This is a genomic window from Micrococcus sp. TCR-5 (assembly GCF_052220525.1).
In the GTDB taxonomy this organism is placed as follows: domain Bacteria; phylum Actinomycetota; class Actinomycetes; order Actinomycetales; family Micrococcaceae; genus Micrococcus; species Micrococcus luteus.
Genome location: NZ_JBQPDO010000014.1, coordinates 1 through 53,560, shown reverse-complemented (window position 1 = coordinate 53,560; position 53,560 = coordinate 1). Strand labels below are relative to the sequence as shown.

At 74.5% G+C, this 53,560-nt stretch carries 55 protein-coding genes and 1 pseudogene (1 of these 56 cut by a window edge); 24 read left to right on the top strand and 32 right to left on the bottom strand.

Annotated features, from left to right (window positions below):
• The 6 genes from ACTSKS_RS08940 to ACTSKS_RS08915 form a co-directional block, all read left to right on the top strand.
• Positions 1 to 987 carry the 3' portion of an ABC transporter substrate-binding protein gene (locus ACTSKS_RS08940; protein ID WP_036314491.1) on the top strand. 90 nt of this gene lie to the left of the window's left edge, so the window shows 987 of its 1,077 coding nt (coding positions 91-1,077); the start codon falls outside the window, past its left edge; the stop codon is at positions 985 to 987.
• A gap of 9 nt (positions 988 to 996) precedes the next feature.
• Positions 997 to 2,052, top strand: coding sequence for a FecCD family ABC transporter permease (locus ACTSKS_RS08935; protein WP_442927471.1), 1,056 nt, complete (start codon positions 997 to 999; stop codon positions 2,050 to 2,052).
• The gene (locus ACTSKS_RS08930) at positions 2,049 to 3,119 is read left to right on the top strand and encodes a FecCD family ABC transporter permease (RefSeq protein ID WP_442927470.1); all 1,071 of its coding nucleotides are present in this window, start codon (positions 2,049 to 2,051) and stop codon (positions 3,117 to 3,119) included. Before ACTSKS_RS08935 ends, ACTSKS_RS08930 begins: the two co-directional genes overlap by 4 nt.
• On the top strand, positions 3,116 to 3,985 hold the full coding sequence (locus ACTSKS_RS08925; RefSeq protein ID WP_036338993.1) for an ABC transporter ATP-binding protein: 870 nt from the start codon (positions 3,116 to 3,118) through the stop codon (positions 3,983 to 3,985). Before ACTSKS_RS08930 ends, ACTSKS_RS08925 begins: the two co-directional genes overlap by 4 nt.
• Entirely contained in the window at positions 3,982 to 5,037 is a 1,056-nt protein-coding gene (locus ACTSKS_RS08920; protein WP_442927469.1) for a siderophore-interacting protein, read from the top strand. Before ACTSKS_RS08925 ends, ACTSKS_RS08920 begins: the two co-directional genes overlap by 4 nt.
• 101 nt (positions 5,038 to 5,138) lie before the next feature.
• Positions 5,139 to 5,804, top strand: coding sequence for an SDR family oxidoreductase (locus ACTSKS_RS08915; RefSeq protein ID WP_152743639.1), 666 nt, complete (start codon positions 5,139 to 5,141; stop codon positions 5,802 to 5,804).
• 50 nt (positions 5,805 to 5,854) lie between these two features.
• Here the strand turns inward: ACTSKS_RS08915 and ACTSKS_RS08910 are convergent, their stop codons facing one another.
• From ACTSKS_RS08910 to ACTSKS_RS08900, 3 genes are all read right to left on the bottom strand, one after another.
• Positions 5,855 to 6,634: a Pr6Pr family membrane protein gene (locus tag ACTSKS_RS08910; protein ID WP_270618192.1), complete on the bottom strand. Its 780-nt coding sequence runs from the start codon at positions 6,632 to 6,634 to the stop codon at positions 5,855 to 5,857.
• A 124-nt stretch (positions 6,635 to 6,758) separates the two neighbouring features.
• Positions 6,759 to 8,129: a glutaminase A gene (gene glsA / locus ACTSKS_RS08905; protein WP_069941202.1), complete on the bottom strand. Its 1,371-nt coding sequence runs from the start codon at positions 8,127 to 8,129 to the stop codon at positions 6,759 to 6,761.
• 1 nt (position 8,130) lies between these two features.
• Complete coding sequence (locus tag ACTSKS_RS08900; protein ID WP_078025653.1) at positions 8,131 to 8,793, bottom strand: GNAT family N-acetyltransferase; 663 nt, start codon at positions 8,791 to 8,793, stop codon at positions 8,131 to 8,133.
• 86 nt (positions 8,794 to 8,879) lie between these two features.
• Here ACTSKS_RS08900 and ACTSKS_RS08895 point away from each other — a divergent pair, with 86 nt between their 5' ends.
• The 4 genes from ACTSKS_RS08895 (at position 8,880) to ACTSKS_RS08880 (ending at position 12,678) form a co-directional block, all read left to right on the top strand.
• Positions 8,880 to 10,343: an FAD-binding oxidoreductase gene (locus tag ACTSKS_RS08895; RefSeq protein ID WP_268260351.1), complete on the top strand. Its 1,464-nt coding sequence runs from the start codon at positions 8,880 to 8,882 to the stop codon at positions 10,341 to 10,343.
• Complete coding sequence (locus tag ACTSKS_RS08890; protein ID WP_041104105.1) at positions 10,340 to 10,795, top strand: acyl-CoA thioesterase; 456 nt, start codon at positions 10,340 to 10,342, stop codon at positions 10,793 to 10,795. The genes ACTSKS_RS08895 and ACTSKS_RS08890 overlap by 4 nt, the downstream gene beginning before the upstream one ends.
• A gap of 65 nt (positions 10,796 to 10,860) precedes the next feature.
• On the top strand, positions 10,861 to 11,718 hold the full coding sequence (locus tag ACTSKS_RS08885; RefSeq protein WP_041104107.1) for a GTP pyrophosphokinase: 858 nt from the start codon (positions 10,861 to 10,863) through the stop codon (positions 11,716 to 11,718).
• Positions 11,719 to 11,880: 162 nt separating this feature from the next.
• Positions 11,881 to 12,678, top strand: a complete 798-nt coding sequence (locus ACTSKS_RS08880) for a TVP38/TMEM64 family protein (RefSeq protein WP_134416231.1) — start codon at positions 11,881 to 11,883, stop codon at positions 12,676 to 12,678.
• Positions 12,679 to 12,695: 17 nt separating this feature from the next.
• On the opposite strand, the gene ACTSKS_RS08875 is transcribed toward ACTSKS_RS08880, so the two are convergent.
• Genes ACTSKS_RS08875 through ACTSKS_RS08865 form a run of 3 tightly spaced genes read right to left on the bottom strand, consistent with a single transcriptional unit; the run spans position 12,696 to position 14,979 of the window.
• Positions 12,696 to 13,121 carry an iron chaperone gene (locus tag ACTSKS_RS08875; protein WP_134416229.1) on the bottom strand — a complete coding sequence of 142 codons (426 nt, stop codon included), beginning with the start codon at positions 13,119 to 13,121 and terminating at the stop codon, positions 12,696 to 12,698.
• A gap of 39 nt (positions 13,122 to 13,160) precedes the next feature.
• Positions 13,161 to 13,715, bottom strand: coding sequence for a TIGR03086 family metal-binding protein (locus tag ACTSKS_RS08870; RefSeq protein ID WP_134416227.1), 555 nt, complete (start codon positions 13,713 to 13,715; stop codon positions 13,161 to 13,163).
• Positions 13,716 to 13,725: 10 nt separating this feature from the next.
• Positions 13,726 to 14,979 carry a polysaccharide deacetylase gene (locus ACTSKS_RS08865; RefSeq protein ID WP_134416225.1) on the bottom strand — a complete coding sequence of 418 codons (1,254 nt, stop codon included), beginning with the start codon at positions 14,977 to 14,979 and terminating at the stop codon, positions 13,726 to 13,728.
• Positions 14,980 to 15,290: 311 nt separating this feature from the next.
• On the opposite strand from ACTSKS_RS08865, the gene ACTSKS_RS08860 reads away from it, so the two are divergent.
• Complete coding sequence (locus ACTSKS_RS08860) at positions 15,291 to 15,431, top strand: hypothetical protein (protein WP_017488522.1); 141 nt, start codon at positions 15,291 to 15,293, stop codon at positions 15,429 to 15,431.
• Between the two features lie 29 nt (positions 15,432 to 15,460).
• On the top strand, positions 15,461 to 15,991 hold the full coding sequence (locus ACTSKS_RS08855) for an SgcJ/EcaC family oxidoreductase (RefSeq protein WP_134416223.1): 531 nt from the start codon (positions 15,461 to 15,463) through the stop codon (positions 15,989 to 15,991).
• 12 nt (positions 15,992 to 16,003) lie between these two features.
• Here the strand turns inward: ACTSKS_RS08855 and ACTSKS_RS08850 are convergent, their stop codons facing one another.
• The 3 genes from ACTSKS_RS08850 to ACTSKS_RS08840 all read right to left on the bottom strand — a co-directional run bounded on the left by ACTSKS_RS08850 (position 16,004) and on the right by ACTSKS_RS08840 (position 19,906).
• Positions 16,004 to 16,564 (bottom strand): GNAT family N-acetyltransferase, encoded by a 561-nt coding sequence (locus ACTSKS_RS08850; protein WP_442927468.1) that lies wholly within the window; start codon positions 16,562 to 16,564, stop codon positions 16,004 to 16,006.
• Between the two features lie 97 nt (positions 16,565 to 16,661).
• Positions 16,662 to 19,121, bottom strand: a complete 2,460-nt coding sequence (locus ACTSKS_RS08845; protein ID WP_230259897.1) for a YhgE/Pip family protein — start codon at positions 19,119 to 19,121, stop codon at positions 16,662 to 16,664.
• Positions 19,121 to 19,906, bottom strand: coding sequence for an ATP-binding cassette domain-containing protein (locus ACTSKS_RS08840; RefSeq protein ID WP_069941208.1), 786 nt, complete (start codon positions 19,904 to 19,906; stop codon positions 19,121 to 19,123). The genes ACTSKS_RS08845 and ACTSKS_RS08840 overlap by 1 nt, the downstream gene beginning before the upstream one ends.
• Before the next feature lie 72 nt (positions 19,907 to 19,978).
• Between ACTSKS_RS08840 and ACTSKS_RS08835 the strand changes: the two genes are divergently transcribed.
• Positions 19,979 to 20,587, top strand: coding sequence for a TetR/AcrR family transcriptional regulator (locus tag ACTSKS_RS08835; protein ID WP_020624715.1), 609 nt, complete (start codon positions 19,979 to 19,981; stop codon positions 20,585 to 20,587).
• Positions 20,588 to 20,608: 21 nt separating this feature from the next.
• On the opposite strand, the gene ACTSKS_RS08830 is transcribed toward ACTSKS_RS08835, so the two are convergent.
• Positions 20,609 to 21,376 carry a sulfite exporter TauE/SafE family protein gene (locus ACTSKS_RS08830; RefSeq protein WP_442927467.1) on the bottom strand — a complete coding sequence of 256 codons (768 nt, stop codon included), beginning with the start codon at positions 21,374 to 21,376 and terminating at the stop codon, positions 20,609 to 20,611.
• A 72-nt stretch (positions 21,377 to 21,448) separates the two neighbouring features.
• Between ACTSKS_RS08830 and ACTSKS_RS08825 the strand changes: the two genes are divergently transcribed.
• Entirely contained in the window at positions 21,449 to 22,735 is a 1,287-nt protein-coding gene (locus ACTSKS_RS08825) for an NAD(P)/FAD-dependent oxidoreductase (protein WP_442927466.1), read from the top strand.
• Between the two features lie 27 nt (positions 22,736 to 22,762).
• On the opposite strand, the gene ACTSKS_RS08820 is transcribed toward ACTSKS_RS08825, so the two are convergent.
• The 3 genes from ACTSKS_RS08820 to ACTSKS_RS08810 all read right to left on the bottom strand — a co-directional run bounded on the left by ACTSKS_RS08820 (position 22,763) and on the right by ACTSKS_RS08810 (position 24,750).
• A complete protein-coding gene (locus tag ACTSKS_RS08820; protein WP_439883893.1) occupies positions 22,763 to 23,653 on the bottom strand; it encodes a class F sortase in 891 nt (296 codons plus the stop codon).
• Positions 23,654 to 23,682: 29 nt separating this feature from the next.
• Positions 23,683 to 24,333 carry an excalibur calcium-binding domain-containing protein gene (locus ACTSKS_RS08815; RefSeq protein ID WP_439883892.1) on the bottom strand — a complete coding sequence of 217 codons (651 nt, stop codon included), beginning with the start codon at positions 24,331 to 24,333 and terminating at the stop codon, positions 23,683 to 23,685.
• A 204-nt stretch (positions 24,334 to 24,537) separates the two neighbouring features.
• The gene (locus ACTSKS_RS08810; protein ID WP_065572688.1) at positions 24,538 to 24,750 is read right to left on the bottom strand and encodes a hypothetical protein; all 213 of its coding nucleotides are present in this window, start codon (positions 24,748 to 24,750) and stop codon (positions 24,538 to 24,540) included.
• A 241-nt stretch (positions 24,751 to 24,991) separates the two neighbouring features.
• Here ACTSKS_RS08810 and ACTSKS_RS08805 point away from each other — a divergent pair.
• A pseudogene (locus ACTSKS_RS08805) lies at positions 24,992 to 25,218 on the top strand (acyl-CoA desaturase); the annotation flags it as partial.
• Between the two features lie 40 nt (positions 25,219 to 25,258).
• On the opposite strand, the gene ACTSKS_RS08800 reads toward ACTSKS_RS08805, so the two are convergent.
• From ACTSKS_RS08800 to ACTSKS_RS08790, 3 genes are all read right to left on the bottom strand, one after another.
• Positions 25,259 to 26,179, bottom strand: coding sequence for a sugar ABC transporter permease (locus tag ACTSKS_RS08800; RefSeq protein ID WP_049158252.1), 921 nt, complete (start codon positions 26,177 to 26,179; stop codon positions 25,259 to 25,261).
• 77 nt (positions 26,180 to 26,256) lie between these two features.
• Positions 26,257 to 27,894, bottom strand: a complete 1,638-nt coding sequence (locus ACTSKS_RS08795; protein WP_049158246.1) for an ABC transporter permease subunit — start codon at positions 27,892 to 27,894, stop codon at positions 26,257 to 26,259.
• A gap of 117 nt (positions 27,895 to 28,011) precedes the next feature.
• A complete protein-coding gene (locus ACTSKS_RS08790) occupies positions 28,012 to 29,334 on the bottom strand; it encodes a sugar ABC transporter substrate-binding protein (RefSeq protein ID WP_439883891.1) in 1,323 nt (440 codons plus the stop codon).
• Between the two features lie 340 nt (positions 29,335 to 29,674).
• Here ACTSKS_RS08790 and ACTSKS_RS08785 point away from each other — a divergent pair, with 340 nt between their 5' ends.
• Together ACTSKS_RS08785 and ACTSKS_RS08780 are read left to right on the top strand one after the other, a co-directional pair.
• Positions 29,675 to 30,694, top strand: a complete 1,020-nt coding sequence (locus ACTSKS_RS08785; protein ID WP_049158353.1) for a LacI family DNA-binding transcriptional regulator — start codon at positions 29,675 to 29,677, stop codon at positions 30,692 to 30,694.
• 82 nt (positions 30,695 to 30,776) lie between these two features.
• Positions 30,777 to 31,856: an ABC transporter ATP-binding protein gene (locus tag ACTSKS_RS08780; protein WP_439883890.1), complete on the top strand. Its 1,080-nt coding sequence runs from the start codon at positions 30,777 to 30,779 to the stop codon at positions 31,854 to 31,856.
• A 43-nt stretch (positions 31,857 to 31,899) separates the two neighbouring features.
• Here the strand turns inward: ACTSKS_RS08780 and ACTSKS_RS08775 are convergent, their stop codons facing one another.
• Positions 31,900 to 32,379: an SRPBCC family protein gene (locus tag ACTSKS_RS08775; RefSeq protein WP_439883889.1), complete on the bottom strand. Its 480-nt coding sequence runs from the start codon at positions 32,377 to 32,379 to the stop codon at positions 31,900 to 31,902.
• Positions 32,380 to 32,455: 76 nt separating this feature from the next.
• Here ACTSKS_RS08775 and ACTSKS_RS08770 point away from each other — a divergent pair, with 76 nt between their 5' ends.
• Entirely contained in the window at positions 32,456 to 33,274 is an 819-nt protein-coding gene (locus ACTSKS_RS08770; RefSeq protein ID WP_439883888.1) for a spermidine synthase, read from the top strand.
• Positions 33,275 to 33,289: 15 nt separating this feature from the next.
• Here the strand turns inward: ACTSKS_RS08770 and ACTSKS_RS08765 are convergent, their stop codons facing one another.
• Complete coding sequence (locus ACTSKS_RS08765) at positions 33,290 to 33,799, bottom strand: MarR family winged helix-turn-helix transcriptional regulator (RefSeq protein WP_063189379.1); 510 nt, start codon at positions 33,797 to 33,799, stop codon at positions 33,290 to 33,292.
• A 24-nt stretch (positions 33,800 to 33,823) separates the two neighbouring features.
• Between ACTSKS_RS08765 and ACTSKS_RS08760 the strand changes: the two genes are divergently transcribed.
• Complete coding sequence (locus ACTSKS_RS08760) at positions 33,824 to 35,059, top strand: MFS transporter (protein ID WP_439883887.1); 1,236 nt, start codon at positions 33,824 to 33,826, stop codon at positions 35,057 to 35,059.
• A gap of 39 nt (positions 35,060 to 35,098) precedes the next feature.
• On the opposite strand, the gene ACTSKS_RS08755 is transcribed toward ACTSKS_RS08760, so the two are convergent.
• The 3 genes from ACTSKS_RS08755 to ACTSKS_RS08745 form a co-directional block, all read right to left on the bottom strand.
• Positions 35,099 to 36,130 (bottom strand): DMT family transporter, encoded by a 1,032-nt coding sequence (locus ACTSKS_RS08755; protein WP_439883886.1) that lies wholly within the window; start codon positions 36,128 to 36,130, stop codon positions 35,099 to 35,101.
• A 17-nt stretch (positions 36,131 to 36,147) separates the two neighbouring features.
• Positions 36,148 to 36,711, bottom strand: coding sequence for a GNAT family N-acetyltransferase (locus ACTSKS_RS08750; RefSeq protein WP_439883885.1), 564 nt, complete (start codon positions 36,709 to 36,711; stop codon positions 36,148 to 36,150).
• A gap of 98 nt (positions 36,712 to 36,809) precedes the next feature.
• Positions 36,810 to 37,385, bottom strand: coding sequence for a hypothetical protein (locus ACTSKS_RS08745; protein WP_439883884.1), 576 nt, complete (start codon positions 37,383 to 37,385; stop codon positions 36,810 to 36,812).
• A 248-nt stretch (positions 37,386 to 37,633) separates the two neighbouring features.
• On the opposite strand from ACTSKS_RS08745, the gene trpB reads away from it, so the two are divergent.
• Positions 37,634 to 38,935, top strand: a complete 1,302-nt coding sequence (gene trpB / locus ACTSKS_RS08740; RefSeq protein ID WP_208857711.1) for a tryptophan synthase subunit beta — start codon at positions 37,634 to 37,636, stop codon at positions 38,933 to 38,935.
• A 54-nt stretch (positions 38,936 to 38,989) separates the two neighbouring features.
• Positions 38,990 to 39,691 (top strand): ZIP family metal transporter, encoded by a 702-nt coding sequence (locus ACTSKS_RS08735; protein ID WP_166795249.1) that lies wholly within the window; start codon positions 38,990 to 38,992, stop codon positions 39,689 to 39,691.
• A 30-nt stretch (positions 39,692 to 39,721) separates the two neighbouring features.
• Here ACTSKS_RS08735 and ACTSKS_RS08730 read toward each other — a convergent pair whose 3' ends face one another.
• The 3 genes from ACTSKS_RS08730 to ACTSKS_RS08720 form a co-directional block, all read right to left on the bottom strand.
• Positions 39,722 to 40,642: a glucose 1-dehydrogenase gene (locus tag ACTSKS_RS08730; protein WP_095695114.1), complete on the bottom strand. Its 921-nt coding sequence runs from the start codon at positions 40,640 to 40,642 to the stop codon at positions 39,722 to 39,724.
• Between the two features lie 234 nt (positions 40,643 to 40,876).
• Positions 40,877 to 42,508, bottom strand: a complete 1,632-nt coding sequence (locus ACTSKS_RS08725) for an amidohydrolase (RefSeq protein WP_122054757.1) — start codon at positions 42,506 to 42,508, stop codon at positions 40,877 to 40,879.
• 60 nt (positions 42,509 to 42,568) lie between these two features.
• Positions 42,569 to 43,741, bottom strand: coding sequence for a cystathionine gamma-lyase (locus tag ACTSKS_RS08720; RefSeq protein WP_210079098.1), 1,173 nt, complete (start codon positions 43,739 to 43,741; stop codon positions 42,569 to 42,571).
• A gap of 61 nt (positions 43,742 to 43,802) precedes the next feature.
• On the opposite strand from ACTSKS_RS08720, the gene ACTSKS_RS08715 reads away from it, so the two are divergent.
• Entirely contained in the window at positions 43,803 to 45,551 is a 1,749-nt protein-coding gene (locus tag ACTSKS_RS08715) for an ABC-F family ATP-binding cassette domain-containing protein (RefSeq protein ID WP_036315586.1), read from the top strand.
• Positions 45,552 to 45,596: 45 nt separating this feature from the next.
• Here the strand turns inward: ACTSKS_RS08715 and ACTSKS_RS08710 are convergent, their stop codons facing one another.
• Positions 45,597 to 46,046 (bottom strand): SRPBCC family protein, encoded by a 450-nt coding sequence (locus ACTSKS_RS08710; protein WP_020627043.1) that lies wholly within the window; start codon positions 46,044 to 46,046, stop codon positions 45,597 to 45,599.
• 104 nt (positions 46,047 to 46,150) lie between these two features.
• Between ACTSKS_RS08710 and ACTSKS_RS08705 the strand changes: the two genes are divergently transcribed.
• On the top strand, positions 46,151 to 46,888 hold the full coding sequence (locus ACTSKS_RS08705; RefSeq protein WP_020627044.1) for a Pr6Pr family membrane protein: 738 nt from the start codon (positions 46,151 to 46,153) through the stop codon (positions 46,886 to 46,888).
• A gap of 7 nt (positions 46,889 to 46,895) precedes the next feature.
• Here the strand turns inward: ACTSKS_RS08705 and ACTSKS_RS08700 are convergent, their stop codons facing one another.
• From ACTSKS_RS08700 to ACTSKS_RS08670, 7 genes are all read right to left on the bottom strand, one after another.
• Positions 46,896 to 47,726 carry an alpha/beta fold hydrolase gene (locus tag ACTSKS_RS08700; protein WP_020627045.1) on the bottom strand — a complete coding sequence of 277 codons (831 nt, stop codon included), beginning with the start codon at positions 47,724 to 47,726 and terminating at the stop codon, positions 46,896 to 46,898.
• 188 nt (positions 47,727 to 47,914) lie between these two features.
• A complete protein-coding gene (locus ACTSKS_RS08695; RefSeq protein ID WP_036315583.1) occupies positions 47,915 to 48,442 on the bottom strand; it encodes a hypothetical protein in 528 nt (175 codons plus the stop codon).
• An 11-nt stretch (positions 48,443 to 48,453) separates the two neighbouring features.
• Positions 48,454 to 49,044 (bottom strand): DinB family protein, encoded by a 591-nt coding sequence (locus ACTSKS_RS08690; RefSeq protein WP_010079843.1) that lies wholly within the window; start codon positions 49,042 to 49,044, stop codon positions 48,454 to 48,456.
• Positions 49,045 to 49,142: 98 nt separating this feature from the next.
• Positions 49,143 to 50,687, bottom strand: a complete 1,545-nt coding sequence (locus tag ACTSKS_RS08685) for an alanine/glycine:cation symporter family protein (RefSeq protein ID WP_049145504.1) — start codon at positions 50,685 to 50,687, stop codon at positions 49,143 to 49,145.
• A 221-nt stretch (positions 50,688 to 50,908) separates the two neighbouring features.
• On the bottom strand, positions 50,909 to 51,925 hold the full coding sequence (locus ACTSKS_RS08680) for an ABC transporter substrate-binding protein (protein ID WP_049159728.1): 1,017 nt from the start codon (positions 51,923 to 51,925) through the stop codon (positions 50,909 to 50,911).
• Positions 51,926 to 51,945: 20 nt separating this feature from the next.
• The gene (locus tag ACTSKS_RS08675) at positions 51,946 to 52,620 is read right to left on the bottom strand and encodes an ABC transporter permease (protein ID WP_049159725.1); all 675 of its coding nucleotides are present in this window, start codon (positions 52,618 to 52,620) and stop codon (positions 51,946 to 51,948) included.
• A complete protein-coding gene (locus tag ACTSKS_RS08670; RefSeq protein WP_442927465.1) occupies positions 52,617 to 53,105 on the bottom strand; it encodes an ABC transporter permease in 489 nt (162 codons plus the stop codon). Before ACTSKS_RS08670 ends, ACTSKS_RS08675 begins: the two co-directional genes overlap by 4 nt.
• 128 nt (positions 53,106 to 53,233) lie before the next feature.
• Between ACTSKS_RS08670 and ACTSKS_RS08665 the strand changes: the two genes are divergently transcribed.
• Positions 53,234 to 53,560 (top strand): helix-turn-helix domain-containing protein (locus ACTSKS_RS08665; protein ID WP_442927464.1); only part of this gene is annotated, 327 nt, incomplete at its 3' end.

The window sequence follows — 53,560 nt, the reverse complement described above, 5'->3', positions numbered from 1 at the left end:
GCCGGAGGCTCGGCCTCGTCCTCGTCGGCCGGTGCGTCGTCGTCAGACGCCGCGGGCGGGGACGCCGCGTTCCCGCGCAGCATCGAGCACGTCTACGGCACCACCGAGATCCCGCAGCGCCCGGCCCGCGTGGCCACCGTGTCCTGGGTGAACCAGGACGTGGCCCTCGCCCTCGGGGTGGTGCCGGTGGGCGTGGCCGCCGTGGAGTTCGGCGGGAACGCGGAGAAGTCCACCGACTGGTTCGACGCGAAGCTCGCCGAGACCGAGGGCGCCCAGAAGCCCGTGCAGTGGTCCGAGGCCTCCGGCATCGACGCCGAGGCGATCGCCGCCGTGAAGCCGGACGTCATCCTCGCCGTCTACTCCGGCATCACGCAGGAGGACTACGACCGCCTCTCGAAGATCGCCCCCACCGTGGCCTACCCGAAGGACGTCCCCGCCTACGGCACCTCGTGGCAGCAGTCCACGGAGGTCATCGGCCGCGTGCTCGGCAAGGAGCAGGAGGCGGAGGAGCTCATCGCGGACCTCGAGCAGCAGATCAAGGACGCCGGCGAGAAGCACGCGGGCCTCCAGGGCGCGTCCTTCGTCTACGGCACCATCGACCCCGCCGCCGCGGACCAGATCAGCATCTACACGGACGTGGACAACCGCCCGAAGTTCCTCGAGCTGCTCGGCATGGAGCAGGCGCCGGTGGTGACGGAGAACTCCCCGGAGGACCAGGCGTTCTTCTTCACGTGGTCGCCCGAGCGCGCGGACGAGCTGGAGTCGGACGTGTTCGTCTCCTGGGCCGCCCAGGACTCGGTCCGCGAGGCCATCGAGTCCGACCCCCTGCTGGGCTCGATCCCGGCCGTGAAGGCCGGCGCCCTCGTCCTGCAGACGGACGAGCAGGAGGTCCTCTCCGTCTCCGCGATCTCCCCGCTGTCCATCCCGTTCGCGCTCGAGAAGGTCGTCCCGCCGATCGCCGAGGCCGCGAAGACCGCGCAGGGCTGATCCCTCCCCATGCCGTCCACGGCCCTGGCCTCCCCGGCCCGCGTCCGCGCGGGCGTGCTGATGGGCGCCCTGCCCGCGGCGCTGCTGCTGGCGGCGCTCGTGGCCGGCGTCGCCCTCGGCGCGCGCACCGTGCCGGCGACGACGGCGCTCGACACCCTGGGCGCGGTCCTCACCGGGCACCCCGTGCCGGAGGGCATCGAGGCGGCGGCCGTGGCCTCCCGCGTGCCCCGCGTGGTGACGGGGGCGCTGGTGGGGGCGGCGCTGGCCGTGGCCGGCGCGGCCCTGCAGGGGGCCACCCGCAACCCGCTCGGTGACCCGGGGCTGCTCGGGCTCTCCGCCGGCGCGGGGCTGGCCGTGGCGGCGGGCATGGCGCTCGGCGTCGCCGGCTCCACGTTCGGGGTGCTGGCGCTGGCCGCCGTCGGGACGCTGGTCGCGGCGGCGCTCGGCTACGCGGTGGCGGCGGCCGCCACGCGGAGGGGCCGGACGCCCGGCGCCCCCTCCCCCATGGCGCTCGTGCTGGCCGGCGCCGCGATCACCGCCGGCGCCACCGCCGGCACCACGGCGCTGCTCGTGCTCTCCCCCACGGTCCAGGACCGACTGCGGTTCTGGGCCGTGGGCACGGTGGCCCGCGCCGACCTCGGCGAGGCGCTCACCCTGGCGCCCGTGATCGCCGTCGGGCTGCTCGCCGCCGTCGCCGTGGCCCCCGGGCTCGACGCCCTCGCCCTCGGCGACGACCTCGCGCACGGCCTGGGCGGGCGCCCGGAGCGGGTGCGCGCGGTGCTGCTGGGCGCGGTCGTGCTGCTCACGGCCGCGGCGGTGGCGCTGGCCGGGCCGGTCGGGTTCGTGGGACTGCTCGTGCCCCACGCGCTGCGCCGTCTGCGGCCGCCGAGCACGCGGGCCCTGATGGTCGGCTGCGCCCTGTGGGGCGCCGTCCTCGTGATCCTCGCGGACCTCGCCGGGCGGCTCGTCGTGGCGCCCGGGGAGATCCACCTCGGGGTGACCACCGTCCTGCTCGGCGTGCCCGTGCTGCTGGCGCTGCTGCGCCGCCCGGGGGTGGCCGCATGAGCGTCCAGCGCACCGCCTCGGACGACGTCGTCGCCCGCCTGCGCCGCTCCGACCGGCGCCGCCTCGGAGGGGCCTGCACGGGCCTCGCCGTGGCCGTGCTGGTCCTCGCCCTGCTGCGCGTGGTGTGGGGCACGTACCAGGTGACCGTCCCGGACCTCGTGCGGATCCTGGCCGGGGAGACGATCCCGGGAGCGAGCTTCATCGTGCTGGAGGAGAAGCTGCCCCGCGCCGTGGCCGCGGTGCTCACCGGCGCCGCCCTGGGCGCGGCCGGCGCGCTCTACCGGCGCACCCTGCGCAACCCCCTGGCCTCGCCGGACATCCTGGGCGTCACCCAGGGCGCCGCGGCGGCGGTCGTGCTGGGGATGCTGGCGACCGCCGGGCAGACCGGCGGCGGATCGGACCTGACGCGCGCCGCCACGGCACTGATCGGTGGCCTCGCGGCGGTGGTCGCCGTGTTCGCCACGGCCCGCTCGGTGGGCGGCGAACGGTTCGTCGTGGCCGGCATCGCGGTGGCGGCGGCGGGCCAGGCCGTGGTGGCCGGGGCCATGCTCTCGCTGGCCCAGCACGACCTGCAGTCGGCCACCGTCTGGATCGCCGGCTCGCTCAACGGCGTCTCGTGGGGGCGCATCGCGCTGCTCGCGGGCGTGCTCGTGGCCGCCCTGCCGCTGGCGGGGGTGCTCCACGCGCGGCTGGCCCCCGCCGACGTCGGCCCGGACCTCGCGCACGCCCTCGGCGCCCGACCGCGCCCCACCTCGGCCGCGGCGCTGGGGCTCGGCGCGGTGCTGGCCGCCGCGGCGACCGCCGTCGTGGGGCCGCTGGCGTTCGTCGCGCTGCTGGCCACCCCGGTGGCGCGCGGGCTCACCCGCGGCCTGCCCTCCCTGCCCGCGGCGGCGCTCACGGGCGCCGCGCTCGTGCTCCTCGCGGACCTTGTGGCCGGCGAGGCCGTCCCCCTGCTCACCGGCGCCGCCCTGCCCACCGGTGTGCTCACCGGCGCCGCCGGCGCCCCGCTCATGCTCTGGCTGCTGCTGCGCCAGGGCCGGACCCCAGGAGGCGTGCGCCCCGCATGACCGCTCCCCCGCTCACCGTCCCGTCCCCCGCCGCACCGCGCGCCGGGGCCGCCGACGACGTCGCGATCCGCCTGCGCGGCCTGACGCTCGGCTACGGCCCGGCCTCGGCACCGCCGATCGTCGAGGACCTCGACCTGGACGTGCCCGCCGGGCGCGTCACCGCGATCATCGGCGCCAACGGCTGCGGCAAGTCCACGCTGCTGCGCGGCCTGACCCGCCAGCTCGCCCCGCGCGCCGGGAGCATCGAGGTGCTCGGCCGGGACGCCGCCCGCGTCTCCGCGCGCGATTACGCCCGCACCGTGGCGCTGCTGCCCCAGCATCCCGTGGCGCCCGAGGGCATGACGGTGGCGCAGCTCGTGGCGCGCGGCCGTCACCCGCACCGCGGGCTCCTCGGCGGCCGGGCCGCCGGCGACGACGCCGCGATCGCCTCGGCGCTCGAGCGCACCGACCTCGTGGAGCTCGCCGAGCGCGAGGCCGGCACGCTCTCCGGCGGGCAGCGGCAGCGGGCGTGGCTCGCCCTCGTGCTCGCCCAGCAGACCCCGGTGGTGCTCCTCGACGAGCCCACGAGCTACCTCGACCTCAGCCATCAGGTGGAGGTGCTCGACCTGGTGCGGGCGCTCCCGGACCCGCGCGGCGGGGGCCGGGCGACCGTCGTCGCGGTGCTGCACGAGCTGAACCTGGCGGCGCGCAGCGCGGACCACATCGTGGCGATGGCCGCGGGCCGGGTGGTGGCGCAGGGCACGCCGGGCGAGGTGATCGTGCCTGAGGTGCTGGCCGAGGTGTTCGGCCTGGACGCGGACGTGGTGGCCGATCCGCTGCTGGGCCACCCCGTGGTGCTGCCGCGCGGGAACGGGGACCGCCGATGAGCGCCGACGGCATGATCGTGGCGCACACGCGCGTGGTGTCCGTGGAGCAGCCGTGCCGCGGGTTCCGGCGGATCGTGCTGGCGGGGCCGGACCTGGAGGCCGCCAGCGGGGACCTGCTGGGACTGCTGCCGCCCGGCGTCGCCGACCTGCATGCCCTGTACCGGGGCGCGCGGCCGCGCCGGGACGCCTATGTGAAGCTGCTGATCCCCCCGCCAGGCGGGACGTCGGCGGACCCGGACCTGTCCGCCGGGTTCCGCGCCGGGTTCCTGGCCATCCCCGAGGAGGAGCGCGGCTGGATGCGCACGTACACGGTGCGCTCGGCCGGGTTCGTGCGGCTCGACGGGCGGCAGGTGCCCTCGCTGACCGTGGACGTGGTGCTGCACGGCGACCCGGACGACCCCGCCGACCCGCATCAGGGGCCGGGCCTGCGCTGGGCGCGCGCCGTCCAGGCGGGGGACGCGGTGAACGTGCTGGTGCCCTCGGCGGAGGCGCCGGCGTGGTCCGGCTGGCGGCAGACGGGGGCGCGCCGTGTGCTGGCCGTGGGCGACGAGACCGCCGTCCCCGCCCTGGTGTCCGTGGCGGAGGAGCTCGCGGACCCCTTCGGCGGGTTCGACGGCGAGGCGGACCTCGTGCTCGAGCTGCCCCACGACGGGCAGGCCGCAGACCTCATCGCCGAGCGCCTGGCCGTCCCCGAACCGTGGGACTGGCGGGCCGTGACGGAGCTGACGGACCGGGGCCGCGTGCGCCTGCACGTGGGCCGCCGGGCGCCGGGGGCGCCGTCGGGGTCCTGGGCGCACGCCCGCCTCGCCGCCCTGCTGGGCGTGGACCCCGACGACGCCGGCGGGCCGGTCGCGCCGCCCGCGGCCTCCGTCGAGCGCGAGTGGACCGTCGCCGCCCTCGAGGCCGACGAACGGCCCGAGGCCTACGTGTTCCTCGCCGGGGAGTCCGCGATGGTGCGCGCCCTGCGCCGGCTCAGCGTGGGCCCCGGCGGCGTGCCGAAGAAGCACGTCTCCTTCATGGGCTACTGGCGCGAGGGCCAGGCGGAGAGCTGAGGGGTGGGGTGGCGATCGCGCGCCGCTCCACCCTCGCACCGGCGGCGGGCTCTCCCTACTGTGGAAGTCCAGCACCCGATCGAACCGAAGGAGAGATCCCCATGACCCGCACCGTGATCATCGGCGGCCACGGCAAGGTGGCCCTGCTCGCCGCGCCCCTGCTGGCGGAGGCCGGCCACGACGTCGTCTCCCTCATCCGCAACCCCGACCAGGCCGAGGACGTCCGCGCCGCCGGCGCCGAACCGCTCGTCCTGGACATCGAGAAGGCGGACCAGGAGGAGCTGGTCCACGCGTTGCGCGACGCGGACAACGTCGTGTTCTCCGCGGGCGCCGGCGGCGGCGACGCCCAGCGCACCCGGGCCGTGGACCACGACGCCGCCGTCGCCAGCATGCGCGCCGCCGAGGCCGCGGGCGTGCGGCGCTACGTGATGGTGTCCTACCTCGGCGCGTCCCTGCACCACGACGTGCCCGAGGACGACCCCTTCTACACCTACGCGCAGGCCAAGGCCGAGGCGGACGAGGCGCTGCGGGACTCCGGGCTGGCCTGGACCATCCTCGGCCCCGGCGCCCTGACCGAGGAGGAGCCGTCCGGGCGCATCACCGTGGACCCGGACCTCTCCGACTCCGACGCCTCGCAGCGTGAGGCCAGCCGCGGCAACGTCGCCCGGGCGATCGTGGCCGTGCTCAACGAGCCGGGCACGGTGGGCCGGAAGATCGACTTCGTGGACGGCGACGTGCCCGTGGCCGAGGCCGTCCGCGGCGACTGACGCGCCGCCAGCGCCGGGCGGCGGCCGCCAGCGCCGGGGACCGCCCTCGCTCAGGCCGGGCCGAGGCGGCGGTCCACGGTGCCGAGCACGCCCATGAGCCCGGTGAAGCCGGCCAGGATCCCGGCGAGCACGACGCCCACGCTGCGGCGGCCGAGCCGCGGCACGTCGAGGAACGGGTACGGGTACCAGTCGATGCGGGGCCCGCGCGCCATGGTCGCCGCCGCCCACATCAGCGGGATGACCGAGGCCAGCCCGGCGCGCCGCGGCGTGATCTGCCCGCGGGGGTCGAACAGCGCCCACACCGCCGGGGCGAGCACGGGGTTGACGATGTGCTGCAGCGCGTCGTTGAACCGGTAGAGGAAGGTGTCCTGTTCGCGGCCGCGCAGCACCGCGTTGTAGACGATCCCCGTGACCATCACCGAGCCGAGGCCGGCGGTGCGCACGGCCCAGAACGCGTCCGACGTGGGCGCCTCACGACGCGCGGCCAGCGTCAGCGACGTGCCCGCGACCAGCGCGTTGGACAGCCACGTGAAGTACGCCGGCTGGTTGAGGGCGTGGGACCAGCCCGCGGGGAACCCGCCGTGATAGCCGACGCCCGGGATCACCATGGAGTCCTTGGACATCCCGATGGGGAACGAGGTCAGGCACCCGATCAGCGGCAGTGCCCCCGAGACCTGCCACGCCAGGCGGCTCCGACGGTCCACCGGCGGCACGGGACGCGGCTGCAGCCGGGACACGACGGCGTGCGCGATCCGCTCACGGACCCCCTGCGGGGCGGGGCGGGTGCGGCGGACGGAGGGCAGGCTGACGCGGAGGGTGGAAAGGGGCATGGGGGGTCGTCCTCGAACGGGGGTCAAGGGATCAGACCGCCCATTCTCACATGAACAGCAGTTGAACGAAAGGGGGCGAGACGGAGAACACCGCCGCGCCCCCCCTCCTGCCCGCCCCGCCGCCTCAGTGGGCGCCGGCCTCCTCCAGCGGCAGGATGCGCTCCGGATCCTCGACCTCCACGCGCACGCCGTCGGCCTGCAGCCGGCGCACGCCCTCGGCGATCAGCCGTCGGCCGACGTCGTCGATCCAGTCCACCCGCGTGAGGTTGAGCACCACGGTGCGGATGGGCCCGTCGTTCTCATCTCGGGCGGCCACGGCGGCGGCCTCGTGCACCGCCCCGCCGCCGGTCGCGGCCGAGAGCGCCGCTCTGTCCGCCGCGGCCTCCTGCCACCGCGGGTAGACGGCGGCGTCCCACCCGGTGCCGGGCTTCTCCGCACCGGTGCGCAGGTCCGTGAGCGCGTCCAGCACCGCCTCGGCGCCGCCGAACCGGATCACGCCCTGCAGGTGCAGGAACACGCGGTCACCCTCGCGTTCCACGAAGCGCACGGCGGTGCCGCCCAGGCTGTCCCCGTCCATGAGATGCAGCCGGAAGTCCTCGGAGAGGCGGCGGCACGCCAGCACGCCGCGCGCCGAGTTGCCCACCTCGTCCAGGCGCGGCGAGAACACGCCGATCCCCACGCGGCCCGGCAGCGCGCCGAGCACACCGCCGGCCACCCCGGACTTGGCCGGGATCCCGACGTCGGCGAGCCACTGCCCGGCGGCGTTGTACATGCCGGAGGAGGTCATCACGGACACCACGCGCCGCACCACGATGGACGGCAGCACCCGCTCGCCCGTCATCGGGTGGATGCCGCCGGTCGCCAGACACGCGCCCATCACGGCGAGGTCCTTGACGGTGACGCGCACGGCGCACTGCGCCACATACCCGGCCACGATCTCCTCGGCGGAGTCCTGCAGCACCCCGTAGCTGCGGAGCATGTGCGCCAGGGCGAGGTTGCGGTCCGAGACCGCCATCTCGGATTCGTACGTCTCCCGGTCCACCGAGAGCCGACGCCCGGCGAGCAGGGACATGATCTCCACGGCCCGGTCCAGCCGCTCCTCCCGGCTCGCCTCCGGTCCCACGAGCAGCTGGTGCACCGCGAGCGCGCCGGCGTTGATCATGGCGTTGTCCGGGCGGTGCGACTCCGCCTCGAGGGAGAGCTCGTTGAAGGCCTCGCCCGAGGGGTTCAACCCCACCTGCCGGTCCACGGCGGCGAAGCCCCGGTCCACGAGCGCGGCCGCGTACGTGAACGGCTTGGACGCGGACTGGATGGTGAACTCCACGTCCGCGTCCCCCGCGCAGTGCAGCCGCCCGGTGGGGGTGGCCAGCGCGATGCCGAAGCGGTCCGGGTCCGCCTCCGCGAGCACGGGGATGTACTGGGCCGTCTCGCCCGGGTTCACGGCGCCGAGCTCGGTGATCAGGCTCGCCAGGTAGTCGGGGATCGGGTGTCTCATCTCAGGCCTCCCAGCGCAGGCAGGTCAGGGGCTCGCCCCCGGGCACGGGCACGTGGCCGGTGGCACGGAAGCCGAGCCGCTCATAGAACGGGACGGTGGCGGGCACGGACGCCTCGAGGTGCACGGGCAGGCCCGACGCGCGGCGCTGGCCATGGCGCACCAGCGCACTCGCCGCCCCGCGTCCGCGGGCGGACGGGACGGCGCCGACCTCCTCAAGGTACCAGTGCCGGCCTGCCGGGCGGGCACGCTCGCAGGCGGCCTGGATCCGCTTCAGGGCGAGGGTGTGGCGGCCGTGGACGGCGACCGCGGTGGGCAGCCCCGCCAGCAGGCCCGGCACGTCGACCCCGCGGGGGGCGGCGGGGGAGGTCCACACGGCGGCGCCGAGCAGCGTGCCGTCGTCGGCGTCCACGGCAACGTCCACGGCGCCGAGCGGGGCGCCGTCGGCCCCCGTGCGCAGCCCGTGGCGCACGGCGGCGGTGAACTTGCGCTCGAGGCGGGCCTCGCGCCGGTCCTCGGGCACGAGCCCGAGCGTGTACGGGTCCGTGGCGAAGGCCTCGGCGAGGACGATGCCCACACGGCGGGCGGTGTCCTCGCGGGCTCCATCCGGGCGCAGGGTGAGCACGTGGACGCGGGGGCGCGGGGGCGCGGGGTCCGGGGAGGTCATGGCCCCCAGTCTAGGGACGGGGCCGGGCGCGTCATCGGACCGGCCGACGCACGTTCCGCCCCGTGTGATCGGCGACACTGGTGGGCATGGACTTCTCCGCGCCCCTCGACCCGACCCCCGCCGCCCCGCCTGCCGCGGACGCCCCGCCCGCCGACGTCGTCGCCCGTCTGCAGGCGGAGCTGCCCGGCCGCGTGGACGTCTCCGCCGCCGCACTCGAGGCCGCCCGGGCGGACCGCTCGGGGCATCGCTCCCCCGCCGCGCCGCTGGCCGTGGTCCGCGCGCGGACGGTGGAGGACGTGCAGGCCGCGTGCCGGATCGCGCACGGGACCCGCACCCCGCTGGTCACCCGCGGAGCGGGCACGGGGTTGGCCGGCGGCGCCGTCGCGGGGGCGGGCGAGATCGTCCTGGACATGACCGCGATGGACCGGATCCTGGAGGTCTCCCCCGCGGACCGCGTGGCCGTCGTCGAGCCGGGGATCCTCAACGGGGCGCTGAACGCCGCGCTCGCCGAGCACGGGCTGTGGTGGGCCCCGGATCCCGCGTCGAAGGACATCTCCACGGTGGGCGGCAACATCGCGATGAACGCCGGCGGGCTGCTGTGCGCCAAGTACGGCGTCACGCGCGAGGCGGTGCTGGGCCTGGACGTGGTGCTCGCGGACGGCACCCTGCTGCGGCTGGGCCACCGCACCGTCAAGGGGGTGACCGGCTACGACCTGGTCGCGCTGATGATCGGCTCGGAGGGCACGCTCGGCGTGATCGTGGGCGCGACGCTGGCGCTGCGGCCGGCCGTGTGCGGCGTGCCGGTGACGCTCGGCGGGTTCTTCCCGGACGTCGTCGCGGGCGCCGCCGCGGCCGAGGCGATCACCGGGGCCGGTCACGTGCCCGCCCTGATGGAGCTGATGGACGAGGCGACGCTCGCCGCGGTGCGCGCGCACGCGGGGCCCGAACGCGGGGCCGCCCTGCCCGAGTCCGGCGCGTTCCTGCTGGTGCAGGCCGACGGCGCCGGCGCCGAGGCGGACGGGGAGGCCATGGCCGCCCTCATGCGCGCCCACGGCGGGGACGTCACCGTGACCGTGGACCCCGCCGAGGGGGAGGCCCTCATGGCCCTGCGCCGCACCGCGTTCCCCGCGCTCGAGCGCCTCGGCACCCCGCTCGTGGAGGACGTGGCCGTCCCGCGCAGTCGCATGGCCGAGATGTTCGCGCGGATCCGTGAGATCGAGGCACGCACCGGCGTCGCCATCCCCACCACGGCCCACGCCGGGGACGGCAACCTGCACCCGATCCTGCTGTTCGGCGCCGCGGCGCAGGTGGGCGGCGCGGCCGAGGACGCCGCGTCGATCCCGGCGGACGTGTGGGAGGCCGCCGGCGAGCTGTTCCGCGCGGGCCTGGAACTCGGCGGCACGCTCACCGGCGAGCACGGCGTGGGCCTGCTCAAGCGCGCGTTCCTGCGGGACGAGCTCGGCGACGCCCAGCACGACCTCCAGCAGCGCATCAAGGCCGTGTTCGACCCGCACGGCATCCTCAACCCAGGAAAGGTGTTCACCCCGTGACTCAGCCGACCACCCCCGAGACCCCCGCCGACGCCGGCACGCCGACCCCGTTCGAGGTCGGGCTGCAGCTGCGCTGGTCCGACGAGGACCGCTACGGCCACGTCAACAACGCCCGCCTGCTCACCCTCACCGAGGAGGCGCGCGTGCGCGCCCTGGCCGCGTGGGCCACGACGACGGCGTCCCCGGACGTCCAGCGCGTCGTGCGGTCCATGGAGGTCCAGTACGAGGCGCCCGTGGTCTACGCCGGGCCCGAGGTGACGGCGCGGGTGTGGATCCTGCGGATCGGCCGGACGTCCTTCACGCTGCGCCACGAGCTGTGGCAGGACGGGCGGCGCTGCGTGCTGTGCGACGCCGTGTTCGTGCAGGTGGACCCGGCGGCCGGGCGGCCCGTGGCCGTCTCCGACGAGGAGCGCGCCGCCTTCGAGCGCGTGCTGATCCCCGCCGAGGACTGACGGGCCGCCGTCGGGCCTGTGGACGGCCAGCCGTCTCGCAGGATCCCGCCGTAGGCTCTGAGGCCATGGAGCAGGACCCTTCCCCGGACGCGCCCGTGCCCTCGGCGGACGTCGAGGCGCTGCGCAGCACCCCCGTGTCCGAGTTGACGCAGCTCACCCCCGCGGCGTCAGGGGCGCTGGAGCGGCTGCGCCGAGACGTCGAGCGCTTCGACCTCGAGTACCGCTCGGCCCTGCTCCAGGTGGAGGCGCGGCTCGAGGTGCTGCGGGACGAGTTCACGCACCTGCACGACTACAACCCCATCGAGCACATCGTCACGCGGGTGAAGTCGCCGGAGTCGATCCTGCGCAAGGCCTCCGCCCGCGGGCTGTCCCTGGACCTGGACGCGCTGCGCACCAACGTCACGGACATCGCCGGGGCGCGCGTGATCGTCAGCTTCGCCCGGGACGTGTACCGCGTGTTCCGCCAGTTCACGCAGCAGCCGGACATCCGGGTGCTCGAGGTGGAGGACTACATCTCCCGGCCCAAGCCCTCCGGCTACCGCAGTCTGCACTGCCTCGTGCAGGTGCCGATCCACCTGTCCACCGGCACGATCCCGGTGACCGTGGAGATGCAGTTCCGCACGAGCGCCATGGACTTCTGGGCCACGCTCGAGCACAAGATCAACTACAAGTTCGACGGCGGCGTGCCCCCGGACATCGCGACCGAGCTCGTGGCCGCCGCCCGCGTGGCCGCGGATCTGGACACCCGCATGGAGCGCCTGCACGACCAGGTGCAGGAGACCGACAGGGACGACGACGCCGCCGCGGCCTGGGAGGACGACGGCGGTCCCGCCTTCGAGGACGAGCCGACGGTGGAGCCGGGCGAGGCGCGGCCGGGCGACGCGGAGCCGGGCGACGACGCGCCCGGCGCGTCCACCGTCTGAACCCCTCCGTCCACACCCGGCGGGCCGCGTGCACAGGGTTCTCCACAGAGTTGTCCACAGGTGTGGATGAGTCACACGCGTGTGATCCAGCGAAGCAGAGCAGGGCGTGACCGCAGACCAGGGAGGACATGCGGAGGGAGCGGCTGCCGGTAGCCTGAGCCGATGCCCTCCACCGCCGTGCCGCCGCGCGACTCCGGCGCCGCCTCCACCCTGCCCGCCCGCACCGGGCACCGCGGGGTGTCGAGCCTGCGCACCGCCGCCCTCGTCCTCGTGGTGGCGGCGTTCGTGTGGCTCGCGCTCACCGTGCGCCTGCCCGGCGTGGACGAGCTGCGCGCCCAGCTGGACGGCTTCGGCTGGTGGAGCTGGCTCGCGTTCACCGTGCTGTACGCGGCCGTGGCGCTCACCCCCATCCCCGTGACGATCATGGCGGTCACCGCCGGTGTGCTCTTCGGCGCGATCGAGGGGACGGTGCTGTCCGTCGTCGGAGCCCTGCTGGGCTCGCTCGGGGCGTACGGCATCGCGCGCGCGGTCGGACGCGAGGTGGCCCTGCGCTGGCTCGGCCGCCACGCCGAGACCGTGGAGCGGCGGCTCGAGGACACCGGGTTCCTCGCCCTGCTGACCCTGCGCGTCGCCCCGGGGCTGCCGTACTGGCCCGTGAACTACGGGGCGGGCGCGCTCGCCGTGCCGCTGGGGATCTTCGCCGGCTCCACCGCGGTCGGGGTGATCCCCGGACAGCTCTCCCTCGTGGCGATGGGGGCGTTCGCGGTGCGCCCGGGCGTCGTGAACGGCGTGCTGCTCGGGGTGGGCTGGCTCACCGTGGGCGGTCTGACCCTGTGGGCGGTGCGCCACTGGCGACGGGCGGCCCGGTCCGCGGAGGAGCCGGCGGGCTCGGAGGGGCCGGAAAGCCCGCGGAGTGGTCACGACACGCCGTCTCCCCGTACGCGACGCGGCGTGTCGTGACCACTCTGCGCCGGACGTCAGCCGACGGCGCGGCGCACCAGATCGGCGATCCGGGCCCGGGCGTCGTCGTCGAGGGCGGTCAGGGCGAACGACGTCGGCCACATGACGCCGTCGTCGAGCTTCGCCCCCTCGTTGAAGCCGAGGGTCGTGTACCGCACGCCGAACTTGCTGCTGACCTGCAGGAACACGAGCACGTCCGTGCCGCGCGTGTAGGCGGGCATGCCGTACCAGGTGCGGGGTTCGAGCTCCGGGGCCACCTCCGTGACGATCCGGTGCACCCCCACTGCCATGGCGCGGTCCTGCTCGGGCATCTCCTCGATCGTCGCCAGCAGGTCCTGCAGGGCGTCGGCCTTCTTCTTGCCGCCGCGCTGGGCGCGCAGCTCCTGCGCGCGCTCGGCGATCGCGGCCTGCTCCGCAGCGCTGAAACCGGTGGACTCGCTCACGGTGCCTCCTGGGGTGCGGGGACGGGTCCTGCCCGGGTCTCAGCTCCGACGGCCCAGGCGCCCGAGCAGGCGGGTCTGCCGGTCGGCGTCGTCGGCCACGGGGACGGGCTCGCCCAGGATGCCGGGCGTGTAGGCGGCGTCGCCGAACAGCTCCAGCGACTCCTCCACGCAGTCGATCTCCGCGTCCGTGAACTGCGCGTCCACGCCCTGCGAGCGGGCCAGGTCCCAACGGTGCACGATCAGGTCGAACGCGTGGAAGCGGATCAGCGCCTCGCCCACGGTCATCTCCCCCAGCGCGGTCTTCATGGGCCGCAGGATGAACTCCTCGTCACCGGCGAGGGCGGACATGGCGGCGGCGTGCTTGGCCCACTGGGTGGCCAGCTGCTGGCGGGAGCCGTCGAAGAGGGGCACCTCCCGGCCCTGGCGGGCGGCGAAGTCGCGCTGGCCGGCGATCACGTGGTCCAGCAGGTCCAGCGCGTCCCAGCCCTCGCACGGGGTGGCTGCGTCCCAGTCCCGCACCTCCCGGACGACGGCGGTGAACGGCTCGGCGGCCGCGTTCCAGCGGGCCTCGACCTCGGTGGCGGGGATGGACATGGTGCTCTCCTCAGGGTCGCGGGGTTCTCGGGGCCGCGGCGGACGACGACGGCGCCGCGCTCGGCTTCTTCGGGCCGCGGATGGACTCGGGGCGGGCCGGGTCCAGGACGGACCGGGGGTCGAAGAACTCCTCCAGCACGGGCCGCTCGCCCGAGACGGCCGCGGCGAGGCTGATGCCGTCCACGTTGATGCGCGAGCCGCGGTAGTAGCCGGGCTCGAGCTGGCCCCACGCCTTGGAGGTGCCGTCCACGAGGAAGAAGGAGCGGTAGCCGAGCTCACGGAAGTAGCGGTACCGCTCGTTGTCCGCGGTGTACTTGCCGGGGCCGGTGACGTCCGCGCCGAACGGGTAGATGAGCATGTCCGTGGGGCCGAGGATCGGCTCCACCTCGGCGTGCCACAGGTCCATGTCGAACTCGAGGTCCTCCCTGTCCAGCTTCGGCACCGTCCGGTGGCCCCACGTGTGCGAGGCGAACTCCCATCCGCTGTCCTTGAGCGCGTCGGCGACCTCGGTGGCGGCCGCGACGTCGGCGTCGAACGTGGGGCTGTCCCCGAACTCGCGGGCCGAGGTGCGGTAGCCGAACACGCCGTCGTAGCCGGTCATGGCCAGCACGCCGCGGGCGCCGTTGAGGCTGAAGTCCGGGTGCTCGGCGAGGAAGTCGTCCAGGCGCGGGACGACGTCGAACGCCCCGACGTGCGTGGTGCCCTCGGCGTCCGTGTACTCGTTGCGGACGCGGCCGTCCTCGGCCACGATCAGGCGGTCCGCGAAGCCGTCGCCGTCCATGTAGAGGTAGTACGAGCAGTCGTCCAGGGAGAGGATCAGCGGGGTCCGGCCCTCGGGGACCATGAGGGTCTTCGGGCGGACGACGTCGTCCTCGCCCACCTCGTACAGCTCGTGCGGGGAGACCAGCACGTAGCCGCGCTCGTAGACCTGCCGGATGACGGCGTCGAACTCGTCCACCGTGACCATGAAGTCCAGATAGCCGCCGGCCTTGTCGTCGCCGTCGAAGGCGCGGGCCGGGTCCACCACGAGGGAGTGGAAGAACAGGTGCGGCACCCGGGCCACGTCCGGCCAGGCCACCGGGTCGCCGGCGGGCGGCGGTCCAGCGGGGGCGGCGGAGGTGGGCGCGGACGAGGCGGGCTCGGACGACGACGACGGCGCGTCCTCCCCGTCCTGCCCGCAGGCGGTCAGCAGTCCCGATCCGAGCAGGGCGGAACCGGCCAGGAGCATCTGTCGGCGGGTCAGCTGCGGCACGGGCGGGGGCATCGGGCACCTTTCTCCGGGGGCACCCATCATGCCAAGGCCGCCCGGCCCGGGACCACCCCTGCCGGGCGTGGGGCGGGCGGTGGGGACGGCGCGGCATGGGAGGCCGGCCGGCGGCGGGGGCTCGATCCGCCGCAGACGGCCCAGAGTGGTCACGCGGACGACCCGAGCTCGGCGCGGACCGTGTTCGACCGCTTCGTGTTCAGCAACCACATCCGCAGCTTCAGCGTCGACTGAGCCCCGGCTGGGAGGCGCCTTCGACGCGCGCCGACGCACGCGCCCCTCGCGCCGTGCCGCGTGCCACACTGGCGAGCGTGACCCGACGTCCGGATGCACCGCCCCCGGCCGACCCGCGCACGCGTGCGGCCCTGCGCGCCGTGCTCACGGTCCTGGCCGTGATGGCGGTGCTGTTCGCCGCCGTCGTGCTGACGCTGGCCTACGGACCCGCCCGCTGAACCCGCCCTTCCCCGATCCAGGAGCAGCCATGTCCCCCGCGGACCCCACCGCCGACGTCGCGGCCCGACCGACCGGCCCCGCCGCGGTGGCCGAAGCCTTCGCGGCCGCCTGGAACGCCGCCGACGCCGACGCGCTCGCCGAGCTGTTCGCCGAGGACGCGGACTTCGTGAACGTGGTGGGCGTGTGGTGGAGGCGGCGTCGGCAGATCCGGGTGAACCACGCGCTCGGCTTCCGCTGGATGTTCCCGCACTCGCGGCTCGAGCTCGGGCGCGTGCGCGTGCGCGAGCTCGGGGACGTGGCGGTGGTGCACGCGCCGTGGACCATGACGGGGCAGACCGCGCCCGACGGCGACGAGGTCGGCGAGCGCACCGGCGTCCTGCTGCTCGTGGTGCGCCGCACCGAGGCCGGGGCGTGGGAGGCGGTGGCCGGACAGAACACGGACTCCGTGCCCGAGGCGCAGACCCACCTGGCCGACGACGACGGGCTGGCCGCGGTGCACTACCACCCGTCGGCGTGGATCGATCCCGACGACGACCCCGACGGCCCGGAGGCCTGCTGAGCGGCGGCGGGCTCACTCCACCGTCAGCAGCCGCACCCAGTCGTCCTCGACGCGCTCCCCGCCGACCACGAACTGCCGCGCCCCGATCGTCGCGAAGCCGAGACGCTCGTAGAACCGGTTGGCCCGCGCGTTCTGCGCGTTCGTGCCGAGCCACACGTGCCGGAACCCCAGCCGCCGCAGCCGCTCCACGCCGTCGTGCACGAGGGCCTCGGCCAGCCCGGTGCCGCGCCCCTCGGCGAGCACGTACAGCTTCGAGAGGTGGCCGGCCAGCACGTCGCCGAGCCGCTCCGTGACGGGTGCCTCGGGGGTCGCGGCGGTCTCGTACAGGGCGTAGCCGAGCAGGGTCTCCGGGGCGTCGGCCGCGGCGCCCACGAGCACGATCCGCTCCGGGTCCGCGATCCACGCGGCCACGGCGGCCTCGCTCAGGTGCAGCGCGATGTGCGCGTCCACCGCGGCACGCGGCAGCGAGGCCGGGGAAGCGTCCGGGAAGGTGGCCGCGGCGATCGCGGCGATCGCGGGCGCGTCCTCGGGGCGGGCCGGACGGACAACGGCGGCGCGGGGTGCGGAGGTCATCCCCGGACGGTACCGCCGCGGCGGGGGCGTGGGGCGGCGCGCGTCGCGGGGTGACCGGGCGCTCTCCCGCCCGGCCCCCGCCCGCGGCCGCCCCCGCTCAGGCCTGCAGCGCGGGGTGCAGGTCCTTCATGCGGAACCGGCGTCGGCGCCGCACGACGAGCACGTCCACGGCGAGCGCCGCCGCCCCGATGCCCATCAGCACGACCACCGGCACCCAGAAGCGCTGGTCCAGGCCGCCGGAGATCGCGTTGCGGAACGCCTCGATGGAGTAGCTCATCGGCATGAACGGGTGCAGCGCCTGGAAGAAGCCGGGCAGCACCTCGGCCGGGTAGGTGCCGCCGGTGGAGGCCAGCTGCAGGATCAGCAGGACCAGCAGCAGCGCCGAACCGGGGGTGCCGAGCGCCGTCTGCACCAGGTGCGCGATGAGGGAGAACACCACGGCCACGAGCACCGTCAGGGCCACGGCCCGCACCGGGTGGACGGGGGCCAGGCCCAGCGGCAGCGTGGCGGCCAGCATGAGCAGACCGCCGCCCACGGCCACGATGCCCACGGGCAGCCACGCGGCCAGCGCGATCGCCACCGGGTTGCGGCGCCCGGCCAGCAGCCGCCCGCTGATGGGCCGCATGATGTTGAATGCGGCGATGCCGAACACCCACAGCGCGATGGAGAAGAACATCGGCGCCATGCCGCGGCCGTAGACCTCTGCGGAGTTGTCCACCTGCATCACGGCCTCCACGGGCCGGGACATCACCAGGGCGGCCTCGTCCCGCTGATCCTCGGTCAGGGCGGGGACGCGGTCGACGCCGTCGGAGAGCCCGGAGGCGAGCTCGTGGGCGCCGTCGTCGAGGGTGCCGAGGCCGGCGCGCAGCTCCCCGGCGCCGTCCTGGAGCTGGGCCAGGCCGCCGTCGAGCTCGGTCGCGCCGGACTCCAGCTGCCCCGCACCGTCCTGCAGGGTCAGCGCCCCGTCGTGGAGCGCGGCGTTGCCCTCGGCGAGGGTGGTCGCCCCGTCCGTCAGCTCGCCGAGGCCGGACTGCAGCTCCCCGGCGCCGTCCTGGAGCTGGGCCAGGCCGCCGTCGAGCTCGGTCGCGCCGGAGCCCAGCTGCTCGAGGCCGTCCGCGAACTTCCCGGCGCCGTCGGCGAGGGAGTCGGCCCCGTCCTTCGCCTCACCGATCCCGCCCTGCAGCTTCTCGGCGCCCGCGGCCACGGCGTGGGCGCCGTCGTTGAGGTCCGTCAGATCCGCCTTGGCGGAGGCGGCGACGTCGTCCTCGACGAAGCCCTGGACGCGCTCGTTGGCGGCCGCGGAGGTCGCGGCGGCCTCCTCGGCGCGGCCGGCGACGGCGGTCACCCGCTCGTCCGCGCCGGTGAGCGCCTCCTGGAGCGCGGCGTACTGCTCGGACTCGGCGAGCGTCGGGTCCTCTTCGGCGAGCTCGGCCAGGGCGGCCTGCGCGTCGGCGATGCGGGCGCCCGCGCCGTCCTCGGCCGTGCCGGCCACCTCGGCGACCCGCTGGACGTCCTCGTCCACCGCGGCGACGTCGGCGGCCACCGCGTCCTGCCGCTCGATCACCTGGTCCAGGCCGGGGATCACCGTGTCGTAGAGCTGCTGGGTGCCGTCGGCCACCTGCGTGGCGCCGTCGGTGAGCTCGGCCGATCCGGTCTGCAGTTGGGCCAGCCCGTCGGAGAGGTCCGTGGCGCCCTGACGCAGGGCGGGGGCGTTCTCGGCGAGCTGCCCGGCACCGTCGGCGAGGGCCTGGGAGCCCCCGCGCGCCTGGTCGAGCCCGTCGGCCAGGCGCCCGGCCCCGTCCTGCGCGGACGCGGCGCCCGCGGCGAGTCGCTGGGCGCCGTCGTCGGCCTGGGCGGCGCCGTCCGCGAGGTCACCCGCACCCGTGGCGAGCTGGCCCGCGCCCTCGGCCAGCTTGCCCGAGCCGTCGTGGGCCTGGACGATCCCGTCCTCCAGCTGGCTCGCGCCGTCCTCCGCGGAGGCCGTGCCGTCGGCCAGCTGCGCGGCGCCGTCGGCGGCGTCCACCATGCCCGACCGCAGCTCGCCGAGGCTGGAGAAGACGGCCTCGAAGTACGCCTCGATCGCGGACCGGTTCACGGCGGCCTCGACCTTGGCCTGGCTCGCGTTCGTGACGGAGCCGATCACGAAGCCGTTGGCGTCGTCTCGGCGCAGGGTGATCTGCGCCTGCTGCGGTGTCCCGCCGCCCTCGGGGCTGACGAGGTCACGGCTGAGCTCGGCGGGGATCTCCAGGACGAGGTAGTACCGGCCCTCCCGCAGTCCCTCCTCGGCCTCCTCGCGCGTGGTCTCGCGCCAGTCGAAGGCGCGGTCGTCCTTGAGGCGTTCGGTCATGTCCGCGCCGGTGCGCAGCGTGGTGTCGCCGCGCTGGACGGGCTCGTCCTCGTTGACGATCGCCACCGGCAGCCGGTCCATGGCCCCGTAGGGGTCCCAGTTCGCGGACAGGTACAGGGCGCCGTAGATGGCGGGGACGAGGAAGATGAACAGCAGGGCGAGCAGGGGCAGGCCACGGCGGAAGCGTCGCAGCTCGTAGCGGAACAGCATCAGTTCTCCCGGACGGGGGGCAGGGTGAGGACGACGGCGTCGCGCGGCACGGGCGCGGAGGCCACGGCGCTCACCGCGAACGGGTGGCCGTGGTCCTTGAGGACGTCCAGGGCCGCGTGGAGCGCGACCAGCTCATCGATGGTCAGGGTGGCGTCCACGTCGTCGAAGGTGACGAGGCGGGCCGGGCGCAGGCAGGCGACGACGGCGGCCAGCAGCGCGCGCTCGGGTGCAGGCAGCTCCCCGACGACGGCCTCCGGCGCCACGCTCAGCCTCACCGCGTCCGCGAGGAGGGCGAAGCGCGCGCGGCCGGCGCGGCGGCGCACGCCGTCGGCGAGGCAGCGCTCGTCCACGACCTCGGCCGCGGTCAGCGCCGGCTCGAGCTCCACCACGTCGGTGGTGTGGGCGACGGCGGTGCGGGCGCGGAGGGCGTGCGGGTGGCGCGCGGCGTCGATCGGGGGCCGGTACGCGCGGGCGGCGGGCCGCTCCGGCCCGTCCAGGGCGACGTCCACGGGGCCGCCGGTGAGCACGAGCTCGCCCCGCACGCCCTGCAGGCGCCCCGTGAGGGCGAGCAGCAGGGCCGAGCGGCCCGAGCCCTGGGTTCCGAGCACGGCCAGGTGGGTCTGCGGGGGCAGCACGAGGTCGAGGGGGCCGAACACCGGCCCGCGACCGCCGCGCAGGGTCAGACCGCGCGCCACGAGGGTGGCGGGCGGGAGGTCGTCGAGGTGCGCCGGGACGGGGGCGGGCCCGGGGCCATGGTGATCGGCGTCGGTGGGAGTGGAAGACATAGGCCCTCTTTGCCGAGTCGAGGCGGATTCAATACCATCGGTATTCAATACCATCGGCATCGAGAGGGCAACATGGCCACCCGACCCCGCCGCGAGGATGTCCGCGCGGCCATCCTCGACCACGCGGCCCGGGTGTTCGGACGGGAGGGCTACGCGCGCTCCTCCCTCGCCCGCATCGCGGCGGAGGCCGGCTACACGAAGGGCGCCGTCTATTCCGGCTTCGCGGGGAAGCCGGACCTCTTCGCCGCCGCCTGCACCGTCCAGTTCGAGCGGGCGACCACCCGAGCCATGGACGGCGTCGCCGACGCCCTGGACGACCCCGACCTGCCGCGCGAGGACCTGGTGGCCCGCGTGGCGGAGGCTCTGGCCGACGTCGTGCTCGAGACCACGGGCTCCTGGCCCCTGCTCCTCCACGAGTTCCAGGCCGTGGGCCTGCGCGAGCCCGCCGTGGGGAGAGCCTACCGGACGCTCACCGTCCGGCGGCGGGACTTCCTGGCCGGCCTGCTGCGTGAGCACCGCGTGCTGGCCGACGTCCCGGACGAGCAGGTCACGCACACCGCGGCCATGCTCCTGATGCTCGTGCACACGCTGTCGGTCGAGCGGCACCTGGCCCCGGAGGACCTGACGGTGGACGACGTGCGGGACACGCTGGCCGCGGCCGTGCGCTCCCTCCTGCCCTGACGCCTGCGCGCCGGCCCCGCCTCAGCCCAGAGTGCCGGCCACACCGCGCACCAGCGCCACCGTGCCCCCGACGCCGGCCAGGCAGATCGCGAGGACGCGCGCCTTCTCGGGGTCCACCCGGCGGGCCACCACCGAACCGAGCAGCACACCCAGCGGGCCGCCCGCCACGACGGCGACCCACACCGGCCACGGCACGTGCAGCCCCGCGGGCACGGCCGCGCCGAACAGCGACTTGGTGACCAGCGAGGTGAGATTGGCCAGCAGGAACACGGGCTGGAGGGTGGCCGCCCACGAGCGCTGGTCCCACCGGCTCGCCACCGCGTAGACCGCGAGCGCCGGCCCGGCGATGCCCGCGGTGGTGTTCATGAACCCGGCGACGGCGCCGGAGGCGAACACGGCCCCGTTCCCCTGGGCGGTGAAGCGCTGCTGCAGGCCCAGGACGGCGGCCACGGCCACCAGCACGGAGGACCCCAGGAGGATCTCGAGGGCGTGGGCGTCCAGGACCCGCACGGCCCACGCCCCCGCGAACGAGCCGGCCACGAGCAACGGCGCGAGGCGGACGAAGCGCGGCCAGTCCACATGCCGGTGCAGCAACGCGAACAGCAGCACCGCGGACACCGAGGCGGCCACGTTGGACAGCGTCACCCCCGCCACCGGGCCCAGGAGCAGGGACAGCGTGGGTGCGGCGATCATGCCCACACCCATTCCGCTCACCCGCTGGAGCGTGCCGCCCAGGGTGATCGCGGCCAGCGCGACGACGGCCGGCAGCCACACCAGGGAGGGGTCCATGCGGGCAGTATGCCGGAGCCGGGGGCCCGTCGGCCCTGGTGCCCGCCCGTGACGGGTGCGCATGCTGGCCGCATGGCCCAGCACAGCTCCACCCCGTACCCGCTCGTGATCGTGGGCAGCGGCCCCGCCGGCGTCAGCGCCGCCCGCGCCTACGTCGACGCCGGGGGACCCGGCCCCGTCCTCATGCTCACCTCGGACGTGGACCACCCCTACGAGCGTCCGCCGCTGTCCAAGGAGCTGCTGCGCGGCATGGCGGCCCCCGAGGGCACGCCGATCGCCGGGGAGGAGCTGCCGGACGGCGTCGAGCTGCGCCGCGGCACCACCGTCACCGGCGCGGACCTCGCCGCGCGGACGCTGCGGGCCGGCGAGGAGCCGGTCCGCTTCGAGCGCCTGATCCTCGCCCTCGGCGCGCACCCGAAGCCCCTGCCCGTCGCGGACGACGACGCCGAGGTGCACCTGCTGCGCTCTCTCGACCACGCCCGCCGCCTGGTGGCCTCCGCCGGGCACGCGCGCTCCGCCGTCGTGATCGGCTCGGGGTTCATCGGCTGCGAGGCGGCCGCGTCCCTGGCCCTGCGCGACGTGGCCACCACGCTGGTCACCCCGGACGAGGTGCCGCAGCAGAGGCGGCTGGGCCGCGTCGCCGGCGAGCGGATCGCCGAGTGGCTGACGGGCGCGGGCGTCACGCTGCGCACGGGCGTGCGGGTGAGCGGCATCGAGGCCCCCCGGACCATCCACCTGGACGACGGCGTCACCCTCGCCCCGGACCTCATCCTCGCCGCGGTGGGCATGGAGCCCGGCGGCGGTCTGCTCGAGGGCACGGAGCTGACCGTCCACGAGGGACGGATCGTGGCGGACGAGCATCTGGCCGCGGCTCCCGGCGTGTGGGTGGCCGGGGACGTCTCCCGGGCCCGGCACACGGTGGCGGACCGGCCGATCGTCGTCGAGCACTGGGGCGACGCCCTGGCGATGGGCGAGGTGGCCGGCGCGAACGCCGCGGTCACGACGGTGTCCGTCCCGGACGGCACGGCCGGGCAGAGCTCGGCGCTCGCGCACGAGGCCGACGCCGACGAGGACGCGCTGCGGAGCTGGGACCAGGTGCCCGGGTTCTGGAGCACCATCGGCGAGCACCTCCTCAAGCACAGCGCCTGGGGCGACGGCCACGCCACGGCTCGCCTCGTCGAGCGCCCCGGCTCCTTCACGGTCTGGTACACGGACGAGGAGGACCGCCTGGTGGGTGTGCTCACCTACAACGCGGACGACGACGCGGCGCGCGGCCGGGAGCTCGTGGCCGCCGGGGCGGCGTGGTCGGAGGTGAGCGGGGACCTGCGCGGCGAGCTGCGGACGGATGCGGACGCCTGAGCGGGCGGCGCCCGGTGCCGCAGCCGGTCAGTAGACGTCCACGAGGGTCGCGTAGACGATGTGGTTCTCCTCGAACTCGCGCGTGAAGGCGTTGTAGCCGTCACACGTGATCAGGCGCAGCTCGGGGGCCTCGGTGTCCCCGTAGACCTCGTCCGTGGGGAACTCGTCCTTGCCGTACGTGACGCCGCGGTCCACCGCGAACACGGCCACGGCCCCGTCCTCGCGCTCCACCTCGATCGTGTCCCCCGGCGCGAGGTCGGTCAGGTGGGCGAAGACGCCCGCGGAGCCGTCCGTGGCGTTGACGTGGCCGAGCAGCACCGCCGGGCCCCGCTGCCCCGGGCTGGGCGAGTTCGCGTACCAGGCCGCGGGCGAGCCGGGCTCGGCGGGCGGGACGGCGAGCGAGCCGTCGTCCCGCAGGAGCAGGCGCATCAGGTCGGAGCCCGCCCCGATCGAGGGGATCGTGAAGGACACCGGCGGGGAGTCGTCCAGGCCCTCGGCGACGACGGCCGCCTGCGCCAAGCGTTCCTCCTCGGCGACGCGAGCGGCCTCCTCCGCCGCGGCCGCCTGGGCCGCAGCGACCTCGGCCTCGGCCTGGGCGCGGGCGGCCTCCTCGGCAGCCGCCTCCTCCACCGCAGCCGAGGCCGCGGCACGGGAGGCCTTGGCGGACGCCTCTGCGGCGGCCGACTTCTCCGCGGCCGCGCTCGCCCGGACCGCCTCGGCCGACGACGACGCGGCGGCCCGGGAGGCAGAGGCTTCGGCGGCGCGGGCCTCGCGGGAGCGCTGCGCCTGGGCGGCCGAGGCGGACGCGGCGGGATCCGGGGTCGAGGCGGCCTGGCCGGCGCATCCGGTGAGCAGCAGGCAGAGCGCCGCCGCGGACGCCACAAGGCGTCCGCGGCGGGCGGGTCGGATCCGGATCATGCGTGAAGCGGAGGGGATCCGGTCCGGGTTCAGGCCTGGGCGCGACGGCAGACCAGCACGGCCGCACCGGCGACGCCGGCCAGGCCGAGGGCACCCACCGCGAACGCGGCGGCGGGGTCGGCGGCGGGGGCCACACCGGTCTCGGCGGCGCCGACCGGGACCACGGACACCTGGGACTCGTCCTCGGTCTCCACGACCGCCCCGGTCTTGATGGCCTCGATCTCGGCGGCGGCGGCCTGCTCGCGACCCTCGACGATCACGCCGTACTCGACGTTGTACTCGCAGCCGACGCCGTCCTGATCGGAGTCCAGGTCATCGTGGTAGTCCGGGTGCGTCGCGGGGATGTTGAAGACCCCGGCCGCGTAGGCGTCCTTGCAGTCCGGGTAGGTGTAGGCCGCGTCCGGCAGGGCCTGGTCAGTCGGGTCGTGGTACCCCGTCGAGTCGTTGACCGCGGGCTTGTCGAGGCGCTTCAGGTCCTGGCGGCCCTCGCAACCGATGCCGTCCTTATTCGCGTCCATCTTCGGCTTGAACCACTCGTGGCCGCTCGGCACGTGGGAGAAGCCCATCTCGTACACGTCAGTGCAATTGCGCGGCGCCTCGACAGCCGTCGCGGGGGCGGCGGCGAACAGGGACAGACCCAGGGCGGCGGTCAGGGTGGCGCCGGTGACGATCTTCTTCATGGCAGACCTCGTTGTCTCAAGGGGAGGATGGAACGCACCACAGGGGGATGTGACGTGGCAGACGTTGCTGAGAAAACCATGACCGGACCCTGGATGTCCAGTCAGCGGCGCCGCTGGCTCTGCCGCTGACCTGGGGCGACGCGCCTCCACCGACCCACGACGCGCCGCCTCCCCCGGAGGGAAGACGGCGCGTCGTCCGCGCGATCACTTCGCGTGGCGGGCGAGCAGGTCACGGGCGACGTCGATGCCGGCGGCCTCGACGTCGTAGGAGCCGGTGGCCTCGTGGTGGGCCTCCACGGCGTCGGTGATCCGGTAGTGGTCCGGGTTGCCGGGCGGGTCCGAGGTCTCCAGGACGTGGATCAGATAGGTCTCCCCGGCGGCCAGGTCCTGGCGGTCGTGGTTCTCGTGATGGGTCATGTCGTCCTCTCGGGCGGAATCCGGACGGGGCTGATCCCCGCCGCTCGTACGGCCCAGCGTGGACCGCATGCCACGTCACGGCCAGGCTTGCTCGCCCCCGGTCCCCTGAGGCGTCGAGGACGCCCGCGTGCCGCCTGGGCCTCCGCGTGGGCCTGGGCGCTCACCGCGGAGAGCTCGTCGATGCAGGCCCAGACGGACTCGCCGAGGTCGGTCACCACGGACAAGCCCATGCCGAGGCGGGCGCAACATCTGGGCACACGCGGTGATCTTCTGCGGCCACTTCCCCCAGGGCACGGAGACGTTCTCCGAGGAGATGGTGGAGGGCCAGACCCGCGGCGACGGGTACGTGCGCCAGATGATCGGCTCCGCGAGATCTGCGCGCGCTACGGCCTGCCGTACACGACCGGCCCGCTGCTGCGGCAGGTGGGCTCCGCGTGGAAGAAGGTGTCCCGGCTGGCACTGCCGTGAGGCGGGAGGGGCGGGCGCCCCTCCCACCGCCGTCGTCGGCTCAGCCCTTCACGCCGCCGGCCGTGAGGCCGGAGACGATGTACCGCTGCAGGAACAGGAACAGCGCCATCACGGGCAGGGCCGCCAGCACGGCGCCGGCCGCGAACACGCCCCAGTTCTCAGAGCGGGTCTCCGAGACGTAGCCGTAGAGGCCCACCGCGAGCGTCTGCGCGGACGGGTCCGTGAGCACCACGGAGGCGATCACGAACTCCGAGACCGTGGTGATGAAGGACAGCAGGGCCACCACCGCGAGGATGGGGGTCACCAGGCGCAGGATGATCGAGAAGAAGATCCGCGCGTGCGAGGCGCCGTCGAGCTTGGCGGCCTCGTCCAGCGACGGCGGGATGGTGTTGAAGAACCCGTACATCAGGTACGTGTTCACCCCGAGCGCGCCGCCCAAATACACGAGGATGAGGCCGAGCTGCGAGCCGATGCCCAGGACGGGCACCAGGTTGCCGATGTAGGTCAGCAGCAGGAAGATCGCCACCACCGCGAGCAGCTGCGGGAACATCTGCACCAGCAGCAGCGTCAGCAGCCCCACGCGGCGGCCCGTGAACCGCATCCGGGAGAACGCGTAGGCGGCCAGGGCGCCGAGGAACACCGTCATCACGGACGTGATGACGCCGATCACCATCGTGTTGAGGAACCAGCGGCCGAAGGGCCGGTTCGGATCGCTGAACAGGTCCACGTAGTTCTGCCCGCTCAACGAGGAGAACAGCCGGTTCGAGCTTGCCATCGTGCCAGTCGGGTCGAGCGACGCGGACAGCACGTACAGCAGCGGGAACAGTGCGAACGCGCTGGCCAGCACGCCCACCGCGTGGCGCCAGCCCAGCTCCCGCATCCACCGGCCGAACGAGCGGCGGCGTCGTGGCGGGGCCGGGTCCTCCTCCCAGCGCAGCGGGTCCGTCTCCTGCTGCGCCAGGGCGGCGGCAAGGGGCGAGGTCGGGACGCCCGCCTCGGGGGCGTCCGGCCGGGGCCGGCCGGAATCCTGGGGGATGCTCACTTGTCGATCTCCTCGAGCGCCTTGGTCTGCCGGAAGCTGATCGCCGAGATGGTCGCCACGATCAGGAAGATCACGATGGACAGGGCGGAGGCCAGGCCGTAGTCGCGCCCCACCCCGCTGAACGCCGTCTTGTAGACGACCGTGATCAGCAGGTCCGTGGCGCCGATGTTCGAGCCCGCGTCGGGGAACCGCGGTCCGCCGCCGGTCAGCATGTAGATGATGTTGAAGTTGTTGAAGTTGAACGCGAACGAGGAGATCAGCAGCGGCGCCACCGAGACCAGCAGCAGGGGCAGCTTGATGGAGCGGAAGATGCGCCACGGGCCGGCGCCGTCCATGCGGGCCGCCTCGTCCACGTCCTCGGGCAGGGACTGCAGGGCGCCCGTGGTCACCAGGAACATGTAGGGGAAGCCCAGCCACAGGTTCACCACGAGCACCGACAGCCGGGCCAGCCACGGGTCGGTGAGCCACGGGATGTCCGCGCCGCCGAAGAACACGGTGTTGACGAAGCCGAACTCCGGGTTGAGCAGGCCGGCCCACACGAGGCCGGACAGGAACGCCGGGAACGCGTACGGCAGGATCATCATCACCCGGTAGACCTTCTTGCCGCGCATGTCCGAGCGGTTGAAGGCGATCGCCAGCAGCAGCCCGACGGCGAACGTCGTGGCCACGCTCAGGAACGCGAAGGCGAAGGTCCACACGGTGACCCGCACGAGCGGGTCGCGCAGCTCGGGGTCGGTGAACGCGCGCGTGAAGTTGTCCAGGCCGACGAACACCCGCCAGCCGGTCTGCAGCGTGCTGCCGTCGTCCGCCTGGAACTGGCCCTCGCCGTTGTCCCGGTACTCCACGCCGCTCTCGAGGTCCGTGAAGGTGTCCCGGGCCTCGTCGTACTCCAGACGCGGCGCGTACACGTACCCGCGGGAGCCGTCGCGCGTCTCCAGGGTGCCGTCGGCGGCGTCGTCGCTCAGCGGGACCTTCAGGCGGGTGACCTGGTCCTGACGCTGCAGCAGGTCGCCGAACCGCAGGGTGGTGTACCCCTCCACCCCCACCGGCTCCCCGTCCTGGATCTGGGCCTCGACCGGCTCCAGCGCCTGGTCCGCGCCGCCGAGGACGGGCTCCCCGTCCCGCAGGGTCAGCAGGTAGAGGTCGCCGCCCTCCTCCAGCACCGTGATGTCGTACACCGGGGAGTCCGGCACGCGGATGGAGGAGGAGCGCTGGATGATCTCGATCGCCGCGGCCTTGTCCGAGTTGTGCCCGGCGCCGTAGTTCGTGAAGGCGACGTAGGAGGAGTAGACCACCACGAACACCTGGAACAGCATCAGGAAGAACAGGCCGGGGGCGAGGTACTTGGCCGGCAGGCCGCCGCGGCGCAGGTAGATCCAGTTGATGCCGATCGTGACCGCCAGGGTCAGCGCGAACACCACCCAGTCCCCCGCGGCCGCGAGCTGGAACAGCAGGAACGCCGCGAAGGCGTCCACGAGGCCCAGCAGGACGATCTTGGCCAGCGTGCCGCCGAGGCCCTCGGTACCCCGGGCGTCCGCCCGACGACGGCGGCCCGGGCCGGTGCGGCGCGCGGCGTCGTCGAGGGCGGCGGTGGCGGCGTCGGACCGGTCCGACGCGGTGGAAGACGGGCTCATGGTTCCTCATCCGGCCCGAGGGCCTGCCGTGGAAGGGGGGGTGCGCGCCCCGAGGGCGCAGGGCCACGGTCCGCCTCCGGCGTCCCCGCGGGGACGCCGGAGGCGGACCGCGCCGGATCACTGGCCGATGCGGCCCTCGATGTCGGAGATCATCTTCTGCCAGGTCTGGACCGGGTCGCCCTCGCCCTTGATGATGCTCATCTCGGCGCCGCCCCAGAACTCGAACACCGCGCCCATCTCGGGGGCCGCCGGCATGGGGACACCGTTCTCGCCGATCTCGCCGAACGCCTTCACGGTCTCGTCCGAGGCCGCCTTGTCGAAGGAGGCGGTCAGCGCCGGGGGACGCTTGCCCTCGGCGAAGAGCGCGTCCTGGGCCGCCTCGGTGGAGAGGTAGTTGACCACGAACTCATTCGCGGCCAGCTGGTTCTCGGACTCTGAGGAGACGAAGAAGGCGTTGACGCCCACGAACGGCTGCGCCGGCTGGTCTCCCATGGACGGGATGGCCTCGACCTCGAAGTCGACGCCGGCCGCCTCGGCCTCCTCGATGTTCCACGGGCCGGTGATGAAGTAGGCTGCGTTGCCGGAGTTGAACTGCTCCTTGGCGATGTCCGCGGTCATGTTCGGGTTCAGCACCCCGGACTCGCCGTACTCGGCCAGCTTCTCGGCGAAGGCCTCACCCTCGGGCCCGCCCATGGCCAGCGAGCCGGTGTCGTACGAGCCGTCCTCGGCCTGCTTGAACACGGGGGCGCCCATGGAGGTCTGGAACGGGTACAAGTGGTACGGGTCGCCGTTGACGGCGTCCAGGCCCACCACGAACGGGTACTCGGCCTCGCCGGCGTCGACGGCCTTCTGGCCCTCCGCGATCATCTCGTCGAAGGAGGCCGGGGTGGACTCGGCCAGCTCGGTGTTGCGCAGGATGGCGATGTTCTCCACGGAGTACGGCACGCCCCAGGTCTGACCCTCATAGGTGACGGCCTGCACGGAGGACTCCACGAAGTCGCCGGCTCTCTCGCCCAGCTCAAGGGGCTCGATGGTGCCGTTCTGCACGAGCGAGCCGATCCAGTCGTGGGCGCCGACGATCACGTCCGGGCCCTCGCCCGTGGGGTTCTGGGTGATGAAGTCGTCCTTCATCGTGGAGTTGTCCTTGACCACGAGCTCCACCGTGATCCCGGTGTCCTCCTTGAAGTCCTCCGCCACGGCCTGCAGCGGCTCCTGGCGGTTCTGGTCCACCCACATGGTGATGGTGCTGGCGCCGGCCTCGGAGAGGTCCTGGCTCGGGGACGCGGTGGCCGTGCCCTGCTCGGTGGCGCCGGCCGGGGAGGAGGACGCCGGGGCGGAGGAGCCGCCGCCGCACGCGGTGAGCGCGAGGGCGGAGAACGCCGCGGTGAGGGTCAGGCTGAGCGGGCGGCGGAAGAGGCCGCCGGTCGTCGTCGACTGCATGATGTGCCTTTCACGAGGGGTGGCCCGCGGCATGCGCCGGCCGTTGCGTCGCCGACGTGGGCCCCGCGGTGAGACGGCGCCTGCCCCCGGCGGCTGAAGGAGTCAGTCCCCAGGAGTGTAAACGCTTCCACTGTGATATGCCACACAGAGGTGCGCTCCCGCATGAACACGGGCATGCGGGAGTGGGGGCGGAGGTCAGGACCGGCTGAAACCGGAATGGAAGCGCTTCCACCACCGCGCCTGCCGTGCCGTACTCTGGTGCCACGCATCGACCCCCGGCCCGCCGCCGTCGTGCACCCGCCCCGCCGCAGAACCCCATGAACCGGGAGGAGGACCGCCGATGGTCGGCATCAAGGACGTCGCCCGCATGGCCGGGGTCTCCACCGCCACCGCCTCCCGCGCTCTCACCGGCTCCGGCCCCGTGGCGGCCGCCACGCGCACCCGAGTCCAGGAGGCCGTCGCCACGCTCGGCTACGTGGCGGACTCCGCCGCTTCTTCGCTCGCCTCGGGCCGCACCCGCAACATCGGGCTGGTGACCCCCTCCGTCCACCGGTGGTTCTTCGCCGCCGTGCTCGAGGGCGCCGCGGACGAGCTCGTGCGGCACGGGTACGACCTGACGCTCTACGACGTCGGCCAGGACCCGGAGCGTCGATCCACGGTCATCTCCGACCTGCTGCCCCGGCGGCGGCTGGACGCCCTGATCACCCTCTCGTTCCGGCTGAGCGTGTTCGAGTTCGCCGGACTCGAACGCCTCGGCCGGCCCGTGATCGCCATCGGTGGCCGCCTGCCGGCGGGCGAGACCCTGCCCGACTGGTTCACCGCGGTCCAGGTGGACCACGCCCGCGCCGCCCGGATGGCCACCGAGCACCTGCTGGAGCTCGGACACCGGGACATCGCCTACGTGGGCCGCGTGGACGAGGACATCGAGTTCCAGGTCAGCACCGAGCGCACCCGCGGGTTCCTGCACGCCCTCGCCGCCACCGGGGTGCGCACGCCGGCCGACTGGATGGTGCCCGCGGACTTCACCATCGGCGGCACCTACCACCAGGCGCGCGCCCTCCTCGCCGACCCGCGGCGCCGGCCGACGGCGGTCATGTGCATCTCGGACGAGATGGCCATGGGCACCTGGATGGCAGCCCACTCCCTGGGGCTGCGTGTGCCCGAGGACGTGTCCGTGATGGGCCTGGACGGCCACCCCGAGGCCGCCCGCCTGGGCATCAGCACCGTGGACCAGAACCCGCTCGAGCAGGGCCGCCGCGCCGTCCGCCTGGCGCTCGGCGCCCTCGACGGCGCCGCCCACCCCCACCGGATCATGCACCACCTGGCCCTGCGGCCGAGGGCGAGCACCGCGCCGCCGTAGACCGTCAGCCCCGACCCTCACCCACCCCTCTCCTTCACCTCGGACCGTCGGGCACGTACCTGCCCGTGAAAGGAACCCCACCATGGCCTCCGTGACCTTCCGCTCCGCCAGCCGCCAGTACCCCGGCTCCCCCCGCCCCGCCGTCGACTCCCTCGACCTGGAGATCGCCGACGGCGAGTTCCTCGTGCTCGTGGGCCCCTCCGGCTGCGGCAAGTCCACCTCCCTGCGCATGCTCGCCGGTCTCGAGGAGCTCTCCCACGGCAGCATCCTGATCGGCGACCGGGACGTCACCGACGTGGACCCCAAGGACCGGGACATCGCGATGGTGTTCCAGAACTACGCCCTGTACCCGCACATGACCGTGGCGGACAACATGGGCTTCGCCCTGAAGATCGCCGGCGTCCCCGCGGACGAGCGGCGCCGCCGCGTCGAGGACGCCGCGAAGCTGCTGGACCTGACCGAGTACCTGGACCGCAAGCCGAAGGCCCTCTCCGGAGGTCAGCGTCAGCGCGTGGCCATGGGCCGGGCGATCGTGCGCGACCCGCAGGTGTTCCTCATGGACGAGCCGCTCTCCAACCTGGACGCGAAGCTGCGCGTGCAGACCCGCGCCCAGATCGCCAACCTGACCCGCCGTCTGGGCACCACCACCGTGTACGTGACCCATGACCAGACCGAGGCCATGACCATGGGCGACCGGGTGGCGGTCCTGAAGGAGGGCCGCCTCCAGCAGGTGGACACGCCGCGCAACCTCTACGAGCGCCCGATGAACGTGTTCGTCGCCGGGTTCATCGGCTCCCCCGCCATGAACATCTTCCGCATGCCCGCCACGCACGAGGGCGTGCACTGGGGCGAGAAGGTCATCCCCGTGCCGCGGGAGGATCTGGCCGACGCTGGCACGGCGGTGGACCTCGGCGTGCGCCCCGAGAACCTGGTGGTCAGCGACGACGCCGCCGGCCTGCCCGTGGAGGTGGACACCGTGGAGGAGCTCGGCGCGGACGCGTACGTGTACGGTCACGCGACGATCGGCGGCGAGGAGCGGCTCATCACCCTGCGGACGGTGGGCTACACGGCGCCGGAGAAGGGGTCCGTGGTGCACGTGGTCCCGGACCCGGAGCGCGTGCACCTGTTCCACGCCGACACCGGCGAGCGACTCAACCGCTGACGGCGGCGCGGAGCGGCGTGACGGCGGCGGGCGTCGCCTGCCCTCAGTCCTGACGCTCGGCGAGCTCCGCGAGCCGGTCGATCGACGCACGGAGCTGCTCTTCGCCGGTCCGCAGCGCCTTCTGGATGCGCTTCGGGTCGGTCAGGGCGGTCCAGTCATAGGTGTGGGTGACGCGGCAGCCGCCCTCGTCGTCGCCCTCGACCTCCCACCGCCACAGCTGGCCGAACGGCTCCCCGCCGACCTCGGAGGGCTTCCAGGCGATGCGGCGGCCCTCCTCGAACTCGACCACGTGGTTCGCGCGGTCCACGCCCTTCTGCAGGGTCATCACGAACACGTCCCCGACGGCGGTCACCCGCTGCCCGGGGGCGGCCTCGGCCAGGTTGTCGTTGCCGTCCCACTCGGGCTGGCGGGAGGGGTCCGCGATCAGCTCGAAGACGACGCCGGCCGGCGCGTCGACGTGACGGGTCGCGGACACGACGCGGTCCTCAGGGGCGGGCAGGGCGGTCTCGTCGATGTGCTCCATGGGGAGAGCGTAGACCCCGGTGCACACCCGCCGAGAGAGCCGGCGGGGCTCGCGCCAGGGGTGGGATGCTGGGGGCATGCCCGCCCAGCCCTCCCCCTCCGGCCACACCGTCCACCTGTCCACGTCGGGCGTGGACGCCCGCATCGCCCCCGACGAGTTCGGCGGGTTCGTCCTGGAGATCGGCGGGGCTGTCCAGTCCCACGTGGACCTGGCCGACCCCGCTCGCATCCGCTACGAGTACCTGCGCCGCATGGCCCACGTGCTCGACGCAGCCTCCCCGACGGGCGCGCCGGTGCGGGTCCTGCACCTCGGCGCGGGCGCGCTGACCCTGCCGCGCTACCTCCAGGCGACCCGACCCGGCTCGGAGCAGACGGTGGTCGACCTGGACCGGGAGCTCGTGTCCTTCGTGCTCGCCGAGCTGCCCCTGCCGGCGGGCACGGACCTCGTCTCCGTGGTCGCGGACGCGCGCCTGGCCGCCGTCGACCTCGCGCTGGACGGGGAGCGGTTCGACGCCGTCGTGCTGGACATCGGCACCGGCGAGGAGGGCGCCGAGCACCTGCGCGGCGCCGTGTTCTACGGGGAGCTGCTCGAGCTGCTGACGGCGGGCGGGGTGCTGCTGGTGAACATCGGCGACGACGCCGGCCTGCGCTTCCTGGGCGCCGAGCTGGGCGCCCTCGAGGAGGCGGCCGCCGAGGCCGGGGTGCCCGGCCCGTGGACGCTCGCGGACCAGGGGATGCTGGAGCGCCTGGACTGGGGCAACGTCGTTCTGGCCGCGGGGGCGCCGCTGGGAGAGGCCGGCTGCACGGAGCGCCTCGCCGCGGCGGGGCCGCATCCGGCGGCCGTGCTGGACCCGGCGGAGTCGGCCGCGCTGGCCGACCGCATCCGTCGCGCCTGAGGGCGGGCGCGGTGCTCAGAGCCGGGGGTCCTCCGCACCGGGGCCCGTCTGCGGTCGGGGCCACGGGTGGCCCCGGCGCTCCTCCGCCCCCTCGTTGAAACGCCGCAGGAGCCTGCTGAACTCGACGACGTCCTCGGCGGGCCAGGAGGAGACGATCTGCGCCACGTTGTCCGCGCGGGAGCTCAGCTCCGCGGCGAGGCGGGCGCGTCCCTCCTCCGTGGGACGGTGCAGCCGGGCGGAGCCGCCGTCGGGGTCCGCCACCCGCTCGACGAGGCCGGCCTTCATGGCGGCGGCCACCTGCCGGTGGACGGTGGAGACGTCGAGGTCGAAGGCCTCGGCCAGCTCGGCGATGCTCATGGCCCCGCCCGCCTCCAGGCGGGCGAGCAGCACGGTGGCGCTGCGCTCCAGCGCGCTCGACCGGCCGTAGGGGGCCACCCCCTGCGTGGCCACCCGCAGCAGGAGCATGTGCTCGTACATGATCCCTTCGACCGGGTCGACCCACGCCCCCTCAGATGATTGCATCATGCAAACGATGCTACCTTTTGCATCATGCAAATCGCCGAGCAGGAACGCATCGCCTCCCCCACCTTCGTCCTCGCCTGGGTGGTCTCCTTCCTCCAGTTCCTCGCGTTCTACGCCCTCGTCACCACCATGGCCGTGTACGCGGTCCGGCAGTTCGCCGCCTCGGACGCCGGGGCGGGGCTGGCCTCGAGCGCCTTCGTCATCGGCGCCACCGTCAGCCGCGTGGTCACCGGCCACGTGGTGGACCGCTTCGGCAAGCGCCGCGTCCTGGTGGTGGCCCTGGTCGCCGTCGCGCTGTCCTGCACGCTCTACCTCGTCGCCTCCTCACTGCCGGCCCTGGTGGCGGTGCGCATGCTCCACGGCGCCAGCTACGCCTTCGCCAGCACCGCCGTCATGGCCCTGGCCCAGGCGGCCATCCCCGACGGGCGACGCGCGGAGGCCACCGGCCACCTCGCGCTGGGCACCACCCTGGCCACCGCGATCGGCCCCGCCCTGGGGCTCTTCCTCGCCGGCTCCATCGGCTACGTGTGGCTGTTCCGGGCGACTCTGGGGATCACGGTGGTCAGCCTCGTGCTGGGCCTGCTGGTGCGCGAGGCGCCCGCCGCGGCGGGCGTCGACGGCGAGCGCGCCGCCGGCGAGTTCCCCCTGGAGCACCCCGCCCCCGCGGTGGGCTTCCGCCTGCGCTCCGTGCTGCACCCGGCGGTGCTGCCGATCAGTGGCTTCATGCTGCTGGTGGGCCTGAGCTACGCCGGGATCCTCACCTACCTGAACGCCTACTCGGTGGAGCGCGGGCTCACAGCCGGCGCCGGCCTCTTCTTCCTGGCCTACGCCGCGGCGATGCTCGTCATGCGCCTCACCCTGGGCACCCTGCAGGACCGCCGGGGGGACGACGCCGTCGTCTACCCCGCACTCCTCTGCTTCACGGCCGCGCTCCTGGTGCTGGCCTTCGCCACGCGCGACTGGCAGGTGGTGCTGGCCGGGGCGCTGAGCGGCCTCGGCTACGGCACGCTCATGCCCGCGGCTCAGGCGATCGCCGTGAACGCGGTGCCCTCCCACCAGCTCGGCGCCGGCATCTCCACCCTCATGCTGTTCGCGGACGTGGGGCTGGGCCTGGGTCCTGTGCTCCTCGGCGGGCTTGTGGCCTCGGCCGGCTACGGCGCCATGTACGCGGCCCTGGCGGGCGTGCTGGTGGTCGCCGCCGGGTACTACTTCGTGATGCACGGACGCCGGCACGGGCGGCGGGAGACCGTGGCCCGCGCCTGAGTCCCGCGCGGTGACGGCGGCCTGCCGCCGCGGGCGGCGCTACCGGCGCCGCGCCGGCCAGGACGCGAGCGTGACGGCGGCGAGGGCGCCCAGGGTGCCCAGCACCGTCGTCGTGGTGACCGTGGATCCGTCGGTGGGGGCCACCAGGTCCACCACGAGGGAGCCCAGGAGGTTGCCCGAGACCAGACCGAGGGTGGCGGCGAAGACGCCCAGGCGCGGGACGACCATGGCGCCCACCCCGATGAACACGCACCCCAGCGGGCCGCCGAGGTAGAGCCGCCAGTCATGCGGCAGCGCGGGCAGGCCGTGGCCGGAGGCCAGGGCGATCCCGCCCCACACGATCCCGAGGAAGAGGACGCCGGCGGTGAAGTTGACCAGGGTCGCCGGGATGGCGGTGCCGTAGGCCGTGGTCTGACGGGCGTTGAACACCTGCTGTCCGGCGGTGGCCAGACCGGCCAGCAGGGGCAGCAGGGCCAGCAGCGCCCAGCCGGGCCCGCCGCCGGCCTCGCCGAGCGAGGGCCACACCACGAGGGCGACCGCGGCCAGGGCGAGCGCCGCCCCCGTGAGGCGCCGCGGCGTCAGGCGCTGCACCCCGGCGGGGCTGAGCCCGAACCGGTCCACGACCATCCCGCCGACCACCTGCCCGGTGACCACGGCGACCGTGAACACAGCCACGCCGAGGGGACCGATCGTCGCGGACTGGGTGAGCACCAGGAGCCCGCCGATCACGCCCGCCACCGCGTACCACGGGCGCACGGACCCCGCGGCCAGGGCCGGGCGGATGCGGGCCAGGCCCCGGCGGCCCCGCGGCGTCAGCACGCTCACGAGCACCATGACGACCAGGCCCGCCGCGAAGGAGCACAGCGCGGCGAGGACGGGGTCGCCCGTCAGGTGGGCGAGGCGGGAGTTGATGCGGCCCTGCAGCGGCATCACGGAGCCGGCGGCCACCGCGAGCGCGAACAGCAGGGCGGTCGCCCGCGGGGAAGGGGCGTCCGGGCGGGCGGCGACGTCGGCCGGGCGGGGGCGGGCGGGTCCGCGCTCGGCCGACGGGGCAGAGGATGCGGGTGGCATCCCCCCGTTGTACACCCCTAGGCGGCCAGGCGCGCGTCGAGCCCAGCGCGCACCGCGGGCCACTCCTCGCGCACCACGCTGAAGTAGTCGACGTCGGCGATCGTGCCGTCCGCCGCCGGGCGGAAGCGGCGCAGAGTGCCCTCGAACGTCGCCCCCAGGCGGGCGATGGCGGCGTGTGAACGGGCGTTGCGGTGGTCGCAGCGCAGCGCCACCCGCTCCAGCGCCCATTCCTCGAACGCGTGCCCGAACAGCAGCAGCTTGCAGCCGGGGTTCACGGAGGTGCCCCACACCCGACGGACGTAGACCGTGTGCCCCACCTCCACCCGCAGCCCCGGCACCAGGTCGTAGAGGCTCGTGCGCCCCACCAGCTCCCCGCCCTGCTCGACGGCGAAAGCGAAGGTGCCCTCCCGCTCGATCAGCTCGGCGAGGTGCGCGGACATGGCCGCGCCGTCCACCGGCAGGGGCGTGCTGTTCCCCGCCCACATGGCCTCGTCGACGAGCTCGCGCAGGGCGGGGCCGTCGTCGGGGGCGAGGGGGCGCAGGGTGAGGTCCCCGCGGGTGAGGACGATCTCGTGCTTCATGCACCCATCCTGTCAGCGGGCTCGGGGTGATCTCCCGGCACGACGAGACCGAGCGCCACGGCCGGGGCGTCGCCCGGGCGGGGAGGCGACCGGCCGGCTCAGAGCGTGGCGGACCGGCGGGCGGAGGCCCTCATGGCCGCGACCCGCTGCGTCACGGGGGCCTCCAGGGCGCCCGGCTGCAGGGCCGGGGCGAGGTCGGCGGCCACCTCGCGGGCAACCCCCTCGAGGGCGGAGGCGTCCTGGGCGACCCAGGCGCGCAGCGTCAGGTGCTCCCGCATCCACGCCGTGAGCGTCTCCTCGGACTCCGGGGTGAGGGCGAAGCCCGCCCCCGCCGCACCCGGGCTGGTGCGCTCCACGTCCAGGCCGAGCTCGCCCGCCAGCAGGGCGGCGAACGCCTGGCGCAGCGGTGAGACGCCGGTACGACCGGACTGGAAGGCGGCGCGCACCTCGCGGCACTGCAGGCTCTCGTCGGCCGCGTCGACGGCGAGGACGTCGCCGGCGGCGGGGGTGAGGCCCAGGGCGGCACGGGCTGACTCCTCGGCCACCACGGCCACGATGCCGGGCACTGCGGGGGCGGCGATGAGGAACTCGGCGTACCGCATGCCCGGGGTGGCGGCGAGCACAGCGGCGGCCTCGGCGGTCAGGGACGGGGTGTCGACGGCGGTGACGGTCATGGATCCAGGGTGAATCGTGATTCACTGAGACCGGGAGAGTCGTCCATATTTTGAGATTTACAGCCACATGGTGAGACCCGCGCCTGCTCCGACGTGCAGTACGCTGGCCCCATGCAGATGCGCGCGCAGCAGTGGTGGACCGCCTGAGGGCGGCCCCGGTCATGCGCATCTGACACGACGAGCCGCTCGCCTGCCGGGCGACTCGGTCATGAGCGGCTCCGGCGCGCCCCATCCCAGGAGGACCCCCGATGACCCACCGCAACCCCGAGGACAACGCCCTGAGAGGCGCCGCCGAGCCCCGCACCCTCGCCGAGGCCTGCGACCTCGTCACCACCCCGGACCTGGACGTCTCCGCGGACGGCATGTTCGGCCAGTACGGCGGCGCCCACCTGCCCCCGCAGCTGGCCGGCCCCATGGCCGAGGTTGCCCGCGCGTACGCCGAGGCGCGCACCGACCCCGAGTTCTACGCTGAATACCGACGCCTGCTGCGCGACGCCGTCGGGCGTCCCTCCCCCCTGACCCCGCTGGACCGCCTCTCCGACGAGCTCGGCGGCGCACGGATCGTGCTCAAGCGCGAGGACCTGAACCACACCGGCGCCCACAAGATCAACCACACGATCGGCGAGGCGCTGCTCGCCAAGCGCATGGGCAAGCGCAGCCTGATCGCGGAGACCGGCGCCGGCCAGCACGGCGTGGCCCTGGCGACGGCGGCCGCGATGGTCGGCCTCGACTGCGAGATCCACATGGGCGCGATCGACGTGGCCAAGCAGCACCCCAACGTGGTGCGCATGCGCCTGCTCGGCACGAAGGTCGTCTCGGTGGAGCGCGAGGGCCGCTCCCTGAAGGAGGCCGTGGACTCGGCGTTCGAGGTGTACGCGGCGGACCCGGAGAAGTACCTCTTCGCGATCGGCTCCGTGGTGGGACCGCACCCGTTCCCCACGATGATCCGCGACTTCCAGTCCGTGGTCGGCCGCGAGGCCCGCGCCCAATTCCAGGAGCGGTTCGGGGCGCTGCCGAGCGCCGTCGTCGCCGCGGTGGGCGGCGGCTCCAACGCGATGGGCGCGTTCACCGCGTTCCTCGACGACGCCGACGTCGCGCTCGTGGGCGTCGAGCCCGGCGGCCGCTCCGCGACCAAGGGCGAGCACGCGATGACCATGACCCAGGGCCGCGACGGCGTCCTCCACGGCATGGCCACCCTCGTCCTCGCCGACGACGACGGCACCCCGGACCCCGTGCACTCGATCGCCTCGGGCCTGGACTACCCGGGCGTCGGCCCGCAGCACGCCCATTTCGCGCGCGTCGGCCGCGTCCAGTACGTGGCCGAGGACGACGCGGCCGTGCTCGACGCGTTCCAGCGGCTCACGAGGCTCGAGGGCGTCATCCCCGCGCTCGAGTCCGCGCACGCCGTGGCGCACGCGATCCGCCTCGCCCCGCAGATGGGACGGGACGAGCGGATCCTCGTCAACCTCTCCGGCCGCGGGGACAAGGACGTGGACTACGTGGCCGAGAAGCTCGGTCTCACGGGCGAGGCGGACGAGGTCGTGCGGTGAGCTGAGGCAGCGGCCCGGTGGCGGCACCGGTCAGCGCGTAGCCTGGCACGCGTGATGACCCTGATGTGGGGCGCCGTCGCCGCGTCCTCCCTGCTCGTGGGCGCCGTCCTGGCGACCCTGCGCCGCTGGCACATGGGCACGATCGGACTCGTGCTCGCCTTCGGCGCCGGCGCCCTGATCGCGTCCGTGTCCTTCGAGCTCGCGGAGGCGGGCGTGCAGGCGGCCGGACCTGCCGCCGTCGGCATCGGGCTGACGCTCGGCGCGGCCGCCTACTTCCTCGGCGACCGTGCGGTGGAGCGCTCCGCCGCGAGGTCCGGGGGCTCGTCCTCGGGTGCGGTGCTGACCGTGGGCGCGCTGCTGGACGGCATCCCGGAACAGCTCGTGCTGGGCATCGGGCTGGCCGCGGGCGAGGGCGTGTCCCTCGCGCTGCTCGTGGCGATCTTCATGTCCAACCTGCCCGAGTCCATCGCCGCCACGGCCGACTCCCTCGACGGCGGCAAGACGCGCCGCCACCTGCTGATCCAGTGGTCGCTCGTGGCGGTGGTCTGCGCCCTGGCGACGTGGGGCGGCGGGCTGATCGCCGACGTCGCCTCCCCTGCCCTGACCGGCGGCATCCAGGGCTTCGCGGCCGGCGCCCTGCTGGTCATGCTGATCGACACGATGATCCCCGAGGCTCGCGAGAAGGGCGGGGAGAAGGCCGGGCTGCTCACCGTGGTCGGCTTCGCGCTCGGCGCGTTCCTGTCCCTGGTGGTGTGACCGCCCAGGGACAGGAACGCCCGGCTCCGGTCACGGGGTGGGCATGCCGCCGGTCACCGGGATGGTCGCGCCCACCACATAGGAGGACTCCGGCGAGGCCAGGAACACGTACGCCGGGGCGAGCTCGGTGGGCTGCCCGGCGCGGCCCAGCGGAGTGGACTGGCCGAACTCCGGCAGGGCCTCCGGCTTCTGGCCGCCGGAGGGCTGCAGCGGGGTCCAGATCGGACCGGGCGCCACGGCGTTCACGCGGATGCCCTTCGGGGCCAGCTGCTGGCCCAGGGCCTTCGTGAAGGTGTTGATGGCGGCCTTCGTGGCGGAGTAGTCCACCAGCTGCTCCGGGGCCATGTAGGCGACCACGGAGGTGGTGTTGATGATCGTGGAGCCCGGCTTCAGGTGCGGCAGGGCGGCCTTGACCAGGCGGAACTGGGCCAGGATGTTGACGTCGAAGGTGGCCTCGAGCTGCTCGTCGTCGATGTCCTCGATCGAGTCCTGCGCCACCTGCTTGCCGGCGTTGTTCACCAGCACGTCCAGCCCGCCGAGCTTCTCGACCGCCTGGGCCACGAGGTCGGCGCAGAACGTCTTGTCGCGGAGGTCGCCGGGGATCCCGGCGGCGGTGCGCCCCTCCGCCTGCAGGACCTCGAGGACGTGCTGGGCGTCCTTCTCCTCCTCGGGCAGGTAGGTGATCACGACGTCGGCGCCCTCGCGCGCGAACGCGATCGCGGTGGCCGCGCCGATCCCGGAGTCGCCGCCGGTGATGAGCGCCTTGCGGCCCTCGAGACGGCCGGTGCCGCGGTAGGACTTCTCACCCAGGTCGGCCTTCGGCGTCATCTCCGCGTCCAGGCCGGTGCCGGGCAACGACTGCTCCGGCGGGCTGATCACGGGGTAGCGCTTCGTGGGGTCCTGCAGGGTGAGCTGGTCGGTGGTGGTGGTGTTCGCGTCGTCGTGCGCCACGGGGTGCTCCTCATGGTCTCGGGGCGGCGCGCGGTCTGCGCGCCGTCCTCCGAGCGTAGGGAGCAGCCCCCCGGCAGAGCCACGGCTGACCGCCGGGCCACCGGACATGCCCCACCCGCTCCCCTGGACGACGAGCCCTGCGATTTGGCCCCTAACCGGCGGGTTTAGGGGCCAAATCGCAGGGCTCGTCGCGGGGTGCCGGGTGTCGCGGGGTGCCGGTGCCGGGGCCGGGCGTCACAGCCCGCCGTGCACGAACTCCCCGCCCACGGCGGTGGCGACGACGTCGATCGCCGCGATCTGATCGCTCGGCACCGCGCGCGGGTCCTCGCTGAGCACCGTGAAGTCCGCGAGCTGGCCCGCGACGAGCCGTCCCTTGCGGCCGCCCCAGCCGGTCGCCTCCGCGGAGCCGACCGTATAGGCGTGCAGGGCTTCGGCCACCGTGAGCCGCTCCGCGTCCGGGCCGTACTGCTCGCCGGTCTCGGTGCGGCGCAGCACGAAGTCCTGGATGACCTCCAGCGGGCGGCCGCCGGCCACGGGCCGGTCCGAGCTGCCGGGCAGCACCAGGCCCGCGCGCAGCAGCCGCCCGGCCGGGTACGAGAGCGCGGCTCGCTCCGGCCCGATCCGCTCCCGCACCGACCCGCCGAACGCGCTGATGAAGTTCGGCTGGGTGGCCATCACGACCTCCAGCTCGGCCATGCGGGCCACCTGATCGTCGCGGACCACCCCGCCGTGCTCCACGCGGTGCGGCATCACGGGCCGCCCGAACCGGCCCCGCGCCTCGGCGATCACGTCGAGCGCGAAGTCGAGGGCGGCGTCGCCGATCGCGTGCAGGGCCAGCGCCCAGCCGGCGGCCGCCGCACCGAGGCACGCTCGGCGCATCTCCCCCGCGTCCTGCTGTAGGTAGCCGCGGCCGTGGCCGTGGCCGCAGTAGTCCTCGGTCATCGCGGCGGTCTGTCCGAGCATCGACCCGTCCGTGAACACCTTCGCCGGCCCGATCTGCAGCCACTCGTCGCCCACGCCCGTGCGCACGCCGGCGTCGAGGGTGAGGTGCGTGCCGTCGTCGGGATGGCCGTCCACCGGGCGCAGCGCGTCCAGGGTGACCATCGTCTGGAAGCGGGTGCGCAGCAGCCCCGCGTCCCGGGCGCGCTGATACGCGCCGAACTCGAGCGGGCTGTGCCCGATCCACCCGCCGGCCACCCCCGCATCCGTCACCGAGGTGATGCCCTCGGCCGCGTACTCCTGCGAGGCCCGCGCCAGGCACGCGCCGATGTGCTCGTGGGACTCCGGCTGCAGCAGCCGGGTCACCAGGCTCATGGCGGTCTCCTCCAACAGACCGGTGGGCCGGCCGGCGGCATCCGTGAGGATCCGTCCGCCCTCGGGCTGCTGCAGCACCTGCTCCCCCACGCCGGCCAGGACCAGCACCGCCCCGGACACCGTGACGGCGTGGCCCGTGTTGTGGCGGATGAGCACGGGGCGCCCTGAGGCGGCGGCGTCGAGGCTGTCCCGGTCCGGCTGCGGGCCGGTGAGGTGGCCGGGGTCGAAGCCGGTGCACGTCACCCAGGCGCCGGGGCCGAGCTCGGCGGCGCGGGCGCGGACCCGGCGGTGGACCTCCTCCGCGGTGCGCGCACCCTCGAGGTCCACGTCCAGCCGGGACTGGCCGAACCAGACGCTGTGCGCGTGGGCGTCGTTGAACCCGGCGAGGACGGTGCGCCCCCGCGCGTCGAGGCGTTCGCGCGCCGTCAAGCCGTCCAGCTCCTCGTCCACCCCGACGACGACGCCCCGCCACACCCCCAGCCGCGAGGCCGACGGGCGGGCGGGGTCGCCGGTGATGAGGCGGGCGTTCTCCACGATCAGGTCGAGCTGCATGGGGCGGGTCTCCTGGGGCGGGGCGGCGGGGACTGATTCGCGAGCGTAGCCGGGCCGGGCTCAGGCGGGCCCGGCCGCCGCGTCCAGCGCCCGGGCCAGGTCGGCGAGCAGCTCCGCCGTCGGCTCGACGCCCACGGACAGACGCACGAAACCGTCCGGGACGTCGTCGCCCCAGCGGGCGCGGCGCTCGGCCGCCGTGTGCGTGCCGCCGAAGCTGGTCTGCGGCACCACGTACTGCGCCGCGGCGATGAACCGCTCGGCCGCCGCCGCGTCCGCGAACCGCAGCCCGACGAGGCCGCCCGCCGCCGTCATCTGACGCGCCACGACCTCCGCGTCCGGGTGGTCCGCCAGCCCCGGGTAGACCACGGCGCGCACCGCCGGGTGGCCCGCGGCCAGCTCCGCGACCGCCTGCGCCGAGGCGCACATCCGGGCGAAGCGGACCTCGAGGGTCTCGAGACCGCGGTGGATGAGCCAGGCCTCGTGGGTGCCCAGGATCCCGCCGGCCAGGGTCCGCCAGCCGCGCACCCGCGCCATCACCTGCGGGTCCCGGCTGGCCACGTGCCCGCCGAGGGCGTCCGTGTGCCCGTTGACGGCCTTCGTGTCCGAGGCCACGACCACGTCCGCCCCCAGCTCCAGCGGGCGCTGCCCCAGGGGGGTCAGCAGCGTGTTGTCCACCACCACGAGGGCCCCCGCGCCGTCCCGGCGGCCGTTCGCGTGGGCGCGGGCGGCGACGTCCGCCAGGTCCGCCACGCGCAGCCCCGGGTTGGAGGGGGTCTCCACGAGCACCAGGTCGTAGCCGCTCAGGTCCGCATGGGCGAGCCCCTGGGTGGCGACCAGGTCCACGTGCACGCCTCGGGGCGTGAGGTGCTCGGCGGCGAGGGCGCGGGTGGGCCCGTAGCCGTCCGCGGGCAGGAGGGCGCGGTCCCCCGGGTGCAGCAGGGGCAGCAGGACGGCGGCGATCGCGGCCATGCCGGAGGGGACCACGGCGACGTCGGCGTCCTCCAGCGCGCCCAGGGCGGCCTCGAGCGCGGACCAGGTGGGCGTGGCCCAGCGCGCGTACTGGAAAGGCACGTCCGCGCCGGGGGCGGTGGGGGCGCCGTCCGGGTCCGCGCCGGGCAGGTGGAACGCGCTCGCGTGGACCAGCGGCGGGGAGATGGACTCCCCCGGGGCCATCCCGTGGGCGCGGTGGTGCAGGACGGTGCCGAAGGCGGGCGGCGGCGGGGCGGCGGACATGGCCCCGAGCGTAGTCCCGACCCCGGACGCGGCAGCGCGCCCCCTCCCTAGACTGGCGGACATGACCTCCGGCCCTCCCTCCCCCGCCCTGCCCGCCGGGCCCGCCGCCCACCTGCGCGGCGAGCACCTGACCGTCTCGCTCGGCGGGCACCGCGTGCTCACGGACGCCACGGTGCGGATCAACGCCGGCTCGCGGCTCGGGATCGTGGGTGAGAACGGGCGCGGCAAGACCACGCTGCTCCACGTGCTCACGGGCCGGATCACGCCCGACGTCGGCCGCGTGACGCGGGCGGGCACGCTCGCGTTCGTCCCGCAGGCGCTGCGGGCGCGGGCCGACGGGCGCTCCCGCACGGTGGGCGACCTGGTCCGCGACGCCCTCACGGGCCCGCACGCCGCACTCGAGGCCCTGGACGCCGCCGCGGCCGCCCTGGCCGAGGCCCCCGACGACGCCGGCGCCGGACACCGGTACTCCACCGCGCTGGAGCGGGCCCACCTCTACGACGCCTGGGACGCCGGCCGGCGCGTGGACATGGACCTCGAGGGGCTGCACGCGTGCACGGACCGCGAGCGCCCCCTCACATCGCTCTCGGTCGGCCAGCGCCACCGGGTGCGCCTGGCCGTCACCCTCGGCTCCCGGCCGGACCTGCTGCTGCTGGACGAGCCGACCAACCACCTGGACGACGTCGCCCTGGACTTCCTCACCCGCCGGCTGGTGGAGCACCCGGGCGGGGTCGCCGTCGTCAGCCACGACCGCGCCCTGCTGCGCGCCGTGTGCACCGACATCGTGGACCTGGATCCCAGCCAGGACGGGCGGCCGCGGCGGTACTCCGGCGGGTACGCCGGCTGGGCGAAGGGGCGCCGCCGCGCCCGGGCCGCCTGGGAGCAGGAGTACGCCGAGCAGAACGCCGAGCGCGAGCGGCTGGAGCTGGCCGTGGAGGACGCGCGGGAGCAGATGCAGGGCTCGTGGCGGCCCCCGAAGGGCACCGGCAAGCACCAGCGCTCGAGCCGGTCGGCGGGGATCGTGCAGATGTTCAACCGGCGCTTCGACGAGCTGGAGGCGCACCGGATCACCGTGCCCGAGCCGCCCCTGCGCCTGGACTGGCCGTTCGCGGACATGCCCGACGGCGACCCGCGGGACGGCGCGGACGCGGCGGCGGGCACGGCGGGCGGGCCGGGCACGGCGGGCGACGACGTCCTGCTCACCGCGGACGCCGTGCGCGTGGCCGGGCGGCTCGAGCAGCCGATGGGCGCGGCCCTCGTGCCGGGCGGCCGCGTGCTGGTGACGGGCCCGAACGGGGCCGGGAAGTCCACGCTGCTGCGCGTGCTCGCCGGGGACCTGGAGCCCACGAGCGGCTTGGTGACCGTGGGCGCCGACGTGCGCGTGCGCCTCGTGGCGCAGGAGACCCCCGCGTGGGACGAGGAGCGCACCGCCGCCGCCGTGTTCGAGGAGCACGTGCGCCGCGTCGGCGCGGACGAGGCCGGCGTCGACGACCTGGGCCGTCCCCTGCCGGCCCCCACGCTGCCCTCGCTCGGGCTGCTCACCGCCGAGGCCGCGGACACCCCGGTCGGACGCCTGTCCCAGGGGCAGCAGGCCCGTCTGCACCTGGCGATGGTGCTCATCGAGCGCCCCCACGTGCTGCTGCTGGACGAGCCGACGAACCACCTCTCCCCCGCGCTCGTGGACGAGATGACCGAGGCCCTGCAGGTCACGGAGCAGGCCGTCGTCGTGGTGACCCACGACCGGCAGATGCTCGCCGACCTCGCCGACTGGCCGCGCGTCGAGCTGCGGACCGACGCCGCGGCGGTGTGAGGCGGGCGGGGCCCCTGGCCACAGGCCCGGCCCGGCGGTCCGCCCTCAGAGGTGCGCCCGGCACAGCCGCCGCAGCGCCACGCGGGCCGGCAGTCGGTAGGCCAGGGCGACGACGGCGGGCCCGTGGACCGTCAGCCCCGCCCGGGTGCCGCGGGGGGTGGCGGTGAGGTCGTGCGTCATGGAGACCGCCGTCCCGGCCACCCGCACCGTCCACCGCCAGGTGCGGGCGTCGTCGTCGACCTCCTCGACCACGAACGGGACGCGCAGCCCCAGGGGCGCGTGGACCACGCCGCGAAGCCCGGCCCGCAGCCGGCGCCGTGGCGCCTCCACGGCGCGGATCTGCGGAGCCCACCGCGGCCACAGGCGCAGGTCGGCGTAGCGGGCCCAGGCCACGTCCACGGCGGCGGGCCCGGTCGTCGTCACGCGGCGGAACTGTCGGGGGCGGCGCGCGCGCCTCGCGCCGGCGGGGGTGCGGGTCCAGGGGGTCCGGATCATGGTGCCGAGCGTAGGGTCCGGACCGCCGGCCGGGACACGCCCGCCGGCCCGAGCGGCTCGGCCAGTGCACCGGGGGCGGCGTCGCGCTCCGGCAGGATGGGCGCATGACCCTCCCCACCCCCTCCGGCCGCTGGACGACGACGGCGCGGCCTGCCTTCGCCGTCGCCGCGGCCCTGTCCCTGGGCGGCAACCTGCTCTCACTGTGGATCGGCTCGTGGAAGTCCTCGGACCTGCCGGCCGACGCGGGCTACGCGGGCGTGCTCGAGGGCGGCTGGGAGCACATGCTCAACCAGCCCACGTACTTCACGTTCCTCTCGAACTTCCTGGTGGGGCTGACGTCCCTGCTGCTGGCGCTGCGCCTGCACCGGCCGGGCACGCTGTTCCGGGTGCTGCGGGTGACGGGGGTGGTGTGCATCGTGATCACGGGCGTGGTGTTCAACGTGCTGCTGCGGGACGCCGACCCGATGACCGCCGTCGAGCGGTTCAACGACACCCTGCAGCACATCGTCACGCCGATCCTCACCCCGGTGCTGTGGGCGGTCTTCGGGCCGCGGCGGCAGATCACGTGGCGGGTGGTGTGGTTGTCCACGCTCATCCCGCTCGCCTGGCTGGCGTTCACGCTGCTGCGCGGGCCGTGGCTGGACTGGTACCCGTACACGATCCTGGACGTCCCGCGGCTGGGCTACGACGGCGTCGCCGTCTACGTGGTGGCGATCCTCGTGTTCTTCGTGGCGGTCGCCGCCCTGCTGCGGGTGGCCGACGGCCTGCTGGCGCGGGCCGGCGTCGGGGTGGGGGCGGGCGCCGAGGCGGAGGCCCGGGTGGAGGCCCGTCCCTCCCCCTGACCCCGCCTCAGTCCGACGCTGCGCGGCCCACCTGCACCGCCCACGCGCGGACGAGCGCCTCGGCGACCTCCGGCTGGTCCAGGTGCACGTTGTGGCCGGCGGCGTCGAGCGCCGCGTAGGTGGCGCGCGGGTAATGCTCCAGGAGCGCGGCCTGGTCCCGGTAGCCGACGAGGTGGTCCTCCCGGCCGGTGAGGATCAGGGCGGGCCCCTCGAACGGCGGCGCGGCCTCCTCCGGCACGGCGTCCAGGACGTAGCGCGCGGACAGGCGCTTCAGCGCCTCCTCGTCCACGGCGCGGACGCCCGGCAGCGCGTGCTCGCGGAACCGCTCCCACGTGTCCCGCGTCAGCCGCGGGGACATCTCGAGGAACGGGGCGGCGTCGTCGGGGTCGAGGGTAGACATGAAGGCGTCGTCGCGCTCGCGCACCACCAGGTCGGTGCGGGTGCGCCGGTCCTCGTCCGGGTCGACGACGGGCGCGAGCAGCCCCAGCCCCAACACCTGCGCGCCGAACTCGGCCGCCACGTGCCGGGCGAGCAGGCCGCCGAGGGAGTTGCCGAGCACCGCGAACGGCCGCTCGCCGACCTCCGCGCGGATCCAGTCCACGAGCCAGGCGGCGAGCTCGGGGAGGCCGCCGTCGTCCTGGAGGGCCGAGGTCCGGCCGAAGCCCGGCAGGTCCACGTAGATCCGCTCGACCTCCCCGGCCTCGGCGAGGGCGTCGTCGAGCGGCAGCAGCAGCCGGTGGTCCACGCTGTTGCCGTGCACCGCGATCAGCGGGACGCCGGAGCCGCGGCGGACGACGTGGGGGTTCTCGGGGGTGTGCTCGGATGTGTGCTCGGTCATGGGTCCGAGCGTAGGGCTGAGCGCGCGGTGCCGCCCTCTCCCCGCCGCCCTCTCCTCGCCGCCCTCTCCCCGCTGCCCCCTCCCCACCGCTTTGCGGGCCGAATGCGACGCTCCCGTGCCCGATTCAGGGGCTCATCCGTCGGATTCGGCCCACAAAGTGCTCGGCCGGGCCGCCCGGTGCCGGCCGGTCACCAGAGCAGCTGGTCCCCGCGGATCTGCGTCTGGAGTCCGTCGATGCGCCCGAGCACGGAGACCTGCAGCAGGGCCGGCCAGGCGTGCACCACGAGCCCCAGGGCCACCGCGACCACGCCCCAGACCGGATGCCCGACGGCCGCCAGCGCCACGCCCGCCACCGCGTGCAGACCCGCGGAGGCGGCGTGGCTGACGAGGGAGCCCACGGCGGCGGTGCGGATGCGCCGCAGGTCGGCCCGGCCGGTGATGCGGCGGCTGATGGCCGCGTTCCAGCCGACGGCGCCCAGCTGCCGGGAGAGCCAGTCGGTGCGGACCCGGCGGGCGAGATCGCGCCAGCGCGTGTCCCGCCTCCACGGCCGGTCCACGAGCTGCCGCGAGGGCTCCCCGTAGAACGGGCCGAACCCGAAGGTCCCCACCGTGAGCACGCCGACGAACAGCCCCGGCGCCGTCGGCGCCATCAGCACGAAGGCGGACATCAGGGCGGCGACGGTGAGGGCCAGACCGGCGAGCGAGCGGGGAGTCATCACCGCGGACGCTAGCGCACCGGGCCCGCACCCCGGGCGATCCCCTCGAGCCGCCGCACGTGCGCGGCCCACCGCTCGGCGTCCCAGCCGGGCAGGTTGTCCCCGGGGCCGCGCAGGCCGGCCTGCCCGTCGATCCCCTCGCGCAGGATGTCGGCGTGGCCGGCATGGCGGGCCGCGTCGAGGGCCACGTGGGAGAGGATCTGCGCCAGAGTCACCTCGGCCAGGTGCGCGGGCCACCAGGGGACCCGCCCCCGCGCGTCGAGGACGAGGGCCTCGATGGTCGCGTCCGCGTGCGCGAAGCATCGCCGCGCGTAGTCGAGGACGTCCTCGAGGGTCTCGTCCTCGGCGGCGAACAGGTCCGCGCCGTCCTCCTCGCCCACCCCCGGCGCGTCCCAGGGCAGGGGGATGCCGGCGGGGCGGCCGAAGACCTCGCCGAAGTACTCGAGCTCGCACGTGGCCGCGTGCTTGAGCAGGCCCAGCAGGTTGGTGCCGGTGGGGGTGCGGGGCAGGCGGACCTCCCGCTCGGGCAGGCCGTCCAGCTTCGCGAAGAGGGCGTCGCGCTGCCGGCGCAGCCCCTGATGGAGGATCTCCTTGTGGTCCATGGGGTGAGCCTGCCGGGATTCAGGCCGCGCGGACGGCCCTGGCCCGTGGCCCGACGTCGTCGCGGACGTCCGGCGCCCCGGGCCGCCGTCGTCGGTCCTCAGCCCTCCCGGCGCGGGACCACGGTGATGGCCCGGGTGTCCGGGGCGGTGTCCGCGACGTGCTCCATGGCGCGGTCGAGGTCGCCGGTCTGCTGGTACGCCGCGTGGATCTGTTCCCACAGGCGGGCGTTGCGGACGCCGATCGCGTGCGGATCCAGCACGGGTTCCTGGCCGGCTCGGCGCTGACGGTCGTAGTCCTTGAGCAGCCGGATGGCCACGGGGCTCAGCAGGATGAGCGCCACGATGTTCACCCACGTGTAGAGGCCGACGCCGAAGTCCGCGAGGGACCACACGAACGCGGAGGTCTGCACGGACCCGAACACCATGGAGCCGGCCAGCAGCAGCCGGGCGATCGCGATGACCGCGCGCTGCGCCGTCTTGTTGGGGATGAGGTAGGCGACGTTCGTCTCCGCGTAGAACGCGAAGGAGAGCAGGGTGGTGAAGGAGAACAGGAAGACGGCGATCGCCACGAAGGACGGGCCGAAGGCGGGCAGTGCCTCGTCGATGGCGATCTGGACCCATGCCGGGCCCTCCTCGACGCCGGGCACGTGCTCCGCGAGGAGGCTCTCCTCGTCCGGGCCCAGCACGTTGAAGCTGTTCGTGGCGAGGATCATCAGGCCGGTCATGGTGCAGACGAACAGGGTGTCCACGTAGGCGGAGAACGCCTGGGCCAAGCCCTGCTTCACGGGGTGGGAGACGTGGGCGGCCGCCGAGGCCTGGGCGCCCGAACCGGTGCCGATCTCGGTGGAGTACACGGCACGGCGCACGCCCCACGCGACGGCGGCGCCGAGGATGCCGCCGTAGACCGAGTCCAGGCCCAGCGCGCTGGAGAAGATCAGCCCGAACATCGCGGGGACCTGCTGCCACATGAGTCCGACGACGAGCAGCCCCACCAGGATGTACGCGCCGGCCATGAACGGGACCACGAGGCCCACCGTGCGGCCCAGGCGGTGCATGCCGCCGAACACGATCACGCAGAACAGCACGGCCATCCCGAGACCCACCCACAGCGGATCCCAGCCCCACGCCTCGGTCGTGGCGGCGGTGACGGCGTTGGCCTGGATCTGCGGGCCGGTGAAGACCGTGGCGAACACGGTGGCCGCGGCGTAGGCGACCGCCAGCCACCGCCAGTTCCGGCCGAGCCCCTCAAGGATGTAGTACGCGGGCCCGCCGCGGTACTCGCCGCGGACCTTGTGCTTGTAGAGCTGCGCCAGCGAGCTCTCCACGAGCGCCACGGGGGCGCCGAGGATCGCCGTCACCCACATCCAGAACAGCGCGCCCGGGCCGCCCAGGTAGATCGCGGCCGCGACGCCCGCGATGTTGCCGACGCCGATGCGTCCGCCCAGGGCCATGGCGAACGACTGGAACGAGCTGATCCCCGCCGACGACGATCCTCCCCTGACCAGCTGGCCCACCATGTCCCTGAGCAGCCGCACCTGGGGAGCCGCCATGCGGATCGTGAAGTACAGGCCCAGGGCGAGGAGCCCGACGACCATGGGCAGGCTCCACATGATCGAGTTGGCGGCGGTGACGAACTGCTCCATGGTCACTTCCCAGGTCGTGGACAGGATCCGTGCACTCCATCACATTCGGGCCACCTCGGGCACCCCTGAGCCCCCGGGGGGTCTGTGTGAGACCGGCAGGGTCGGCCGGCCAGACACGCCGTGCCGCCCCCGCACCCCCGCCTCCCTCGAACCAGGAGAAAGTGGTCGCCTCACGAGGCGTGAGGCGACCACTTCCTCTGATTCGGCGTCGAGGGCAGCCCTCAGACGAGGCCCTTCTCCTTCAGCCACTCCCCCGCGACCTCTCGCGGCTGCTTCTTCTGCTCGCCCGAGTTCTCGGCGTTCATGGCCATGAGGTCCTCGGTGGTGAGGACCTTCTGCACGGACTCCACGGCCTCGCGGATCTGGTCCGTGACCCTGTCCTTGGCCATGAGCGGGACGATGTTCTGCGGGGTCACCATGCCCTCGGGGTCCTCGAGCATCACGAAGCCGTTCTCCTCGATGGCCGGGGTGGTGGAGAAGATGTTCGCCAGGTCCACGTCCCCGTCCTTGAGGGCCTTGACGGTCAGCGGGCCGCCGCCGTCGCTGATGGGGGTGAACTCCATCCTGTCCGCGGGCACGCCATAGACGGACTCCACGCGGGCGAGGCCGGCGCCGTAGTCGCGCTGGCTCATCTCCGGCGGGCCGCCCACGCGGAGGGTGCCGTCGTAGTCCTTCAGGTCCGCGTAGGAGGAGATGCCGTGCTGCTTGGCCCAGTCGCCGGCCGCGCACCAGGCGTCCTTGTTCTCCGCCTTCGCCTCGGCCAGGACCTCGAGGTCGTCCGGGAGGGCCTTCTGCAGGGCGGCGAACACCTCTTCGGACGTCTTCGCCTTCGCCTGCTTGTCATAGAAGGCCAGGAGGTTGCCGGTGTACTCGCCGATCAGGTCGATGGACCCGTCCTTGAGGGCACCGAGGTAGACCTCACGGGAGCCGATCTGCATCTTCCGCTCCACGGTGAGGCCCTTGGCCTCGAGGACCTGGGCGTAGAGCTCGCCGATGATCTCGGACTCCGGGAAGTTCGCCGAGCCCACGCGGACGGTCCCGCCGCCGCCCCCGCCGGAGCCGGAGCCTCCCGAGCCCTGCCCGCCGCCGTCGGAGGAGAGCGGGTCCCCGCCGCAGGCGGCCAGCAGGGGCGCGCCGGCGAGCAGGCCGATCACGGCGCGGCGCCGCACCAGCCGGTTCGGGGCGGCGGACGGGTTCGCTCCCGCCCGGGGATTCAGGGTGTGGTCGGTGGCAGCCATGGCAGCCGTCCTTTCGTGGGTCAGCCGCGGGCCCTCAGCCCAGCGGGGGTCAGGATGCGCTGCACCAGCAGCAGGAGGCCGTCGCACAGCAGGGCGAGCACGGCGATCAGCACGGCGCCGGCGAGCATGGTCACGTAGTCCTGCACGGCGAGCGCGTCGAAGAGGTAGCGGCCGAGCCCGCCGAGGCCGAGGTAGGAGGCCACGGAGGTCGTGGCGATCACCTGCAGGGTGGCGGACCGCAGTCCGCCGACGGCCATGGGCAGGGCGATCGGCAGCTCCACCTGGCCGATGAGCTGGCCGGTGGAGTGGCCGTTGGCGCGGGCAGCGTGGACCACCTCGCGGGGCACGGCCTGCAGTCCGGCGTAGGTGCCGGCCAGCAGGGGCGGGATCGCGAGGATCACCAGCACCATCACGGTGGGGATCAGCGCCTCCCGCAGCCTGATGTCCAGGACGATCGCGAGGAAGGTCAGCAGGCCGAGGGTCGGCAGGGCGCGCAGGGCGGAGGACAGCGCCACCACCACGCGCCGGCCCCGTCCGGTGTGGCCGATCCACACGCCCACCGGGAACGCGATGGCCGCGGCGATCGCCAGGGCGAGCACCGAGTAGCCGAGATGCTCGAGCACGCGGGCGGGCACGCCGTTCGGGCCCGCCCAGTGGGCGGGGTCGGCGAACCAGGAGAAGAGGGAGCTGATCATCGGCGACCCTCCTGCACCGCGAGGTCGGGCACGGTGGCGAGTGCCGTCGTCGTGGTGTCCTGTGAGGAACGACGACGGCCGCTCGCCTTCCGGACCTTCGCGCGCCTCGTCCACGGCATGAGGAGAGCGGCGAGGGCTACCAGGACGAGGTCGAAGACGACGGCGAGGATCACCGTGCCGACGATGCCGACGACGATCTCGGTGACGAAGCTGCGGGCGTACCCCTCGGTGAAGAGGGTGCCGAGGGACTGCACGCCGATCAGCGCACCGACAGAGACGAGGGACAGGGTGGAGGCGCTGACCACGCGGGTGCCGGCCAGGAGGGACTCGCCGGCCAGCGGCAGCTCCACCCGCCAGAACCGCTGCCAGGCGCTGTGGCCCTGGGCGGTGGCGGCGGTGAGGAGTTCGTCGTCCACGGCGTCGAAGGCCTCGGAGGCGCTTCGGGTCAGCAGGGCCACCCCGTAGAGGGTGAGGGCGATGACCACGTTGAGCGGGTCTAGGTGTTGTGGGTCATGAGGTTCTTGCCACGGGGTACGGGCTGAGATGAGACGAGTGGGCCTCTCCCGCAGGATGGAAGTTCCTCAACAACCCACCTGCCAGAAGAGACCCGCTCATGACTCACGCTAACGCACCCCTGACCCCGACCGGCCGTCTCAGGATGGTCCACCGCCACCTGCACGACGGGATCCCGCAGGCATACGTGGCCGCCGAGTTCCGGGTGAGCCGGCCCACGGTGGCCACCTGGGTGGCCCGCTACCGCGCCCAGGGAGAAGCCGGCCTTCAGGACCTGCCCAGCCGGCCGCACCGTTCACCTGCCCAGCTCGATCCGGTCTTGGTCGCCCAGATCCACGCCCTGCGGCGGGAGCGCAAGTGGTCCGCACGGCGCATCCATCACCACCTCGTCTCCGAGGGCCACCGGGTGTGTCTTCGTACCGTGGGG

Excerpts from the sequence above, each read along its gene's own strand:
- ACTSKS_RS08735 (WP_166795249.1), top strand. The coding sequence starts at position 38,990 with ATGACCCTGATGTGGGGCGCCGTCGCCGCGTCCTCCCTGCTCGTGGGC.
- ACTSKS_RS08840 (WP_069941208.1), bottom strand. The coding sequence starts at position 19,906 with ATGTCTTCCACTCCCACCGACGCCGATCACCATGGCCCCGGGCCCGCC.
- ACTSKS_RS08745 (WP_439883884.1), bottom strand. The coding sequence starts at position 37,385 with ATGACCGTCACCGCCGTCGACACCCCGTCCCTGACCGCCGAGGCCGCC.
- ACTSKS_RS08720 (WP_210079098.1), bottom strand. The coding sequence starts at position 43,741 with ATGTCCGCCGCCCCGCCGCCGCCCGCCTTCGGCACCGTCCTGCACCAC.
- ACTSKS_RS08765 (WP_063189379.1), bottom strand. The coding sequence starts at position 33,799 with ATGATGCAATCATCTGAGGGGGCGTGGGTCGACCCGGTCGAAGGGATC.
- ACTSKS_RS08920 (WP_442927469.1), top strand. The coding sequence starts at position 3,982 with ATGAGCGCCGACGGCATGATCGTGGCGCACACGCGCGTGGTGTCCGTG.
- ACTSKS_RS08835 (WP_020624715.1), top strand. The coding sequence starts at position 19,979 with ATGGCCACCCGACCCCGCCGCGAGGATGTCCGCGCGGCCATCCTCGAC.
- ACTSKS_RS08855 (WP_134416223.1), top strand. The coding sequence starts at position 15,461 with ATGTCCCCCGCGGACCCCACCGCCGACGTCGCGGCCCGACCGACCGGC.
- ACTSKS_RS08775 (WP_439883889.1), bottom strand. The coding sequence starts at position 32,379 with ATGGAGCACATCGACGAGACCGCCCTGCCCGCCCCTGAGGACCGCGTC.
- ACTSKS_RS08820 (WP_439883893.1), bottom strand. The coding sequence starts at position 23,653 with ATGATCCGGATCCGACCCGCCCGCCGCGGACGCCTTGTGGCGTCCGCG.
- ACTSKS_RS08680 (WP_049159728.1), bottom strand. The coding sequence starts at position 51,925 with ATGGCTGCCACCGACCACACCCTGAATCCCCGGGCGGGAGCGAACCCG.
- ACTSKS_RS08845 (WP_230259897.1), bottom strand. The coding sequence starts at position 19,121 with ATGCTGTTCCGCTACGAGCTGCGACGCTTCCGCCGTGGCCTGCCCCTG.
- ACTSKS_RS08925 (WP_036338993.1), top strand. The coding sequence starts at position 3,116 with ATGACCGCTCCCCCGCTCACCGTCCCGTCCCCCGCCGCACCGCGCGCC.
- ACTSKS_RS08705 (WP_020627044.1), top strand. The coding sequence starts at position 46,151 with ATGACCCTCCCCACCCCCTCCGGCCGCTGGACGACGACGGCGCGGCCT.
- ACTSKS_RS08780 (WP_439883890.1), top strand. The coding sequence starts at position 30,777 with ATGGCCTCCGTGACCTTCCGCTCCGCCAGCCGCCAGTACCCCGGCTCC.
- ACTSKS_RS08715 (WP_036315586.1), top strand. The coding sequence starts at position 43,803 with ATGACCTCCGGCCCTCCCTCCCCCGCCCTGCCCGCCGGGCCCGCCGCC.
- ACTSKS_RS08915 (WP_152743639.1), top strand. The coding sequence starts at position 5,139 with ATGACCCGCACCGTGATCATCGGCGGCCACGGCAAGGTGGCCCTGCTC.
- ACTSKS_RS08900 (WP_078025653.1), bottom strand. The coding sequence starts at position 8,793 with ATGACCTCCCCGGACCCCGCGCCCCCGCGCCCCCGCGTCCACGTGCTC.
- ACTSKS_RS08795 (WP_049158246.1), bottom strand. The coding sequence starts at position 27,894 with ATGAGCCCGTCTTCCACCGCGTCGGACCGGTCCGACGCCGCCACCGCC.
- ACTSKS_RS08725 (WP_122054757.1), bottom strand. The coding sequence starts at position 42,508 with ATGCAGCTCGACCTGATCGTGGAGAACGCCCGCCTCATCACCGGCGAC.
- ACTSKS_RS08685 (WP_049145504.1), bottom strand. The coding sequence starts at position 50,687 with ATGGAGCAGTTCGTCACCGCCGCCAACTCGATCATGTGGAGCCTGCCC.
- ACTSKS_RS08710 (WP_020627043.1), bottom strand. The coding sequence starts at position 46,046 with ATGATCCGGACCCCCTGGACCCGCACCCCCGCCGGCGCGAGGCGCGCG.
- ACTSKS_RS08910 (WP_270618192.1), bottom strand. The coding sequence starts at position 6,634 with ATGCCCCTTTCCACCCTCCGCGTCAGCCTGCCCTCCGTCCGCCGCACC.
- ACTSKS_RS08790 (WP_439883891.1), bottom strand. The coding sequence starts at position 29,334 with ATGCAGTCGACGACGACCGGCGGCCTCTTCCGCCGCCCGCTCAGCCTG.
- ACTSKS_RS08785 (WP_049158353.1), top strand. The coding sequence starts at position 29,675 with ATGGTCGGCATCAAGGACGTCGCCCGCATGGCCGGGGTCTCCACCGCC.
- ACTSKS_RS08880 (WP_134416231.1), top strand. The coding sequence starts at position 11,881 with ATGCCCTCCACCGCCGTGCCGCCGCGCGACTCCGGCGCCGCCTCCACC.
- ACTSKS_RS08825 (WP_442927466.1), top strand. The coding sequence starts at position 21,449 with ATGGCCCAGCACAGCTCCACCCCGTACCCGCTCGTGATCGTGGGCAGC.
- ACTSKS_RS08850 (WP_442927468.1), bottom strand. The coding sequence starts at position 16,564 with ATGACCTCCGCACCCCGCGCCGCCGTTGTCCGTCCGGCCCGCCCCGAG.
- ACTSKS_RS08930 (WP_442927470.1), top strand. The coding sequence starts at position 2,049 with ATGAGCGTCCAGCGCACCGCCTCGGACGACGTCGTCGCCCGCCTGCGC.
- ACTSKS_RS08830 (WP_442927467.1), bottom strand. The coding sequence starts at position 21,376 with ATGGACCCCTCCCTGGTGTGGCTGCCGGCCGTCGTCGCGCTGGCCGCG.
- glsA (WP_069941202.1), bottom strand. The coding sequence starts at position 8,129 with ATGAGACACCCGATCCCCGACTACCTGGCGAGCCTGATCACCGAGCTC.
- ACTSKS_RS08870 (WP_134416227.1), bottom strand. The coding sequence starts at position 13,715 with ATGTCCATCCCCGCCACCGAGGTCGAGGCCCGCTGGAACGCGGCCGCC.
- ACTSKS_RS08895 (WP_268260351.1), top strand. The coding sequence starts at position 8,880 with ATGGACTTCTCCGCGCCCCTCGACCCGACCCCCGCCGCCCCGCCTGCC.
- ACTSKS_RS08810 (WP_065572688.1), bottom strand. The coding sequence starts at position 24,750 with ATGACCCATCACGAGAACCACGACCGCCAGGACCTGGCCGCCGGGGAG.
- ACTSKS_RS08695 (WP_036315583.1), bottom strand. The coding sequence starts at position 48,442 with ATGACTCCCCGCTCGCTCGCCGGTCTGGCCCTCACCGTCGCCGCCCTG.
- ACTSKS_RS08815 (WP_439883892.1), bottom strand. The coding sequence starts at position 24,333 with ATGAAGAAGATCGTCACCGGCGCCACCCTGACCGCCGCCCTGGGTCTG.
- ACTSKS_RS08690 (WP_010079843.1), bottom strand. The coding sequence starts at position 49,044 with ATGGACCACAAGGAGATCCTCCATCAGGGGCTGCGCCGGCAGCGCGAC.
- ACTSKS_RS08760 (WP_439883887.1), top strand. The coding sequence starts at position 33,824 with ATGCAAATCGCCGAGCAGGAACGCATCGCCTCCCCCACCTTCGTCCTC.
- ACTSKS_RS08865 (WP_134416225.1), bottom strand. The coding sequence starts at position 14,979 with ATGCCCCCGCCCGTGCCGCAGCTGACCCGCCGACAGATGCTCCTGGCC.
- ACTSKS_RS08675 (WP_049159725.1), bottom strand. The coding sequence starts at position 52,620 with ATGATCAGCTCCCTCTTCTCCTGGTTCGCCGACCCCGCCCACTGGGCG.
- ACTSKS_RS08750 (WP_439883885.1), bottom strand. The coding sequence starts at position 36,711 with ATGAAGCACGAGATCGTCCTCACCCGCGGGGACCTCACCCTGCGCCCC.
- ACTSKS_RS08935 (WP_442927471.1), top strand. The coding sequence starts at position 997 with ATGCCGTCCACGGCCCTGGCCTCCCCGGCCCGCGTCCGCGCGGGCGTG.
- ACTSKS_RS08755 (WP_439883886.1), bottom strand. The coding sequence starts at position 36,130 with ATGCCACCCGCATCCTCTGCCCCGTCGGCCGAGCGCGGACCCGCCCGC.
- ACTSKS_RS08885 (WP_041104107.1), top strand. The coding sequence starts at position 10,861 with ATGGAGCAGGACCCTTCCCCGGACGCGCCCGTGCCCTCGGCGGACGTC.
- ACTSKS_RS08700 (WP_020627045.1), bottom strand. The coding sequence starts at position 47,726 with ATGACCGAGCACACATCCGAGCACACCCCCGAGAACCCCCACGTCGTC.
- ACTSKS_RS08770 (WP_439883888.1), top strand. The coding sequence starts at position 32,456 with ATGCCCGCCCAGCCCTCCCCCTCCGGCCACACCGTCCACCTGTCCACG.
- trpB (WP_208857711.1), top strand. The coding sequence starts at position 37,634 with ATGACCCACCGCAACCCCGAGGACAACGCCCTGAGAGGCGCCGCCGAG.